This is a genomic window from Halobaculum sp. XH14, assembly GCF_032116555.1.
GTDB lineage: Archaea > Halobacteriota > Halobacteria > Halobacteriales > Haloferacaceae > Halorarum > Halorarum halobium.
Genome location: NZ_CP134950.1, coordinates 109,262 through 158,620, shown reverse-complemented (window position 1 = coordinate 158,620; position 49,359 = coordinate 109,262). Strand labels below are relative to the sequence as shown.

46 protein-coding genes (1 of these 46 running past the window's edge) are annotated in these 49,359 nt (G+C 54.3%); 26 read left to right on the top strand and 20 right to left on the bottom strand.

Annotation, left to right across the window (positions count from 1 at the left end; genetic code table 11):
* Nucleotides 1-189: 189 nt before the first annotated feature.
* Complete coding sequence (locus RJT50_RS17725) at nt 190-573, bottom strand: hypothetical protein (protein WP_310930782.1); 384 nt, start codon at nt 571-573, stop codon at nt 190-192.
* A gap of 601 nt (nt 574-1,174) precedes the next feature.
* On the opposite strand from RJT50_RS17725, the gene RJT50_RS17720 reads away from it, so the two are divergent.
* The 3 genes from RJT50_RS17720 (at nt 1,175) to RJT50_RS17710 (ending at nt 2,256) form a co-directional block, all read left to right on the top strand.
* Nucleotides 1,175-1,387, top strand: coding sequence for a KTSC domain-containing protein (locus RJT50_RS17720; RefSeq protein WP_310930783.1), 213 nt, complete (start codon nt 1,175-1,177; stop codon nt 1,385-1,387).
* Nucleotides 1,371-1,826: a hypothetical protein gene (locus tag RJT50_RS17715; RefSeq protein ID WP_310930784.1), complete on the top strand. Its 456-nt coding sequence runs from the start codon at nt 1,371-1,373 to the stop codon at nt 1,824-1,826. The genes RJT50_RS17720 and RJT50_RS17715 overlap by 17 nt, the downstream gene beginning before the upstream one ends.
* Before the next feature lie 154 nt (nt 1,827-1,980).
* Entirely contained in the window at nt 1,981-2,256 is a 276-nt protein-coding gene (locus RJT50_RS17710; RefSeq protein ID WP_310930785.1) for a PadR family transcriptional regulator, read from the top strand.
* A 147-nt stretch (nt 2,257-2,403) separates the two neighbouring features.
* Here the strand turns inward: RJT50_RS17710 and RJT50_RS18780 are convergent, their stop codons facing one another.
* Both RJT50_RS18780 and RJT50_RS17705 read right to left on the bottom strand, forming a co-directional pair.
* Nucleotides 2,404-2,541, bottom strand: a complete 138-nt coding sequence (locus tag RJT50_RS18780; RefSeq protein WP_458262304.1) for a DUF7837 family putative zinc-binding protein — start codon at nt 2,539-2,541, stop codon at nt 2,404-2,406.
* A 348-nt stretch (nt 2,542-2,889) separates the two neighbouring features.
* Nucleotides 2,890-4,614, bottom strand: coding sequence for an SIR2 family protein (locus tag RJT50_RS17705; RefSeq protein ID WP_310930786.1), 1,725 nt, complete (start codon nt 4,612-4,614; stop codon nt 2,890-2,892).
* A 206-nt stretch (nt 4,615-4,820) separates the two neighbouring features.
* Here RJT50_RS17705 and RJT50_RS17700 point away from each other — a divergent pair, with 206 nt between their 5' ends.
* Nucleotides 4,821-6,242, top strand: a complete 1,422-nt coding sequence (locus tag RJT50_RS17700) for a hypothetical protein (RefSeq protein ID WP_313696101.1) — start codon at nt 4,821-4,823, stop codon at nt 6,240-6,242.
* 276 nt (nt 6,243-6,518) lie between these two features.
* Here RJT50_RS17700 and RJT50_RS17695 read toward each other — a convergent pair whose 3' ends face one another.
* Nucleotides 6,519-7,253: a hypothetical protein gene (locus tag RJT50_RS17695; RefSeq protein ID WP_310930788.1), complete on the bottom strand. Its 735-nt coding sequence runs from the start codon at nt 7,251-7,253 to the stop codon at nt 6,519-6,521.
* A gap of 227 nt (nt 7,254-7,480) precedes the next feature.
* Here RJT50_RS17695 and RJT50_RS17690 point away from each other — a divergent pair, with 227 nt between their 5' ends.
* The 4 genes from RJT50_RS17690 to RJT50_RS17675 all read left to right on the top strand — a co-directional run bounded on the left by RJT50_RS17690 (nt 7,481) and on the right by RJT50_RS17675 (nt 9,637).
* Entirely contained in the window at nt 7,481-7,825 is a 345-nt protein-coding gene (locus RJT50_RS17690) for a hypothetical protein (RefSeq protein WP_313696100.1), read from the top strand.
* Nucleotides 7,818-7,958, top strand: a complete 141-nt coding sequence (locus RJT50_RS17685; RefSeq protein ID WP_313696099.1) for a hypothetical protein — start codon at nt 7,818-7,820, stop codon at nt 7,956-7,958. Before RJT50_RS17690 ends, RJT50_RS17685 begins: the two co-directional genes overlap by 8 nt.
* Nucleotides 7,959-8,270: 312 nt before the next feature.
* A complete protein-coding gene (locus tag RJT50_RS17680) occupies nt 8,271-8,945 on the top strand; it encodes a helix-turn-helix domain-containing protein (RefSeq protein ID WP_310930790.1) in 675 nt (224 codons plus the stop codon).
* The gene (locus RJT50_RS17675; protein ID WP_310930791.1) at nt 8,942-9,637 is read left to right on the top strand and encodes a nucleotidyltransferase domain-containing protein; all 696 of its coding nucleotides are present in this window, start codon (nt 8,942-8,944) and stop codon (nt 9,635-9,637) included. Before RJT50_RS17680 ends, RJT50_RS17675 begins: the two co-directional genes overlap by 4 nt.
* A gap of 85 nt (nt 9,638-9,722) precedes the next feature.
* Here the strand turns inward: RJT50_RS17675 and RJT50_RS17670 are convergent, their stop codons facing one another.
* The 3 genes from RJT50_RS17670 to RJT50_RS17660 all read right to left on the bottom strand — a co-directional run bounded on the left by RJT50_RS17670 (nt 9,723) and on the right by RJT50_RS17660 (nt 11,211).
* Nucleotides 9,723-9,995: a hypothetical protein gene (locus tag RJT50_RS17670; RefSeq protein ID WP_220581122.1), complete on the bottom strand. Its 273-nt coding sequence runs from the start codon at nt 9,993-9,995 to the stop codon at nt 9,723-9,725.
* A gap of 157 nt (nt 9,996-10,152) precedes the next feature.
* Nucleotides 10,153-10,587 carry a TRAM domain-containing protein gene (locus tag RJT50_RS17665; RefSeq protein ID WP_310930793.1) on the bottom strand — a complete coding sequence of 145 codons (435 nt, stop codon included), beginning with the start codon at nt 10,585-10,587 and terminating at the stop codon, nt 10,153-10,155.
* 57 nt (nt 10,588-10,644) lie between these two features.
* Complete coding sequence (locus RJT50_RS17660) at nt 10,645-11,211, bottom strand: hypothetical protein (protein WP_313696098.1); 567 nt, start codon at nt 11,209-11,211, stop codon at nt 10,645-10,647.
* Nucleotides 11,212-11,336: 125 nt separating this feature from the next.
* Here RJT50_RS17660 and RJT50_RS17655 point away from each other — a divergent pair, with 125 nt between their 5' ends.
* Nucleotides 11,337-12,014, top strand: a complete 678-nt coding sequence (locus RJT50_RS17655; RefSeq protein WP_313696097.1) for a tyrosine-type recombinase/integrase — start codon at nt 11,337-11,339, stop codon at nt 12,012-12,014.
* Nucleotides 12,015-12,062: 48 nt separating this feature from the next.
* Here the strand turns inward: RJT50_RS17655 and RJT50_RS17650 are convergent, their stop codons facing one another.
* On the bottom strand, nt 12,063-15,686 hold the full coding sequence (locus tag RJT50_RS17650; RefSeq protein WP_310930795.1) for an Eco57I restriction-modification methylase domain-containing protein: 3,624 nt from the start codon (nt 15,684-15,686) through the stop codon (nt 12,063-12,065).
* 162 nt (nt 15,687-15,848) lie between these two features.
* Here RJT50_RS17650 and RJT50_RS17645 point away from each other — a divergent pair, with 162 nt between their 5' ends.
* Together RJT50_RS17645 and RJT50_RS17640 are read left to right on the top strand one after the other, a co-directional pair.
* Complete coding sequence (locus RJT50_RS17645) at nt 15,849-16,313, top strand: Eco57I restriction-modification methylase domain-containing protein (protein ID WP_313696096.1); 465 nt, start codon at nt 15,849-15,851, stop codon at nt 16,311-16,313.
* A gap of 110 nt (nt 16,314-16,423) precedes the next feature.
* Nucleotides 16,424-18,154, top strand: coding sequence for a hypothetical protein (locus tag RJT50_RS17640; RefSeq protein WP_313696095.1), 1,731 nt, complete (start codon nt 16,424-16,426; stop codon nt 18,152-18,154).
* A gap of 8 nt (nt 18,155-18,162) precedes the next feature.
* On the opposite strand, the gene RJT50_RS17635 is transcribed toward RJT50_RS17640, so the two are convergent.
* The 4 genes from RJT50_RS17635 to RJT50_RS17620 form a co-directional block, all read right to left on the bottom strand.
* Nucleotides 18,163-21,969, bottom strand: a complete 3,807-nt coding sequence (locus RJT50_RS17635) for a helicase-related protein (protein ID WP_310931041.1) — start codon at nt 21,967-21,969, stop codon at nt 18,163-18,165.
* Nucleotides 21,970-22,048: 79 nt separating this feature from the next.
* Nucleotides 22,049-22,270, bottom strand: coding sequence for a DUF8139 family protein (locus RJT50_RS17630; RefSeq protein WP_234299888.1), 222 nt, complete (start codon nt 22,268-22,270; stop codon nt 22,049-22,051).
* A 7-nt stretch (nt 22,271-22,277) separates the two neighbouring features.
* Entirely contained in the window at nt 22,278-23,048 is a 771-nt protein-coding gene (locus RJT50_RS17625) for a RipA family octameric membrane protein (protein ID WP_310931040.1), read from the bottom strand.
* On the bottom strand, nt 23,041-23,982 hold the full coding sequence (locus RJT50_RS17620; RefSeq protein WP_310931039.1) for a TIR domain-containing protein: 942 nt from the start codon (nt 23,980-23,982) through the stop codon (nt 23,041-23,043). The genes RJT50_RS17625 and RJT50_RS17620 overlap by 8 nt, the downstream gene beginning before the upstream one ends.
* Nucleotides 23,983-24,109: 127 nt before the next feature.
* On the opposite strand from RJT50_RS17620, the gene RJT50_RS17615 reads away from it, so the two are divergent.
* A complete protein-coding gene (locus tag RJT50_RS17615; protein WP_099254180.1) occupies nt 24,110-24,547 on the top strand; it encodes a TIR domain-containing protein in 438 nt (145 codons plus the stop codon).
* Nucleotides 24,548-24,568: 21 nt separating this feature from the next.
* On the opposite strand, the gene RJT50_RS17610 is transcribed toward RJT50_RS17615, so the two are convergent.
* Nucleotides 24,569-25,624 carry a GNAT family N-acetyltransferase gene (locus RJT50_RS17610; protein ID WP_313696094.1) on the bottom strand — a complete coding sequence of 352 codons (1,056 nt, stop codon included), beginning with the start codon at nt 25,622-25,624 and terminating at the stop codon, nt 24,569-24,571.
* A gap of 90 nt (nt 25,625-25,714) precedes the next feature.
* Here RJT50_RS17610 and RJT50_RS17605 point away from each other — a divergent pair, with 90 nt between their 5' ends.
* Nucleotides 25,715-27,481: a DUF262 domain-containing protein gene (locus RJT50_RS17605; protein WP_235158002.1), complete on the top strand. Its 1,767-nt coding sequence runs from the start codon at nt 25,715-25,717 to the stop codon at nt 27,479-27,481.
* Nucleotides 27,482-27,487: 6 nt separating this feature from the next.
* Here the strand turns inward: RJT50_RS17605 and RJT50_RS17600 are convergent, their stop codons facing one another.
* Nucleotides 27,488-28,459, bottom strand: coding sequence for a competence protein CoiA family protein (locus RJT50_RS17600; protein WP_310931038.1), 972 nt, complete (start codon nt 28,457-28,459; stop codon nt 27,488-27,490).
* Between the two features lie 458 nt (nt 28,460-28,917).
* Here RJT50_RS17600 and RJT50_RS17595 point away from each other — a divergent pair, with 458 nt between their 5' ends.
* The 6 genes from RJT50_RS17595 to RJT50_RS17570 all read left to right on the top strand — a co-directional run bounded on the left by RJT50_RS17595 (nt 28,918) and on the right by RJT50_RS17570 (nt 36,383).
* Complete coding sequence (locus tag RJT50_RS17595; protein ID WP_310931037.1) at nt 28,918-29,946, top strand: Cdc6/Cdc18 family protein; 1,029 nt, start codon at nt 28,918-28,920, stop codon at nt 29,944-29,946.
* A 24-nt stretch (nt 29,947-29,970) separates the two neighbouring features.
* Nucleotides 29,971-31,095 (top strand): SMODS domain-containing nucleotidyltransferase, encoded by a 1,125-nt coding sequence (locus RJT50_RS17590; RefSeq protein WP_310931036.1) that lies wholly within the window; start codon nt 29,971-29,973, stop codon nt 31,093-31,095.
* Between the two features lie 8 nt (nt 31,096-31,103).
* Nucleotides 31,104-33,440 (top strand): ThiF family adenylyltransferase, encoded by a 2,337-nt coding sequence (locus RJT50_RS17585; RefSeq protein WP_313696093.1) that lies wholly within the window; start codon nt 31,104-31,106, stop codon nt 33,438-33,440.
* Nucleotides 33,437-34,684, top strand: coding sequence for an SAVED domain-containing protein (locus RJT50_RS17580; protein WP_310931034.1), 1,248 nt, complete (start codon nt 33,437-33,439; stop codon nt 34,682-34,684). Before RJT50_RS17585 ends, RJT50_RS17580 begins: the two co-directional genes overlap by 4 nt.
* 153 nt (nt 34,685-34,837) lie before the next feature.
* Nucleotides 34,838-34,960: a hypothetical protein gene (locus tag RJT50_RS17575; protein WP_008528531.1), complete on the top strand. Its 123-nt coding sequence runs from the start codon at nt 34,838-34,840 to the stop codon at nt 34,958-34,960.
* 22 nt (nt 34,961-34,982) lie between these two features.
* Entirely contained in the window at nt 34,983-36,383 is a 1,401-nt protein-coding gene (locus tag RJT50_RS17570; RefSeq protein ID WP_310931033.1) for a hypothetical protein, read from the top strand.
* 249 nt (nt 36,384-36,632) lie between these two features.
* Here RJT50_RS17570 and RJT50_RS17565 read toward each other — a convergent pair whose 3' ends face one another.
* Together RJT50_RS17565 and RJT50_RS17560 are read right to left on the bottom strand one after the other, a co-directional pair.
* A complete protein-coding gene (locus RJT50_RS17565) occupies nt 36,633-37,859 on the bottom strand; it encodes a hypothetical protein (RefSeq protein ID WP_144800141.1) in 1,227 nt (408 codons plus the stop codon).
* A gap of 69 nt (nt 37,860-37,928) precedes the next feature.
* The gene (locus tag RJT50_RS17560) at nt 37,929-38,477 is read right to left on the bottom strand and encodes a hypothetical protein (RefSeq protein ID WP_144800142.1); all 549 of its coding nucleotides are present in this window, start codon (nt 38,475-38,477) and stop codon (nt 37,929-37,931) included.
* 278 nt (nt 38,478-38,755) lie between these two features.
* On the opposite strand from RJT50_RS17560, the gene RJT50_RS17555 reads away from it, so the two are divergent.
* From RJT50_RS17555 to RJT50_RS17535, 5 genes are all read left to right on the top strand, one after another.
* A complete protein-coding gene (locus RJT50_RS17555; protein ID WP_313696092.1) occupies nt 38,756-39,700 on the top strand; it encodes a hypothetical protein in 945 nt (314 codons plus the stop codon).
* A gap of 2 nt (nt 39,701-39,702) precedes the next feature.
* A complete protein-coding gene (locus tag RJT50_RS17550; RefSeq protein WP_144800144.1) occupies nt 39,703-40,023 on the top strand; it encodes a DUF8156 family protein in 321 nt (106 codons plus the stop codon).
* Between the two features lie 32 nt (nt 40,024-40,055).
* Nucleotides 40,056-40,433 (top strand): hypothetical protein, encoded by a 378-nt coding sequence (locus RJT50_RS17545; RefSeq protein ID WP_310931032.1) that lies wholly within the window; start codon nt 40,056-40,058, stop codon nt 40,431-40,433.
* A 269-nt stretch (nt 40,434-40,702) separates the two neighbouring features.
* Complete coding sequence (locus tag RJT50_RS17540; RefSeq protein ID WP_310931031.1) at nt 40,703-42,868, top strand: type B DNA-directed DNA polymerase; 2,166 nt, start codon at nt 40,703-40,705, stop codon at nt 42,866-42,868.
* A gap of 327 nt (nt 42,869-43,195) precedes the next feature.
* Nucleotides 43,196-44,464 (top strand): orc1/cdc6 family replication initiation protein, encoded by a 1,269-nt coding sequence (locus tag RJT50_RS17535; protein WP_310931030.1) that lies wholly within the window; start codon nt 43,196-43,198, stop codon nt 44,462-44,464.
* 610 nt (nt 44,465-45,074) lie between these two features.
* Here RJT50_RS17535 and RJT50_RS17530 read toward each other — a convergent pair.
* Nucleotides 45,075-45,650 (bottom strand): DUF8170 family protein, encoded by a 576-nt coding sequence (locus tag RJT50_RS17530; protein ID WP_310931029.1) that lies wholly within the window; start codon nt 45,648-45,650, stop codon nt 45,075-45,077.
* Nucleotides 45,651-45,771: 121 nt separating this feature from the next.
* Here RJT50_RS17530 and RJT50_RS17525 point away from each other — a divergent pair, with 121 nt between their 5' ends.
* The gene (locus tag RJT50_RS17525; RefSeq protein WP_310931028.1) at nt 45,772-46,182 is read left to right on the top strand and encodes a helix-turn-helix domain-containing protein; all 411 of its coding nucleotides are present in this window, start codon (nt 45,772-45,774) and stop codon (nt 46,180-46,182) included.
* A gap of 243 nt (nt 46,183-46,425) precedes the next feature.
* Nucleotides 46,426-46,587 carry a DUF7563 family protein gene (locus tag RJT50_RS18735; RefSeq protein WP_425499669.1) on the top strand — a complete coding sequence of 54 codons (162 nt, stop codon included), beginning with the start codon at nt 46,426-46,428 and terminating at the stop codon, nt 46,585-46,587.
* A gap of 77 nt (nt 46,588-46,664) precedes the next feature.
* On the opposite strand, the gene RJT50_RS17520 is transcribed toward RJT50_RS18735, so the two are convergent.
* The 3 genes from RJT50_RS17520 to RJT50_RS17510 form a co-directional block, all read right to left on the bottom strand.
* Nucleotides 46,665-46,985 carry a DUF6788 family protein gene (locus RJT50_RS17520; RefSeq protein WP_310931027.1) on the bottom strand — a complete coding sequence of 107 codons (321 nt, stop codon included), beginning with the start codon at nt 46,983-46,985 and terminating at the stop codon, nt 46,665-46,667.
* A gap of 68 nt (nt 46,986-47,053) precedes the next feature.
* Nucleotides 47,054-48,457, bottom strand: a complete 1,404-nt coding sequence (locus RJT50_RS17515; RefSeq protein ID WP_313696091.1) for a hypothetical protein — start codon at nt 48,455-48,457, stop codon at nt 47,054-47,056.
* Nucleotides 48,458-48,651: 194 nt separating this feature from the next.
* Nucleotides 48,652-49,359 carry the 3' portion of a CBS domain-containing protein gene (locus RJT50_RS17510; protein WP_310931025.1) on the bottom strand. The gene runs 60 nt beyond the window's last position, so 708 of the gene's 768 nt are visible here — the last part of the coding sequence; its start codon lies off the right edge, out of view — the gene reads right to left on this strand; it ends in the stop codon at nt 48,652-48,654.

Below are 49,359 nucleotides of genomic sequence, written 5' to 3'. Positions count from 1 at the left end.
GTGCATAGATTAGGTATATGAATTGAACGGATGGATTTGATGCGTGGGTTAGAATAGCTCTCGCGAGCAACGAAGAGACAGGCGAGAAATAGCGCTTCCTCTACCCACTATGAGGAACAGATATCACACAATAGGAAATTGATCAGTAGATCCTCCGTCACCAGAAAGGCAGAAATACCAGAGACGGCTCTAATCAGCAGCCTCTGTCGGTTCTTCCCAAGGAATATCCTGCTTATGGACTACTGCAAGCTTTGAGCTGTCATCGTCTTCGATTACACTGAGTCCCCGCTGAACGAGGGTATGCACCTGCCCAGCAGACTCTGGGAACGAAAATTGGTCATCCTCCGCGTCTGCGCGAAGCTCCAGATAGTGAAGATACAACCTGAACCTGGTATCCGCCCCAATCGGCCACCACACTGTGCCAATTTGACCATCGATCTGATCGTCCCACTGCTCCACTAGTTCACGAAGATCGTCGACGAGCTCCTCACCCGAGGCACGGAGGCGAAGAGATGGTTCTCCCTCACGCTCTATATCATCAATGACCTTCCGAAGAAGTGGCTCTGACTCCACGGCAGTCGGGGAGGTTTGATCCGCTTCGAGAAGCTGTTCTAAGCGCCGAGTTCCTCCCGACGGGCAGCGACAGCATACGCCACGTTGTACTCATCGTCTGGAAAAATTTCGTGCTGCGCTGGCTGCTGCGGTTGATGCACGGAATCGGTGGTGGATGAACTAAACAAGGTCTCGAAGAGGCCCATATTGGGCGTCCGAAAGGCATCTATAAGTACTTCGTGCCAACGTTCCCAGACACCTCGACTCGAATAGTTAGGACGGTTCGTATGAACCCCATCCCGCTATATGTAGAGCGACACCCACCAGTCGAAATCCTGGTTTACGTAATGTGCATCTAGAAACTAGCCAAGTACTTGATGAGTGGCTAACCGACTAGAAGCCACTCCGACCGAATCGTACCCGCTATTGACGTCTCAACAGAGCTTCTTCACTAGGTTGTGTGGCTCTCAATAATGAGGTTCGTTGATATAAACAGCAACTCCCTCTCGCGGCCGTGAGATATCGGTTATCCGGCCGGCGAAAGCTTATGGTAGCTCTTTTCCTATCAATTGGTGAGAATCGAGTGTCAAATACACTGCTCACATAGAAAAACACCAAGAGCATGAATAGAACACCTGTCTCCTCCAGCAACCTTCGAAGTGTCGGCTACGACTCCGCAACAAATACCCTGGAAATCGAGTTCCACGGTGGCCGGGTGTACCAGTACTTCAACGTCCCGGAATCGGTCTACAACGGGTTGATGAACGCCGCATCACACGGCAAATACCATCACCGACGCATCAAGGACAAATTTCCATATGAGCGAATCCGATAACACCGACCCATTCGAATTTGAGCAGCCGGAATTTGATCCCTCAGAAACCTCATTACGGATCGAAAACGAGGAACTCGCTGATCTTTCAGACCAAGAGTTAGATCGACTTGAACGAGCAGCGAGTGCGCTAGCGGAATACGAACAGGCCGCCGCCGACCGAGAGCGGGCAATAACTGAACGGGCGAACGCTGTCGCAGCACAGGAGAATGCCCGGGCAAAACGAGTGTTCCTTGAACGGATCGGCGAAAAGTACCTCCCCTATGCAGGTTTCCTTGTATTTGGATTCATCCCACTGGTCGTCGGTATGACGCAGGTGCTCCAATTCACGGACATCCGGCTCTGGGTCGGAAGTGGCATTCTCGGATTGGGACTCATCATTGCCCTCGCCCTCCTAGCCCTCGCTGACTGGGATCGGATATCCTCACTGCTTAACCGATAAATCTAGTAGAGCAGGTACTCGCGGAGAGTACGATTCTAGGATGTAGGCCCGTATCCAACTACCAGAAAAGTAGTCGGACAGATCGTGTTCCTGTCGCTGACTATCCTGTAATCCTGTAGAATTATACCAAGAGCGGGTAAACCTGCGCGGAAGGATGTACGATCTCACTGGCTTCCAACGTGATCTGCTCACGGTCACTGCAGGTATCGAGGAACCTCACGGCCTCGCAATCAAAGACGAACTCGAAAAGTACTACGAATCAGAGATCCACCACGGACGTCTCTATCCCAACCTCGATACGCTGGTCGAAAAGGGGCTCGTCGAGAAAGGAGAGAAAGATCGCCGGACAAACGTCTATACAGTTACCAAACGCGGTCAGCGAGAACTCGAAGCTCGACGTGACTGGGAACGCCAGTACGTCGATCTATAACTCGTACCGAGCGATTTCACTACAGCCGCACTCGGGACAGGATTCCTGGCCTTCATCTAAACTGGTCCCGCAAGACCGACATTCGAACAGTTCCGTTGTATCAGTCGAGCTCGGTGACAGCCGCTTTAAGACGCGTAACATAGAGACTCACTGTGGGTCGACGACGTCCCGACACTCGGGACATTCGGCCCAGACACCGCCTGCATACTCTATCAGCGTATGATGAGACAGAATCTCACTACCGCAGTGCGGGCAGTCACCGAGGTGTGGGGCCTGAGTGCTCATATGAATGTGAAGCGTGTGACGGAGGGACGCACTGCCCTCTGCTTCTCTCTAAGGGTACGGGCCCACATATATCTCAGTGAACCAAAGTGAAAGTGGTAGCAGAGATGAGTCTCCTCGACGAGAAGGCCATCTCAGCGAAGGAGGAGTGAAAATCACCAATACGGCATTTGCCAAGATAGCCCTCACCAGATCGAGGACGACGTATCGTGGCGGCACCTCCTCGCCAAGTCCGACCTCATAGATTGCGTTTATAGATTGGAGCGCTGTCCGATTAAATTCGAGGAGGATGCCGATCTGCTGTAAGCTCAGTAGTCGATGAAGAGACACATTGGTGTTCCCCAAAGTGGCTTAGTATGGATCAAAGCGCGATTCAAGATTCGAGAGATAGGCGCTTACAGTATCAATATCAGCCGGCAGCAACCCGATCTGTATTGGCCCCCAATCTTCACCTTTCGCTTCGAGTTCCGCTTCCAAGGAATTCAGCGTTTCTTTGTAGTAGTTTTGCTCGAAGTGAGGAAGCCGTTGATCCTCGTCGACCTCCTTCGAGACGAGGAGAAGTAAGTCAAGCAGCGCCTCAAACTCCCGTGAACGCTCCTCAAAGCGCGTATCTGACGGGATATATTCGGAGAGAATCGGTCGGACAGCAGATTTCAGACGCGGTCGCAGATTCCGATTTCCCCAGCCTCCGTCGGGAAATTCGGTCCCAATTTCCCACGGATGAATCTGCCGAAGCGGGGCAACATCACCCCGCAAGTTCTCGAGTTCAGGTTCACGCAGAACTGCTCGCACGGCATCCCAATTAGCAACTTCCATACCTGTGATGCCCACCGCGTACGAAAGATAAGCAATCGGATATCGCTGTCTAAGCGCCATCCACGACCCCATACGGGTACGGCTTTCAGGACTTGGCGGTGAGCCTAAGCGCTCGATCATATTTTCTAATGCGAAGCGACCACCGTTCTCGCCTTTCGGCCCCCAGTAGGCACACGTGGCAGCTGCGGTCGCCAAGACACTCAGTTCCTGTTCATAGCTCTCAAACCGCTGGTATACAGCGTCGCGATCAACCTCGTGATCAAGTGAATATCGTTCCTCGGAGAAGATCCGTTGATACACCCGTTCTGTTTCCTCTCGGAAGAGATCGCCGAGAGCAATGTTCTTCTCTGATTGGCTCAGATACCGTTTGGTGCGTTCCCGGGCGATTTCGTTAGTTAATGGTCCCTCGCGTTCTGCGCCTTCGAGAGCGCGGACGTTCTCCGTGAGCGTTGTAAAAAAGGCGGCTGCGCCATCAATAGGGATCTGTATTGCATCCCGGTCATCGATGATCGCACGTGCTTCGTCTTCCAAGCCGCCATAGTTCGCCCAGTATGTAGGATAGCGGTCACACGCGTTGTCCGTTAGAAGCTCCTGCAGGGCAGTATCATAGCGTGCTGACCACCCACAGACGATGAGCCCGTATTCTGAGAAAACCTGACTGAGAAGGTTCGCAACACTATCCTCGTACTCGTCAAGCTCGTCAGAGACGTTCTTCAGATTGACATCCTTGTAGTCACCGTTGACTTTGAGGATGAGCGATTCTTGATGTTGCAGCGGTTCTGCCTCTCGGACGTCCCTGGCGGATGATGTGACCAGCGGAGTGAGCTCCCGATCAATGAAGGAGTGCTCGAGTAATCGGTCAAAGTTTGTCGTGATGATGATCCCGATATACCCTTCCTCAACTAACCAAGCAATATTCTTGTGAGCCTCGGTAGGGAGTTTTTCACCTTGTTCACGTTCGAGAGCAGTCGGCTCGAAGTATTTTTCCAGCAGCGATCGTCGCTCTTCCTTTGATTGAGCGACCTGCTCAATGACATTGTCGTATCTCGCTTCTTCGTCGAATGTATTCTCATACCACTCGGAGGGGGCCGATTCGATCTCTTCGTCGTACTGGTCAGCAATTTTTCGGATGAGGTCCTGGACAATATCCCATCCAGTAGGGATGCCAGCCTCTGTAGAAGCTCCTGAACCCAGTAATAAGGCGAAGACGCCAGGGTTGTTTTTTACTGAGAAGGAAAGCTTTGTTTCGTTGTTGACCATGTCAGAGCATCCCAGTGGGAGCCAATAGTTCCATTGTTCGCACTCACGTTGCGACGGGGGCTCTGAGCACCGGCATCAACCCGAGCCCTCTGTGATTGCACCACTGGTCGATCACAAGTGGGCTCGCAACCGATATTTAAAGAAGTAGCTGGCAGTACTTCCACAGGCCATTTTTATACGATTTCCTACCCGACATATTGGTACAGATGAGCGAAAACGAACCGCTAGCGGACACACATGGGAGCCCCGCATACGCACTAACCGGAGCTGAACGGAGGTATATCCGGTCGGGAGACCCAGGGGGCGAATCGAAAACGAATATGGAGGCCCGAATCGAGACGAAGATCAACCGCCTCGGATATCGGATCGACCACCTGTTAGCGGACATTTTCTTACTCCACGCGAACGACTATCTCACAGAGGGGTCGTGGAAGGACGGATGGGTTGGTCTACTCGGATTCGACGAGTACCCCGTCCAACCGTCAACCCGAAGGAAAAGAGCCCCAGAGCTTACCGATTTTGAAGAGCCCAGCAATGACTCGGAGATCGTAGAAGCGTGTCGGATGGCCTCTGACACTGAGACAGACATCGGCCGTCCGATGTCGAGTACGAAGGAATTCGGCAGGGATATCGGTGAGCTAGCCCGGAAACTCTCACTTGCTCCGGGTGAGATGGACGAAGACGAAGTGCTACAAGATATTGCCTACGGCTTTCTTGAAGGGCTCTATTTCGACCACAGACCAGCCGGACTCGGTGATCAATTAATGCAGCAACGGCAAAAGTACATGAACGAGATCATTTCAGCCCTTCAAAAACAGCTCGAGCATGAGCTGACATACGATCGTGAATGGGCTGAATGGGAGCGTGAGTGGCGAGTGCAAGGCGATCTGTGGGATGAACATCGAACGGCGATGATCTCCCGGCTTAGAGAGATCCTCAACGAAGCACCGGAACCGATTGCCCCTCGACGATCGATGTCAGAGTTCCGTTCTCGGGTGCTCGAAAAGCGAGGCGATACTGACTCGCAGGAAACAGGAGTGAACGAGAGGGGTATCGACTGTCGGGATCTTCTCTTCGTTTTGATCGACAACAGCATCGAGTCGGATTATCCAGTCGGATCATCTGGACACTGGGGTGGTTTTCAAGCCGAACACGGTCCAGCAGAGCAGTTTGAGCTAGAGGAGTTCATCCAATATGACCGTGTGGTAACCCTAGTCGAAGAGTGTAGAATTCTAGAACGGAATATTTTGTATCGCCATTGTCGGACAGATGCCGATCGAATCCAGGAGAAGAAAACTCGCGGACTAGATGCGCTTGACGTATTTTCGGCCATTCACAACAGTAAGGGCGCGATCAGTTCGAAACAGATAGCACGGGATATCGGTTCCGAAACATCATATCAAGGGCAAGTCACCCAGATCTGTACGGATCTTGCGGGCCGAAAGTGGGAGCAGCGGCCTGTACTAACCGGGAGTAAGGATGGGTGGGAGCTGACCGCGTATGGTAGGTTATTGGCCGAATGTATGTTTGATGAATCACAGTCTGTCCTCATGCGGACGTTCGGACCAGCGGTTAGTACTGACTTGATTATCCAAGCGGCGACCGAAATTGACGAGAACCTCAGCTAAGAGTACGGCTGTAGACCCGGTGGAAAGATATGCTCCCCAATCTCCAGATGGGAGGTAAAGTGACTCTGTTGAAATCCTCAGTCGTCGATAGATCGTTGAGGCCGCGTTGAATATAGAGCACGTGTCTCGTTCGTAAAAGCTGACAGTGCAACGAATACGAAATTATGGCTAGGACGGCAGTACGGCCTGGCTGCTAGGTCTTGTTTCTTATCGTGTCTGGAATTTAAATGGAAGTATCAAATGATGGGCAGAGTAGGGATCATACCCCCGACAGAATCACGCATCATCTCCCAATTCAATCCTCACAGCTGCGTTGTCTCGGATAGTGGGGTTCTTCGAGAGGACAGAGGCCACAGCCAGCAGATACTCAGCCTCAATGTCCTCAGACGTCCCGTACGCACAATATAGCGGATGTTCCGGAATCTGCTCATTCGTAGGGGTCGCAGTTCTGTCGGGGAGCCACTCTGCTTGGTCTAACGGAAGACGAGTACACTGGTCAAGTCGAATGTAGTCTCCACGGATCGCATAACAGGCGTCCACATCCTCCCGATTGTCGGTATTCAGTCCTACCTCTTCGAGGGAATCAAAGGAGTCAGTGACGCTATTGATGGCTTGTCGTGACTGAACACCAAGAAATGGCTCAGATTGGGGAACATAGAGATGGGTTGGATCGTAGACCTCTGACAGCGGCTTTACGAGATTATTATGCGTAATCTCCGGAATCGACACTGTCGGGACATTATCGGCCTCATAAAGCCGATCGATCAAGAACCAGCGTTCTGCCTGATGGAAGCCGGAAACCACGGATGGAAGATTAACTTTGGATATCTCGGGGAGATCATCTCCATTTACCCAATCATACGGAATAGGGATCCGATTTGCACGAATCTCGAATGAGTCCTGATGACGATTCTGAACTGTCTCACCCTGTATTTCGCGTCCTATCACCGCGTTTTCCTCGTATTCGCTGCGGAGTTCTCGAACGAGATCCAGAGCTAGTTCTTCGTCCATAGCGCCTACATTCGTCCTGTCTCACTTGAAGATACAAGACGCATATCGGACAAAACACAGAACGTTATCCACCGATCAATCTCTTAGCGAGAGATGCCTTCCAATGACCACTAATCTCGAAAATGAGTACACGGAGGGTGCCAATACATCCGGCAAGCTAACGCTGAGAACGGCGAAGCGTAAGTGTTGGAGAACTACTACGAGAAGCTCTATCCGCTGAGTTGGTGATGACGATGCCCGATAAGGACGAGCTGGCGCTCTACGATGCCGTCAGTAATCTGGAGCAGGCGGGCCTGACCAGCAAAGTCGGTGACGATGACGGGACCGCCGTGTACACCGTTGAAGAGTTCGAACTGGCTTTGACGGTCCGCGAGACGGAAGTCTCGATCACGCCCGAACTCATCGAGGGAATCGCCCAGAAGAACGAGTCCCCCGCGATCGAGCGGGTCCTCGCAGACTACGGCATCATCACGTTCGCATTCGCATACGATCTCGTGATGGCACACAGTAAGGGACGTCACGATCCGGCAGATCGCGAGCCTCACAGACCTGTCGCCTGGACCCGTGTATGATTTCGTCGAAGCGCTCTATTCGATTCTCGATCTCGGTGACGACGAGTTGGCCCCGATGACGTACACTCCGGATGATTTCGACGAGGACGAAGGCAATCAACTCGAAGAAACCGCCGACGAGCAAACCGAATGACGAGGTATTCTCCACCCCCGTAATAGCGATCAACGCGTTCGTCACTTCTTCCACGCCAGCGATGACGATCCTGAGACCTGTTCAACAACATCCGGAGAGGGATCAGGTACGCACGCCTGCTGTACGGCCCTCGCCGTCGCCGCTCTCGGCCAACAAGTCCCCACATTGGAACTGAATCACGATCCGCATTACTAGGACTGTGACGGCTTCAAGACACAGCGAGCTGACGCGTTTATCGAAGTCAGTCGGAGTCACTCTAACCGCACCTCTAGTAAGACTTTTAACTGTTACCGGATTATTGGTAACCACCAGATGTACGAGGTTCTCGACGACACGGCGGCGCAGATTATCCTCGCCATCGAGAGTGGTGACTCCATCCGTCGTGTCGCCCAACACCTCCACACGCCGTACGAGACGGTGCGACAGGCCGTCAATCGGCTCGAAGACGCAGGCTACGTTTCCTATGACGACGGGCTTGCTGTCGTCGACGAGCACATCCGTGACGCAGCCCGCGAACTCGTCGCTGCCAGCGCCGGCGTCAGTCCACCCTCCATCGAGGAAGCCTATGTTATCCCTCAGTTCGGCGACTGGCCGTCCGCGTTTACGCGGATCGACGCCGTCTACGTGTGGACCCAAGGCGGCTACCAAGTAGGGCGGAATCCGGATGACTATCCACTGTTCCTCGCTGTTCGTGAGCAGGACGTCGACGCCTGGGAGGCGTTTTTCGAGTCGTTCGACCTCCCCACTGCTTTCGAGCGACAGCCCGGAGACGAGTTGGACGGTCCGCTGCAGATCGTCCTCGAGCCACGCACGTCACTCGATATCGAGTACGTCGAAGGGTACCCGGTGATCCCGAGAGCAGAGACAATCGAGTATATGCGCGAGAACTACGCCCAGTTCCAGTCGGCGCTGGCGATGCTCGACCGGATGTACGAGGACCTCGACCTCGGCGTCACGTATCGAGAGACTGAACGGGCACAGCCATGAGCTTCAACAACCGAAGTGACGCACTCATCGAGCTGCTCGAGGAGCTCACCCAACAGGGTCACGAGTACGTTCTTGTTGGCGGCTACGCTGTCTCAGCGTTCAATGCTCGCTTCTCCACGGACCTCGATATCGTCGTCGCGCCGGACTTCAAGGCTGACTTCGTCGAGTTCCTCGAACAGCAGGGATTCGAGGAAACGGACAGTCACGCCAAGAAATGGTTCTACGACACCGAAGTAATCGAGTACGAAAAGCGGCTCACGCCGCAACAGCCGATCGGCTTCGATCTCCTGGTAAACGGACTCGGGTGTCGCCAGACGGAGGCACAGTGGTCGTTCGACTACCTGTACGACCACAGCCACCAACAGGAGGTGAGCGGGGGCACAGTGACGACGACGGCCAGAGTCATCGATGGGGCCGTCCTCGTGGCGGCAAAGCTCCACAGTGGCCGAGAAACGGACCTCCGAGACGTCCTGGCAGTGGCTGAAGAGATCGACCTCAACGCTGTCACGCCCCATCTGCGGCGAGGGGACGACAATGCCCTACGGGAGCAACTTGAGCGTGGACTGGATATCTTGGAGAGCGACGAACTCAAGCACGGATTTCGGAGTGACTTCGGGGCCTCAGCTGTCTCAGAAGAAACGGTCACCGGTCTCCAAGAGTATCTGTCTGCACAGATTGACCACCTGAGCTGAATCGGTCGGGACTCCCTTGACCAGAAGTGAAGATAAGGCCCTTCAGCGGTGCTTGCAGTCAGTCAAAAAATTGGAGGGGTGGTTGTCAGTCGACCGTCGCTAACACACGGACATCCGTAGCTGAGTGTCGTTCCCGTTCAGTACGAGCACCGTGCTCGCGGAGGAACTCATCAATGCGGTCGGCAAGAGCCTCCGCATCCTCCCTATCGACGTGGACGATTAGCGTCGGACGCTCCTCGTCGCTGTTCTCAATCACGAGCGAGACATCCTTGAATTCGTCCGGCTGTCTATACGCCTCGAACTCATCGGCGACCTGGTTGGCCAGGTCGTCGAGTACCTCAATCGGCTCCTTTGTCATAGATTGTATTTCGGCTTTGGAGGGTTGTGCCATCGCGAGCGCGTGAAGAGAACGTGACGTGACTTTCAGAACCACCTCCATCAGACAAACGCGAACGGAGCCTTCTCACACCGATGGTTTACCGAGAAGAAGACCGATCCACAGAAGGGACAACAGGTTAGAGTGCTCGCGGATCGCTATCGACAATGCTCGCAAACGCGACGTTCTCCTGAACTTGTTCGATTTCGACTGTTGGCTCGTCGCCGGGCTGAGCGCCGGGAACGATCACGACGTACCCCCGTTCGACTTTTGCGATACCATCGCCCTGATCACCGACGGTTTCGATTGTCACGTCGCGCACTTCTCCCTCATCAACAGGAGGACCAGATGAATCATGGCTCGTGCTCCCCTGAGAGGCGGGATGCCGTGGGCTCTGTGGAGATGTTGATTCAGCTTCGGAGGATGAATCAAGAAGAGCGATGCGGTACGTTTCATCAACAGTCAGCGCCCCATGCTTGATCTCACTCGGTGGAATCTCGATGACGAATGTGCCATCCTCCTTCTTAATTTTCGCAGTGAACAGCGAACACAGGGAGTCTGAGATTTCTACCATAGCTGGGTTTGATACTGGATACAATTAATCGGTCTCTTTGAGAAGGAGCGAACTGGATCAGCTGTCCTCAGCTGGTTCTTCCCAAGGAATGTCTCGCTTGTGGACTACAGCGAGTTTCGAGTCGTCATCATCTTCTATTGCACTAAGACCACGCTGGACGAGAGTGTGAACCTGTCCAGCAGACTCCGGGAACGAAAATTGGTCATCTTCCGCGTCAGCACGGAGTTCCAGATAATGGAGGTACAACCTAAAGGTCGTATCTGCTCCGATAGGCCACCAAATCGTCCCTATCTGCTCATCTACCTGATTGTCCCAATGCTCTATGAGTTCACGGATATCGTCGACGAGCTCCTCTCCAGAGGTGCGAAGGCGGAGGGAGTATTCCCGATCCCGTTCCATATCTTCGATTATATCCTGAAGAAAAGGCTCAGCCTCCAGGGCGGTCGGTGAGGTCTGATCCGCTTCTAGAAGATGTTCTAACGCCCGAATTTCTTCAGGCCGAGCGGCTACAGCGTATGCGACATTGTACTTGTCCTCGGGGAAGATTTCGTGCTGACTCGGTTGCTGTGCCTGAGGGACAGTATCCCCAGTGGATGAGCTAAATAAGGTCTCAAAGAGTCCCATACGCTTCGTCCGGAGGGCACCCATAAGTATTTCCTGTCATATCAGACGGCAATTCTGGCGGCAGTGAACCGATTCACCTTGCCACTCGAAGAAGAAGCGGATTATCTTTGTATCGACAGACAGCGATGGATATGGTAGCAACACGAGAGAGGGCCCTTAGCGAACGCGAGTTCGAACTACTGTTAGAAGGTGCTGGGCGTATAGATGATACACAACAGAGACTCGAAACACGAGCGGCCATTCTCCTTGGAGGCCGTCTTGGACTTAGACCAGGAGAAACAACGCACTTGTCGAAATCGTGGGTTGATCGAGAGCGGCAGATGATCCAGATTCCCACACAGCAAAACTGTACGAAGGGGAGAGATGGCGGTATCTGTGGATACTGTCGACAGGCGGTGAAACAACGGCTGGAACACAATCCCAATACAGATTTCCAGAGCTTTGCTGAGCGTTATTGGCTCCCGAAAACGGAAGCCGCTTCCCGAACTGTTCCGTACCACTTTTCGTATCGAGTCCGAGTCGCGGTTGAATTACTACTTGACGAACATGGCGGCTGGCCGTATTCGTTCTCGACCTTACAGCGGCGACTGGAAACTGCCTTGGAACGGTCCCCAGAATTGTCTAACGACGCAACCTCATTACATGGATTACGTGCAACAGCAGCGTCTTATCACGCCGGAAGAGGCTTAGATCTTCCCGCTCTCCGAGCAATGTTCGGGTGGGAGGACATCACCACGGCACGTCAATATCTGAATGTCGACGGAGCGATGACCCGACGAGCGCTGGACAGCATTCATCAGTAAGCCTGAATGGACTAACATTCATGAACCGGCGTAGTGCTAGCTAAGAAGTTACTCCATTGGCCCTACGTCTCCAAGATGAGTGTATTTCTCAGCGACCTTCTCGAAGTACGCTTCCGTCATAATTCGAGGATTCGACACCCGATGAAAGTCATCAAGAACGAACTGCATTTCCTCCCTATCGAGTCCGTAGGCGTGGAAAGAAGCTGCATCAACTTCGGCCTGAAGTCGCCGACGCTCTGATTCCTCTTTAGCGGGATCAATTCCGCCGAGCCGTTCCCGCATCTCCTCGAACTCCTTACCGTAGCAGTTGAGTCGGGCCGCCCGGTCAGAAATATAGTGGAACCAGTTGTCGCCCTCTGTGAGACGCGGGACCTGTGATTCTTCCAGTTTGAACCGGACAATGTGTGAATCGACCTTCGTCCGCATTAGGTAATCGAACGGAATGCTGTTCAGTAAACCGGTGATGACGAACAGTTCCTTGTCATCGTAGGCACGTTCATAGATTGAACGCAGGGGATACTCTGAGAGATCGTCCTGCTCCGGATTGACTTCATATGGCGAAAATGTCTGGAGTGTGTGAACACAAACGAGCCCTTTGGGTAACACAGTCGAAATCATTGTCCGTTCGTCGGTAGGTCGGGCGATATCTCGGTAGATAATCCGGTATTCCGTGAAGTCTGGAAGGAGGTCATCCATACAGAGGTCCTGTCCACGGTGTTCCTGAAGAAGATCGTTGACGAATCCCTTCTGTGATTTGCTGGTCTTCGGTCCACCAAACGCTTCGTATATGTCCTTTTTCGGCGTTCCACCGTTGTACGCCCGTTCCCGAACACGGTATTTAGCGCTCAGATCAGGCTGATCTTCATCGACACTCCATAGTGAAGGGGAATCAAGACTCGAATCGAACGTATTGTCGTGCTGGAACTGGTGAATGTTTGCTCCACCGTACACAGGGTAGTCACCTTCATTTTCCTCTTCGACGAAGCGGTCAGACGCCCGTGATCGATCCAGTTCACGGTGCGGAGTGACGTTCCATTTATTGTCGATTTTTTCTCCCAACGGAGGGTGTGAGACAATACTCTCCAAGATACCCACTTCCTCAGGATGGGTAATATTGGGGAATATCCGCGCTTTCAACGAATATTGGGTTAGTACTTCTCGTGGGATCTCAACCGCTTTTTCGTCGAAATGACGGAGGACAGAAACATCATGTTGATCGAATATTCCCTTGATTTGCTCCGACTCCCCCTGGTTCTTGAACGTGAGAACAGCGAACTGATACTGTCGATGAAGATCACCGAATATTCCATGATTCTCGAAGCCAACCAACGACTGTATTTCCGCATCATTCAAAAGTTTCATCCGGAGATCTTTCGAGAAAGAGCCACTGAAGATCACTCCGGGTAGAACTTGCGCTACATACCCCTCGTCGCTCACGAGTTCGAACAATCTCTCAAAGAAGAGTGCCGCAAGATTGTTTTCATTTGGATCCTTCCGTCCATCAATAACAGGTTTCTGGAGGATGTATTCAGAACCATCAGTGAAGTACCGCATTTGCTTCTCTATCTGCTCTTGATACTCCTCCCATCCCTCGGCAATCTCCTCGTCTTCCAGCAGCTGTTTCTGCATCTCGTCCTTATTCGAAGGCATCCGGGACCGGAACTGCTCATCAAACTTGACGAAGTAATCATCGCGACTCGCTCGAAGCTGGTCCCAAGGAGGATTCCCGATAATAAGATCAAAACCTCCCTGGTCGTAGACTAGCGCGAATTCGAGAATCCAATGAAAGGGGTGGAATTCTTGAACTTGATCCAGAGTGATTTCAGCGCCGGCATTATGGAACTCATCTAGCACCTTGTTGTCCAGATTCTGACTGTAGCTGGTGATGAGCGACTCTGCCTGACGACGGGCGTTGGTTGCTTCTTTTGAGGAATTTGCCCGTTTGTGTTTCCGCTGAGCGTGGATTACGTCCTCATAATACTCGCTAACCGGTGTTTCTTCACCGATTCCATAGTTTGTGAGTGAGGTATCACCCTGTTCATTGACGGTTTCGATGAGATCTGTAAATCCAATTAGACTGTTCCCCTGCCGTATGTTGAAATCAATATTCGGGAGCGGTTCGACCTCCCCTGGCTCGTCTTCGATATCCGCAACCATCGAGAGCCACAAACGGAGTTTACAGATCTCCACAGCGCCCTCGTCGATATCCACCCCGTAGAGATTATCCAGAATAATCGAGCGTTTGGCGTATAGCGACTCCCCACCATGCCCACCCTCGATACGTTCTAATTCCTCACGACTACGACTCTCCAGCTCCCAGCCTTGCCCTTCAGCTTCGAGCCGCTGGAAATACTCAATGCATTGCATGTATAGGTCCATCAGCACCTCCTGTGCGGCGAGCAGGAAGGCGCCACTTCCTACGGCGGGATCGAGAATGTGTGCTTCCTTCAGAATGTCGTGGTATAGAGTCTCCACATGGCTGGTCTGGACGTTTCCCGTTGGAACTTGCTGAGTTATAGTTCCACCATCGGCAACAGCTCCTGCGCTACTATCTGCCTCGGGCACGGGGAATCCGAACACATTGTCGATCTCGTCGTAGTCTGCGTCCACAGCCTCGTTGAGTTGATCGAGCAGATATGGATGGATCGTCCGTCGGGCCATGAACCCCGTGATTTCTTCCGGTGTGTAGTACGCCCCCATCTCCTTCTGATTGACCGTTTGCTCGAAGATGTGGCCCAATATCGCTGGGGAGAGGTTCTTGGGATCGACGATATCGAGTCGTTCGTCTACGTTCCAGTTCCAGTCGGAGAGGAAGTCGAGGATATCGTCGAAGAGCTCGTTCGTTTTCTCGGCAGGGCCACCTAACTTCGCGTCCTGGAACTCCTCTTCGACAGGATTCCTTGCGAACAAGCCACCGTTCAAGTACGGAAGACTACCGAAATCAGGGTTCTGCTTGTCTTCTGCGAGGTATTCGAAGAAGAGCGGTTCGTAGAACTCTTCGTAGTGGTCACCGCCCTCGTCAACGACTTCATTCGGCTGTTCGTGAAGGTAGTTCGGGTTCCGATCAAGGAGGCGCTTTTCTTGGATGAAGTATAGGAATATCATCCGGTCAAGAATGACCTGCACATATCGTTGCTTCGCGTCACCACGGTCGTCGGGAATGCCCGTGACCTCTTGAATGAGATCCGTCCGGAGTTCCTCGAACTGTTCATAAAACTCTTTGACGACCTGTTGCGTGTCGTAGAGCGTATCGTATATCGCAGCAGAGGAACCGTACTCGATCGAGTTCAGCTTCTGGAGAATAGTGTTCTTCTCTCCGCTGTCCCGCGTGAACTGCTCCTTCGAGAACGAAATCTTTTGATGCTTAATTCGACCGTGCTGCTGCCCCTCCCAGCTTCGGACTCGCGTAATGAAGGTGAAGGTCTCGAAATCGTTGGTGGCAACGAGGTTGGTATGCCGTGAGCGATTTTCCGGTTTGAAGTCCGTGGCAGTCTCACCGGGGCCAGCATTGACGATGACGATGAATTCGTCATCATCAAGCTGGACTACGAGTTCGTTATCGCCCCCAAGTTTCGGGCGTGGTTTGAGCCCGCGTTTTTCAAAGGAGTTCGCTATATCCTGTAAAGAGTCCCAGCCCGCGATATCGGATGCGGTGATCTGCTGGAGAGTCATACCACCTGAAAGTTGCTTTACTCATATGAAAATGATGGATACGAGGGTGACTTTCGACTGAACTGGTCAATCCTCCCGTTGCGTAGTATGCAAGAAGCAGCTCGCATTTCACGAGCATTCGTAAATCAAGTCGAAAACAGCCAATAGCGAGACGCTCAGTTGATGCAATGCATTGAGTATTTCCAGCGGCTCGAAGCTGAAGGGCAAGGCTGGGAGCTAGAATCCAGAACGCGAGAAGAGATTGAGGAAATCGAGTCTGGAAAAGGCTCCTCATCACTGTACGCAAAGCGAACGGCCATACTCAACAATTTGTACGGAGTCGATATCGACGAAGGTGCTGTTGAGATTTGCAAGCTCAGGCTCTGGTTGTCGATGGTCGCTGATATCGAGGATGAACCGAGCGAGGTGGAGCCGCTCCCCAACATCGATTTCAACGTACGACAGGGCAACAGCCTAATTGGTCAACTCGATACGGACATCGAAAGTAACGAAGACGGAGACAGCGATCTCGATTCTTGGGAAGTGAAAACTCGTTTTGAGGACGTGAAAGAGGCCATCAAGAAGCACAAGAAAGCGGAGACCAGTATTGAGCTCAAGAATGGCGGAAGGAGGCAGAAGACAGAATAGAGGAACACCGGGACAAATTTGATGAAATCCTTCAGCGAGAATTTCAAGACGCTGGCTTTGACGACATAACGATCGAGGAAATTCGGGAGTGGTCCCCCTTCCACTGGCCGTTGGAGTTCGCCGATGTCTTCGAGAGAGGTGGATTCGACGTGTTCATCGGGAACCCGCCGTGGGACATGCTCTACGCGAATCGCGACGACTTCTTCATCCGCTACGATGAGCAGTTCCGTACCTATCCGTCGGAGGAAAAAGATGGTGTGATGGAAGAACTCCTCTCAAGCCCTGAAGTTGCGTGGGAATGGGAGGACTACAAGGAATCGATGGAAACTCAGGCAGACTTCTTCACGCAGGGAGATGTCTATAAGCTCCAATCTCCGGTGGTGGGGGGTCGAACGATGCCGACAAAGAACGAACTTTCGGCTCTATTTCTTGAGCGGGTATTCAGACTCTCCAGAGACGGCGTGAAGGTGAGTCTGCTCCTCCCGGGGACTATCTTCGGGGGAGTGATGGGGAAAGACCTCCGAACGCATCTACTGGATCACACAGACATAGAGAACCTCATCGGATTCGAAAATAAGGGAATCTTTGAGCAGATACATCGGCAGTACCGATTTGCAATTCTGACATTTGAGTATGGTGGAAGGACCAGTCGACTCCGAGGTATTTTCAATCAACGGAGTATGGACGTGGTCTATAATATCGAGGACGTGGCCGCAGAAATCCCACGACAAGTGCTTCTCAATTATTCTCCCGAGGGTAGAATTTTCCCCTCGATCACATCACAAGTCGAAGCCGATGTCCTCAGCAAGGTAGTCACTCAACCACCTCTAGATGAGAATATCGGAGGTGCTTGGTCTGTGGATATGTTGACGAAAGAATTCGTCGAGTCCACCGATAAAGACCGATTGCAAGATTCCCCTGATAATGCTGATTATCCAGTATATGGGGGTGCGAACATCCACCAATTCGAACACGATAATACCCACACAGAGAGTTTGGACAACCCCCGGTATTGGAGTCGGGGGATGTACGATCCACCGAATAGTGCCCAGTACCGTGTTCGAGAGAAAAAATTCAACCGGGGGAACCTCAAACGAGCAATCTACGACGCCTTTGGAGGTTCAGAGACGAGCAAGTCTCAAGTTCAATACGTAGATGAACTACTCGAAGAACACCGTAGTCACGGACTTGAGGAAGAAGATGTCCTGCTCGATTGCACTGAATACCGAATCGGCATTCGAGACGTTTCTCGATCCCGGGACGAGCGGACGATAATTGCTACGGTACTTCCGAAGGACGTCATCTGTCTCCACACCATTAACACGTTCAAGCCGTTCGCTATTGAGCCTAAAGAGGAACACCTCACAGAGTCCCCACTTCGGTCACCCTACGTCCGGCGATTTACGGATCAAGAACTCTTCGTGGCAACGGGACTCCTGAACAGCATTGCGTTCGATTTCCTGATGCGAACTAAAGTCGAGACGCACATCGTCAAGCGCGAGCTATTGGAATCCCAGCTACCACGGCTCACCGACGGAGATGACTGGTTCCATTATATCGCTGAACGAGCTGCCCGATTGAACTGTTACGGGAAAGAATTCAAAGAAATGCGTAAGCGACTCGGCGGAATCGAGGCAGCGGTAGAAGATCAAGAACGCAGAGAATTACAGGCTGAAATCGATGCGGCCGCATTCCACGCGTATGGCCTGGAACGTCGTGACGTGAAGTTTGTCCTCGACGACTTCCATCGCGTTGAGAATCCGAAGCTGATGGACGAGATGTACTTCGATCTGGTCTTGGAGAAATATGATTTACTGGATCAGAAGGGGCCCCTACCGTAGCTCCCGAATCACTGTCCGACAACTCCCCAGCATACGAGCTTCGCTTGTACATCACTCTCTCCCATCAGTTTCGTCTGGTATTCAGTAGAGGCTTCGACGTTCTCTTCCAAGAACTCCTCAAGCTGACTGAGGAACTCCCCGGTCGGCCACTCTGGGAAGGAGTCGTACTGCTCATTCTCGCGAAAGATCTCCCGTAGAATTCGGTCTTCATCCGTGTTCGCGAGCTTTACCTCCTGCAGCCGCTCTTCGATGTCGGTAGCCCATTCTCCCATTGTTTCGAACTCTTCGACAGGAGCTGGCTCACCGCCGTGGTTCGGCTGAACGTAGTGACTGATGAAATCGAGGATCGTCTCCTGTTCCTTCGAGAAGGCCTCTCCCTGTTTGAAAGCACCCTCAACTTGGCCTTCTCGAATCACCTCCAGACGCTCGTCAAGTACTGCTTGAATCTCACCGCGATTCGATAATACCGTCTCTGGATTTCCGGTAATCGGTTCGCCGTCAACTGAAGGGTCAATGTTGAGCGTGCTCACGGGCCGCTCTTTGACCTCGTCGGCGAAGGGCTTGTAGTAGAAAGCACGACGGACGCGACCAAGCGGGGACTCGTGGTCATCATCGTCGAACCAGAGGTGGGCAAGGGCGAATACGCCCGGACGAGGACCTGCATCGTGGTCAGTTACATTCGTGTAGAGGAATTCCCGTTCTTCCGGCGGGTCACCGAAGAAGTCCTCAGCGTACTCGAAGTCTTCCGCAGTCAGGTCGTAATCCTCGTTCAGTTCTCGCTTCAGAAGGTACCGCTCGAACGCAGCGTGTTCATTACTCCCCGCATTGCGGAGGAGCGGATTCTTGCTCGTGTCGTCGAGTTCATTCACGTCGTCAATTTCACGAGACTTCTGGAGAGAGTCCTCGATCTCGTCCACCTGTAATTCCCCGATAGTCTTCTCCGTATCTACACCTGTCTTTTCAAGAACCTGATCTTCGTTCGGATCAAGGATGTTGTTCTCCTTTCCGACAATGAGCGCGATATCGTTGATCTTTGCCTGTAGGCGTTTCAGGAGCTTGATCGCCGCCTCGATGTCGCCGTCCGGGTAGAAGTTGTGGACGTGTTTCTCGGCGGTACTCCCGATCCGGTCGACTCGCCCGACACGCTGGACAATCCGCATCGGGTTCCACGGCAGGTCGTAATTGACCACCACATGAACGTCCTGAAGATTAACCCCTTCACTCAGCGTGTCAGTGGCCACTACGTACTGTAGCTCTGAGTCCCCCGACTCGGCGAGCGTTTGCTGGTAGCCTGACGCTTCGGGTGCAAAGCGTTGAATGATGTCCTGCTTATTCTCGTCACCGCCCTTGACGACGGCACTGTTCGCCTCTGTGAGTGGTGAATCCTCGTTGTCACAGAGGGTTCGATAGACATAGTCTGCAGTTGCCCGATACTGCGTGAAGATGAGCACCTTCTGATCGTGATTCGTGAGGACATCTGCAAGTCGGTCGATCTTCGGGTCGCGGAACTCGCGGAGTGAAAAGACGGCCTCGTAAAAGTCGCGTGTGGCAGGGTCGACTTCGCTCAAGTCACTATTCGGGTAGAGAATCGGATTCATCTCTTCTTCAGGAATATCTGGGAGGACACCAGCGTCGTGGTCAGCGAGCCATTGCCGCGTGGAAACCGCATAATCACTCACATCACCCGCATCCCGGGCGACATCACCGATGAACTGCGAGAGGAAATACGATAGAAGAGTGAGGTCCTCCCTAATGTACGTCTTCACCTCGCCGATGGTGGCGTCTGCCAGTTCATCTCCCTCGGTATCAGCTCCTTCTTCCGATTGAATAGCGGTGGTATCGAAACCAAATTCTTCGAGTGTTTGTTCGAGATCTTCAGCAGCGTCGGCTCCTTCGACAAAGTCACCGAGTTCAGAGTCATCTCCCTCCCGAACAGTTCGGAGCATATCGATATCTTCGTCCTCAGGGAGTTCACCAAGAAGGCCGAGAAGCTGGCGTTCGCTCTGATGCAGCGTCTCGATCGACTGGACGAACGCGTACGTTGAGGACTCGAGCCGTTTGAGGAGGTTCAGCTTGTAGAGGGCTTTCAGCGTGCTCCCTGCTTTCGGATTTTTGACTGTGATGTGGGGAAGGTGGAGGGCGTCCATCACGTCGGGAAGCATCCGATATATTGGCTGGTAGGCCGCCGGCAGGGAGTACTGTTGCTTGTTGAGTTTCGGCGGCTTGAAGCTCATCTCGAAGTCTTCGCTGTCCTGAATCTGATCTTTGACGTGCTTGCGCGTCCGGAGAACCATCACTTCGTTCAGGATATTCGAAATCTCAGAGGAGTGTCGCTGGAGCTGCTCGGTGATTTCTTGCTGTTCGTCGTCGCCGACCTCCTCTTTCCCGGATGCGATGCGTTTTCGCGTCTCCGAGAGTTCGATATATTCGTCGAACGCATCAAAGTCGAGTGACGCCTTGTTCCGAAGTTCCTCCGGGCTGGTGAACAAGCTGATGAGGTTCTTTAGGTCGGTAGCGCTGTTATTAATCGGGGTCGCGGTCAGCATAATCATCGTCTTTCCGCGGAGTTGCCTGAGATTCGCGTGTCGTCGCGTCCCCTTGTAGTCATCATCGTGGTCCGGATTCGGTCGCCATTTCCCGTAGTTCCGGAACCGGTGAGCCTCGTCGATAAGCAGGACGTCGAACTCGTCTTTGAGGTCCTGCACCTCGTCGTAGGAGAGATTCTGGAACTTGCTGATACTCATCACGTCAAGGTGCGTGCCGTCTACCTCTAACCCGAAGTACGGATTGCCGTCTTCGTCAGTGTCGTTCTGGAGTAGGTCTTCCCACTGATCAGTCAGGTTTGCCGGGACAATGAGGAGACAGTGGTCGCCACGTTGGCGGTAGTCGTGGAGGAGTTCACCGCCAATAAATGATTTCCCCAGGCCGACCGAGTCGGAGACGATGCACCCGTTGAACTGTGAAAGCTTTTCCTTTGCACTCTCGTACCCGAGCTTCTGGAAGTAGTACAGTGGGCTGTCACGGATGTTGACGTTCCCACTCAGTTCGTCGTAGGCGAGCAGCTTGTAGAGCTCGAACGGTTCGAGATACGTGCCCAGCTCCTCAGATGACGTCTCCTGGTCGGACTCGTCCTCCTGCTGTTCCTTCCAGTCCTGGTACTCCTCGCTGTTCTCGATGATTCGGATGATCTCTTCACTGAACTCCTCGGCGTTGGCCCACTGGTTGTCGTACCACTCCTCGAACGCTTCGGCCTTGTGTCGATCCTGACTCGTGAGGTTCAGCTCGATGTTGTTCTGGTGGCCGCTCTTGGTGAAGTTCGAGGAGCCGACAACTGTAGCGCATGGGCGGGTGTCTTCATCCTCGTCTTGTCCCCAATCTTCGTCATCTTCGAGTGGCGCTCGAAATGAGGCACCCTTTGCGTGGAAGTAACCGTTTTCAGGATTTCGCACACGGACGCTCACCTCGCCTTCGGCGATAAAGTCTCGTAGCCGGTCTAGTCGGCCAATTTGAGCGTTATTCAGCTCCGAGATGCTTTCTCTCACCTCTCTTTTGAGCTCCTCTTTGAGATTCTGTCCCTCACCGATTTCGTCAGCAGTTCCCCTATTCGTCTGACGGCCCATCAAAATCCGAAGCGGAGCGTGGCCGAGCTCATCGGGGTCAGCCAGGTTTTCAAGGTCTTCCCGGTAGAGGTCAAATCCTGAGAGATAAAAGTAGCCAGTTGCGATACGGCCTTCCTCGATCTGAGGAATAATCCGCTTGTAAGCGTCTTCTAGTGTTCTGTTAGCGTTATCGACAAGCGGAGGAAGTGAGAGCATCGTAATGCAGAGATGTATTCAGTACGCGAACTTAGTGTTTAGTGACCTCCCTACAGAAATAGCACCAGACAATAGCCAATCAAACTGGCCGAAGATCCCGCCAGCGGACGTCAACGGTGTCACCATTAGCGATTTTAACCCGAAAAAGATAGCCCTCTCGTTGATCATCAGTCACAGCCCCCGCATCGTCTGAGATGATCTCAACGACTGTTCCTCGACGTCCATGGAGGCGCTCGTGATCTGGATCTGTCTCGTCCGGGATATCGATTCGGACCGAATCACCGGTTTCGAAGCGTCTCATAGTATTCTCAGCGGGTTTGAATCCTAAAGAGGATAGCTAAGCCGAGCAAGAGGACGCCACCAACACCAAAACCAACCACCGATGGGTCCGGCAGTGATGGGATGAACCTCTTCACTTGGGGAGTAAAAATGAATCCTCCGGCATACCCTCCGACAGATATGTATCCAGCAGCCAATAGGCGGACGAACCACTGTTCCACAATCGTATGTGAGCGGTGGTCAGCATCTTCAGCTGGACGGGGATCAACGATTTCCGGGTCAGGCTTCTCTCGCTTCAAATATCGCCATTCATCGAGATACATACGAACAGGCAGGACCGACTCGATCTCATTCAGGATGGCGTATCGAGCTTTGTTCAGCCGGCGGTATGATTGAAGACTCTGATACCAGAAGTAGCAAATCAGACTGCCGAATCCTGATGCGAAGAGAACGATCGCAGCGTTAGTGGTTGTGAGATTGCCGCGGGCGAGAGCAAAGAGACCGGCCAGTATCGAGGTTAAAATCAGACCGAAAAAGCGGTTCATCTGGACTCGCTGATTGGCTGTCTCGATCGCAACCTCCCCGTAATGTATGTACTGCTCCATCAGTCGATTCTTCTCGTCCTCACTTAGATTAGCCAGCGGTCCAGTTGTAACATCTTCCTCCTCAGATGGCTCAGCAGGGTCCCCTCCAGTGACCTCTTCAGAGTGTTCAGGTTCTGTTTCGGGCGTGTCTCCATCGTCAGTATCGGCGCCATCCTCTGAGAGATCAACCGCCGCTTCGTCGGTTGAATCAGGCATATTCAGCGAGTGCGTCGACAAGCGAGGCCTTTCGCCATCCTACCTGAGTATCTGCGACTTCTTGGATTTTCTCGGGGACCTTCGATTGTCCCTCTGGAATGATTGCGATCACCGGCTTGTCCAGTTCATCGGCGAGTTCCAGCTCCTCCGGGATCCAAGTGCTGTGAGCACCGTACATTCCACTACTTACGACGACAACCGACGCCGTTTTCATCTGGTTCCGGAGTTCAGAACGAAGGGCAGACTCGGTATCCACGGGCAGGGGGTCAGTTGAAGGGACACTATGATTCTGCCACTTGAGCGACGGAACCTCATCAAGGAAATCAACGATACGCTCGTAGTGTTCGTCGTACTCCCACGAGTGGGAGACAAAAACGTTGTACTGCTTGTCCTCAAGTCGAGTTGCAGCGCGTGCTAAGCGAGGGAGTGATTGCCCAGTATTTCCGCCTGAGGAGGAAGAGGACTCTTGAGTCGACGAGCCTGCAGAGGCAAAGGCTTCCAGCCCTTTGTAGGCAGCATATAGGAGCAAAGCACCGCCAGCGATTTTTTGTCCAGACGAGAGACCCTGCTGGTTCTGAGTGTCGGTAGAACTGCGGCTCAGGGAATTGTCGGTCGGGACAAGGCCCGACTGTTGGTCATTCGGCTCGAAGAGCGATGGTTGAGAGGAACTGAGCTCAGGGAGACTGTTATCCCCAGATTGCGTTACTGTATAAACGGGGCCGAGTTCTCGAACGGTGAACTCCTTTCCGAGATCGTTCCCTTTGTAGGTCGGCAGTAGGCGGTCTCCATCATCGCGATAGAATCCGGTAGGTAGATCGTTAACAGCTGACTTCAGAACGAATCGAACAGCTGATTCGGGGTTTGGACTGCCACGAATATCATCAAACGCAGCCTCCCAGGTGGTTTTCAATGGGGAGGAGGTGTCTTGGCTCATAACCGTATGAACAATCCGTTTTTAAATAGTATAAGTTCTTCCCCCTGGAATATCGGCAGATTTGGATTCCGCATCAGAGAGGACCATAGTACTAAACGGGTAAGCCGTCAACAATTCGCATATAGTTATGAGCTTCAACAGCAGATCTTCAAGCAACCGTCGGAGCGAATACCGACTGTTCATCTCGCACTCTTGGGAGTACAGCGACGAGTACAATCGGATGGTAGAACTACTTCGCGACTACCCGAATTTCAGTTTCCGGAACTACTCAGTACCGAAGGTGGATGAGATCGATGCTGACACCGAAGAGGAGCTGGAACAGGCGCTCCGGGAAGACCAGATCAAGCCAGCTACGGTCGTAATAATACTCGGGGGAATGTACGTAGCACACAGCAAATGGATCAAGAAAGAAACTATTTTAGCTGAAATCGAGAGCAAGCCTATTCTGGGTGTTACACCGCGCGGAAACGAGCAGATGCCCAATTTCGTTGAAGACCACGCAGATCAGATCGTGGGTTGGCAAGGAAAGAGTGTGGTAGAGGGAATTCGAGACCTGGCTGATTGAGTTGATGAGAGCGTGGATGAACTATTGAGGGAGAGTCTGGCTACCGTCGAGACTATTTCCGACTCCGCGAATCGGGTATAGTTCGATCGCTTCGTACTCACCGTCACCGTCAATATGACCCAGTTTTGAAAACAGAGATCGGCTCTTGTCGTTCGGTTCGTCGATGTAGTAGACACCATCCTCGCAGTACTCCTGGCACCAAGTCTGAATCAATTCCTCAGCAATCCCCCGGCGCCGGTAATGATCCCGGACATACAGCTGTCGAAGAACCTGTATTCCATCCAGCTCTTCCCAAGTGACGTATCCAGCCGCGTCGTCATCTCGAATATAGAGCAATCCCTGGTGGTTCTCAGGGATATATCGGGCAAAAGAAGAACTCGTGTCACCACCATAGCTAGTCATCGCGCCGATGACTCGTTCTGTTTTGTCTATTGGTCGACCATCAGAATATACGAGAAATGAATCTTCGGCACCGATCTCCACGATGTCATCCGGAGTCGAATTCGTGAAGAGCCACTCAGCACTGAACACCTCATCAAGATCGATTCTACGACCCTGATACTCGATACCATATAAGCTCATACAGTTATGGCAGCGAAATTCTGCTGATTCCTCGATTTCGGACATTCCCGGAACACGCTCAATTGACGGGTCGTCAATCCCTGAGCAATTGCAGTCCTGTCTAAGTTCCTCAAATTTGTCCCCCTTCCCAGATTGACTATACGGAACAAATCCCATCTTCCAATGCTCCTCTAACTTCTCACCGAGTTCCTGAGCGAGTTTTTGAACAACTCTCGCGTCTGTTCCCACAAATGCAACGACAGCATCAAGGAGGTCGTCTACGTGAATAATCGGGTCCTCGGACAACTCATATTCTGTGAGCAATTGCCAGCCATTAGGTGCCCGGTAGATCATCCGAAGATCATCTTCACAGAGAAGGGAAACAGCGACGACCTCAATCCCGTCATCAGCTTCGATATAGAGAGGAATCGTTTGACCAATTTCTTCACGTTGAACAAGAGTTTCGAGCCAAGCATAGTCCCCGAGACCCGCAGGAAGTGGGATATTCAAGCTCATTTCCGTATCAGAAATTGCTCTGTTTCGTTATAAATGATAGGCGACCACCACTATGTAGATATATAAAACCAGCATACCACAAGACGGAATATGGAAACCAAGCGGATCGCTGAGGTCGTGGAAAACATAAATTATTCTTATCTCTTACCCGCGATTCAGCGGGAGTTCGTCTGGGAAACGAGTGACATCGTGGATCTGTTTGATTCCCTGTTACGGGACTATCCGATCGGTGCGCTCCTTCAGTGGAACCTCTCGGCTGAGGAAGCACAGGCTCAGCCCAAATATCGCTTCGTCACCCACTACGTCGACGAACCAAATTTTCCCCAGTCACTCACAACACCGACCCATCGAAACCCCCCGCACAATTCTGAAGACCCACTCCCGTCACCGGTGAAACTAGTCCTCGACGGCCAGCAGCGACTGACCGCGCTCAATATCGGTCTGACCGGATCATTCTACGAGCGGAAACACAACCACCCTCGGAACAAGGCCAGTTCGTGGGTTCAGAAGCGACTCTATCTCAACCTCCTCTCGGACCCGCAGACAGCGGACTCGGAACTCGGCAATAAATACGACTTCTCCTTCCGCTCTGAGCAGTCCGCAACCGCGAATGCATACTGGTATCCAGTCAACCGAATCATGTCCATCTCTGACAACGACGATTTCTATGCAGAACGCCAGGAAATTGAGGGAGAGATCCAGGAGCTGGTCGAGAACCACCCCGAGATAGAGAATTCAGATAGTCTGATTCTCAACGCTCAGCGTAATTTCGAGGACCTCTATCGAGCGGTCCACAAGGACGAGAAGCTCCACTTCTTTACCGAAGACGAGAACGACATCACCCGTGTTCGCGACGTCTTCGTACGGATCAATCAGGGAGGGGTGACACCGAATCGTGCCGAAATCCTCCTGTCGTTGATGACTAGTAGCTGGCAACAGGAGCCGCCGGAAATCAACGCACGGGACGAGGTGCACTCGATGGTCGACGAACTGAACGGGATCATCGACGGTGGGAACGCTCCTTTTGCTACGAAGCACGTCCAGAAGGTACTGCTCGCAATCAACGGCAACGAGATCCAGTATCGGTTCGACAACTACACACTCGACTTGCTGCGGAATCTGAAGGAGATCTGGCTCACCGATACGTTCTCGAACACGATGGAACAACTCGCTGAGCTTCTGAATAGTTACTATCCGACGGTGACCTACATCCTCAGTCCCGCCCTCTACACACCTATCGCCTACTACCTCTACCAGAACGAGAATCCCTCGCTCGATTCGACCTCAATCAAAGGTCGCGGGCGACGTCGTGACATTCTCTACTATATCTGTGCAGCCCGACTCAACGGATTCACCAGCCAATCATCGAACCAGATCGCAGAACTCGTCCGGGATGTTATCCGAGAGGAAGAGAGCTCGGAGTTCCCACTTGAGCGGATCAGTGATGAAGTGGCATCCAGTTACGGAACCTCCCTCCGTTTCACCGAAGAAAAGTTGACCACGCTTTTCGAGGAGCTCCAGTACGGGAAGCGCGACATCGAGTTCCTTCTGCAGCTATCACACTACCCCGATGAGCCGGCACGGGGCAAAGACTACGATATCGACCACATCATCCCAAAATCGGTTCTCCCCGAAGAAGCAGATGCTGACCGGGTGGGGAACCTCCAGTTACTGATTGACAAGACGAACAAGATGAAATCGGACGATGACTTCGAGGACTGGATGAACTCCAGAACGGACGACTACAAGCAGACTCATCATATCCCGGAGGGCGCAAAGGAGATGACGTTCGAAGAGTTCGTGGACGCCCGCGAACGGCTCATTATGGAGCACATCCTCGAACACCAGCCGTTCTAGTAGAAGTCAGGCCTCCAGTTCGAAGGACCTCTCAAGAAGTGTGGTTAGGTCGTCCAGAGCCTGAGTCGCAGTATCGTCGATCTGAACACTAACTCGGTCAGTCTCCTTGGGATGTTTCTTTCCTAACGAGAGGACCACGTCGTCATCGGGAGAGAGGGAAGCCGAAAGCCAAGAGGTAACACGAGGAGAGCCAGCGAACCAAGCAGTCGTCAAATCATGCCAAGGGCGTTCCCGATCTTCCTCACTCGGGCGATCTGGTCCAAACGCTAGCCGTTCCAAGTTATCAGTGAATGATCGGAGTTCCTGGGTATCCGAATCTTCAAGTTGAACGGTGACACGGTGGGTATCGCCATCCCAGCCCCAGTCCTTCTTTCCGAGCTGAAGAGTAAGCTGACCCGTTGGTGAGCGAGAAACAGTCGCCCAAGCGCGTCCCTTCCGGCGGAGATCTTGTTGAGCGACAGTCACCCATTCATCCGACTTATCGAACGAAGCCCAATACTCTCCTGGTATAGGGATTTCCAACGCAACAGTGGGCGATTTCTCTTGCCAGAGCCACCTGATGACTTCCGGGTACCCCTCCATATCAGACCGCGACGGAAGCGCATAGGGCCAGACGGACAGTATTCCGGAGAGATCAACATCGTACTCTGAGAAATCGCCCTCATCGAGCCACGCAACGCTATAGTCACGCTGTAGATAATGGTCAGTAACTGCCTCGATATCTTTGCCCTGATTCCGATACTGAGCCTCTATCGCGATACCCCTTCCATAGGGCTCTCGGGGAGTGTCGAATGTGAGCAGGACATCCGCAATTCGGCCGTCGATACCGGATTCAAGCTCAACTGTCGCATCAGGGAAATCGTGTTCCAATCGAGCATACGCAATCGACTTCATTTTCATATGTTCGTCCGATTCACCAGGGCACTCGCCGACATCTACAAGATCAGCAAAGGTTGCCTGACCTGTAGTTTGGCCCATCTCAGAACGACCCTCCTGTTCGTGGTGCCGAAAATGACGAGAAATGAAAGCAGAACCTCGTTCGTGAGACCGTACAACGGCCATCGGTTGGTCGCACGCAGGACAAGTAACAGTCGTGCCGTCGGCTACTTGTGGTGGGATTACCCGTGTTCCGTTTTGAACTCCAAGATATGGCATTGAAGTCGATGGCCGGATTAGATTTGCTTGTCACTCTATCATAAGGACCATTACTCCGGCATCCTGTCGTTGGAGGGCCAAAGAGAAATCACCCACTTAGTGCCAAATCAGTAGTGGGAGCTGAGTTTCCGGAAGTTTCCGGAAGGCTCGACTTTCCACGAACACAAATCGAGATACAGCGTAGGTTTTTGGGTGCTCAAGATGGTACTATCATGGGAGTTTCCGGAAGCAACCCGGTCAGGCTTTTGTAACCTGACCCGAAATCAGTCTGTCAGAGACAGATGATTCGCGATGCTCGCGTCCTCCGGGCCGGGTTCGTTCCTCGGGAAGTTGAGCATCGCGACGCCGAAGTCAACCATCTCTCCAGCGTCCTCGAGCCCATCACGAACGGAGAGCCCGCCGACACGGCCATCGTCACCGGACCCAGCGGCGCCGGCAAGACCTGCATCTCGAAGTTCGTTACCGAACGACTCCGGGAAGAGGTCCTCGACGTCGAGGCGACCTACGTCAACTGCTGGCGGAACTACACCCGATTCCGCACGCTCTATCAGATCCTCGACGACCTCGGCGCGACCATCGACATCCACCGTCAGTCGACGCCCCACGACGAACTCGTCGATCGCCTCCAGCAGCACGACGGCTCTCGAACCGTCATCATCCTCGACGAGGTCGACCAACTGGAGGATCCCAGCGTCATCTACGACCTCCACAGCCTCCCGCAGTTTGCGATCATCTGCATCGCGAACAAGGAAGAGGAGCTGTTCAGCCGCGTCGACGGCCGCCTCGTGAGCCGCCTGCGCTCCAGCGAACACGTCCGGATGGACAAGTACCACGACGAGCAGCTGTACGATATCCTGAGTGCGCGGGCGAAGTGGGGGCTCGACGAGGACGTCATCACCGACGACCAGCTATATCGAATCGCCGACGCGGCCACCGGCGACGCCCGCCTCGCAATCGGCATCCTCCGAACGGCCGCCGGCAAGGCTGATCGCGAGAACCACGAGCGCATCACCGACGATATTCTCCTGGACGCCGCCGAGGATGCTCGGGCCCAGATCAAGCAGAAGAGCCTCGACTCACTCACGCCGCACCAGCGCGTCGTCTACGACATCGTTCGTGAGCACGGCCCGCTCGGCCCGGGCGAGATTCACGAGCGCTATACGGACGAAGTCGACGACCCACGGACGAAACGGACCATCCGGTCCTATCTCTCGAAGATGGCTCAGTACAACCTCCTCGAGGCCGAGGGCACGAGCCGGGATCGAGAATACGCGATCATTGAGTCACCACCTGCTGCAACAACCACTTAAAACATTCCAGAACATCGATACACTATGACCACACTCCCCACACTGTTCGAGACCTTCTTGTCAGACATCCGCCCGCAGGACGAGCACAATGATGCCTACAAGGAGGGCCACGAAACCCTCCGCGATCACTTGCAGAGTGACGAGGACATCGACGAGTTCTACGTTGCAGACTTTCTACAGGGGAGCTACCGTCGGTGGACGGCACTCAGACCGCAGGAAGACGAGAAATCCGACGTTGACGTCGTCTTTGTCTCTGATCTCAGCAGTGATCTCGATACCGATGTTGCGCTAAGAAAATGCGAGCCGTTCCTGGATGAACACTATGTGGGGCAGTGGGAACCGAACGCGCACTCCTACAAGATCGAGGAAGAGAAGGTGGAGATCGATCTCGTCTTGACAGCGGCACCGAGCGAGGCAACACGTGAAGCCGTCAAATCACTGGGTTCACTAGACGTTGGCACAGCCCTGAGTCCAGACGACCTTTCGACCGTGGCGGAGGCCCTCAATATGTCGGCAGATGGCGACGACGAGTGGAAGGACCAACCGCTCAAGATCCCACATCGAGATGAGAACAAGTGGGAGAATACCCATCCCCTCGCGACTATCGCCTTCACCATTAATAAAAACGATATCACGGATGGCCACTACGTGAACGTCGTCAAAGCCATCAAATGGTGGCGGCGAACGAAGACACCCGACGTCGAAGGACCGACAAGCTATCCCCTCGAGCACATCGTTGGTCAGTGCTGTCCTCATGATATCGACAGCGTCGCTGAAGGCGTGACAAGGACGCTGGAAGAACTCACACGGCAGTTCAAGACCGAAGCAATGGCCGAGGAAACCCCCGTCTTGCCTGCTCACGGGCTCCCGGAAACCCCCGAGAATGACGTCCTCAAACAAATCGACGGGGACGATTTCGCGGCGTTCTACGATAAGGCCGAAGATGCCGCAGCGCTCGCGCGGACAGCACTGGATGAGGAGGACAAAGAAACATCGAGGGATTACTGGTACCAGCTCTTCGGTGAGAAATTCCCTCCCTTCGGAAGCGACGACGATTCCGACGATGGAGGGGAGAAAGCCATGTCAGTAGGGTCGTCCTCACAGGTAGAGGATCCATCTGACCACCAGTTCGCCGAGTCGGACAGCTGACGTAACAAATGCCTCCCCACGAAATTACAGAAGCCGTTGCAGCCATTGCCGAACGGGACGGAGTCACCGTCCTCAAAGAGCCATATCGACACGATAGCAACGGACGGTGGATCGTCAAGATCAGGCTTTCTCCAGACGACTTAGAACCCCATCCGGACGTGCCACGCGAGACGGACTGGTATCTCCATCTACGGGATACGTACCCCGCAGGTTCAATTGGGATCTACCCTGCAGATCAAGAAGAGAACACCATTTCCGCCACATTCCCCCACCAGAAGCTGAACGTGGCTGGGAGCAACGATACTCCATGGCGAAGAGGCGATATCTGTGTTGCTCGGTATGGGCACACCCTCAGTCAAACGGGAGCCACCGGCGAACCCAGCACAAGCCGTGATCGGCTCTGTTGGCATATGGACCGAGCACTGCGGTGGTTAAGTAATGCTGCGAAAGGGGAACTCCGGGAACCAGACGAACCGTTTGAAATCCCGGCCTTCGATACGAACTCGGCTTCGGCCACGACCATCGCATTCAATGAGACGCAGGAGTCGTTCTCAGAATGGAGGGAGACGTATGGACAGTGGGGGACGGTCAATCTCCGCTCGTTGCCAACTGCTGAAGAGACATACGCGACTGGTACGTTCAAAGATAGCGACGATGAAGTCGTCTATCAGCCACAATGGGGTGGATACATCGATGCGAATCCTGAGGACTCTGTTTCCGGAGCGTGGGCACTGTTAGAAGAGGTGCCGATTGAACCCCCGTGGGAGGCCCCGGGAACGTGGCAAGATTTGGAAGGGTTTTTCGATGGCACCGAGACCGACCCGTACGAACTACGGGCAAATATCAAGCCCGTTTTGGACGATGAACCGGTCAAGATTCTTCTAATCGGGTTCCCCATCCCAGCTACGGTCGACGGCGACCCCGAGATCATTTATTGGCAACCAATCGAGATCCAGGAGTTCAAGGACCCGAATGACCTTTCCGGCGGATTTCGAGATACTGGAAAGGGGCCAGAGATAGCCGAACGACGGGAAGCTGGAGAGGAACAGATTCGGTGGCTGGACTCGGACAACTGGTCGCATGAGCAGCTCACCAGACGCGGGCATATGACAGAGTGGTTTCTGGATCGCAACATCGTACTCATTGGAGCGGGAGCGCTCGGCAGTATGGTTGCCGAGAACCTCGTTCGAGCCGGCTGTCAGCAGCTTACCATCGTCGACAACGACACGTATGAGATCGGCAACGTGGCTCGCCACACACTAACAATCGATGAGGTAGGACGAAACAAGGCGACAGCAATCGCGGACCGGCTCGAATCCATTGCACCGTACGCCCAAGTCTTTGATGTGGATAGCGCCTTTCCACCGAGCGGTGAGTTGCCGGAGTCAATTAGAGAAGCGGAGGTAGTAATTGACTGTACCGCGTCACGGGGAGTTCGTCGCGCTCTGGATGCGATTAGATGGAATCACCCGGTCGTGTTTTGCTCCGCTGCGATGGGTCGGCGAGCGAGCCGGTTGTTCTGCTTCACAGCTTACTCACATACCTTTCCGTACAGCGATTACAACGAAGCGTTCGATCCATGGCGGTTGCAAGAACAGATCGAATGGGACGAAGACGAGGATGCCATCCCCGAGCGAGTCGGCTGCTGGCACCCAGCATCAGTTATCCGAACGGACCGGGTGATGACGTGGGCAGGGACAGTGACACGACTTCTCGATCAGGCGACGGCATTGAGCCTGCGCGAGAATCACTTCACCGTACTCGAGACCGGTAGTGGCGACGAGCTGCCGACCATTTCACAGGCCACACCTCCCTTCCAGGACGGAACTATATGGCGAGCACCGGAATCACCAATCACCGTACAGATTCCGGCCACGTGTCTTGAAGCGATGTATGAGCGCTGTCGGGAAGAACACCCCTGTGAAACGGGCGGTATTCTCGCTGGAACCGACCGTCTCGATGGGCCAGCACTGGTGGTGAATGCCCGCGACCCACCGCGGGACTCCATTCAAGAACCAACTCGATTCCTCCGCGGAACCGACAAAGTCGAGGAGTGGCTCAAAGACGCCAGGGAGAGCATTGGCATCGACTATCTCGGTGAATGGCACTACCATCCCGGCGCTTCACCCGATCTCAGTCGGGTCGATCGGACTGCGATGAATGACATCGCCAACGACGACGGCTACGACTGTCCGCATCCGCTCCTCTTCATCGTTGGACAGGACGAAGAAGGTCAATTCACGATCAACGCCTATCTATTCCATGATAGTAAGGAATACGAGCAGTTAGAACGGATTGACAACCCAGATGCAGCTACAACTCTCAACGTCGGTGACGATATATGACTGATCCAACTGGCCGTGTATTTCTCAGCTATAAGCACGAACAGACGGACATCGCCAACTTCCTGCAAACGGAACTCGAGCGACACGGGGTGCCGATTTGGCGGGATATCTTCGATTTGAAGCCAGAGCCACTCAGAGATGAGATTATCGACCAGTTGGAGAACCCGGAAACGGCCAGTGGTATTGCGCTCGTCAGTGAGGGCGTAGCCGACTCCGACATCATTCTCAACGACGAGTTGCCGGGATTCAACAAGCGCTGGGACGAGGATGACGAGTTTTTCGTGGTCGTTGTGCCATGTCCCGATATCAGCGTTGGAGAAGCCAAATCGATACTCAACGAGGCACCGATCCTCCACGACTTTTCCGCCTGGAAAATGCTCCCCCTAGAGGAGACCACGTCTGACAAAGCTACAGAGATCGTCCAGGCCGTCTTATCAGAGCGCATCGAGCGGATAGATGGGTATTTGCCGGACGGTGAGCCCCTCGAATGTTCACTTGATACCTACGAATCGCCCGCTCACGACAACGATCCAGCGATTGCTATTGACTGGTCGAGATCGTTCGAACATGGTCCACCATCCCAAGAAGTATGGAACCAGCGTCTACTCCCGGCGTTAACTACGGTAACGGACAGTCTCATTCAAAACGCATCGGGCCGCACCCTCCGATTCCGTGGCCGAACGCATCTTCCCGCTGCGTTCGCGGCCGGTTACTGTCTTCCAACCACACGTCGTATCCAAGCAACGTGGATGCAACCCACCGGTCCTGCCGGGATGACAGAATGGAGACTCGATATCGACGAAGAGGAAAGCGGGTTAGAAGGAGATCTCCAGCGACAACCGAATCACGGAGCGGAGCTGGCGGTGCTCGTCAACATCGCTGCCGATGTGCAACCGGAGATCGACCAAATGCATAACGACCTTCCGGATTTCAACGGTATTCTCAGATTGACACCGGAAGATGGGCCTGGTGTGGAATTGTCCCCGGCACAGGCAGCCCATGCTGCAGGTGTTTTCCGTACCAAGGTACGAGACGCAATCAAAGAACTATCAAAAACATCGACTATTCATCTCTTCATAGCTGGCCCGATGGGGCTCGCCTTTCTCTTCGGGCGAAACTCAAACACTCTTAGACCGATCCAGACCTACCTCTACAGCAAAGACGAGGGTCGGTACTATCCTGCTGGTCGATTACAGAATCAGTCACTTTCAGACGGCTCAGACACCGCCTCAGAAGAGCAATAGCAAATCAGTGCCCATTGCCAGAAGGGCATCGACTCGATCATTTCGCACCAGCGCGTCGTCTACGAGGTGATTAGAGAACTGGTAGGTCTCGTTTTGTTGACCGAGAGAATGCACCCCCGTGATTTATTACTGCAGGAGCGATTATGTCCTACTATGAGCGCAAAGGGCCAGCTCCGTCGGTTCGAGAACAGGGCGCAGTTGCTGCGCCATATCTCTGAGGAGACCGGCACGGACATCGACACGCTTTGGGACGAGTACGAAGCCCAAGTCGAATAGAGCCCTTTGCAGTTTTTGACGCGTGGGCGACGATACTAATCTCGATTTATCGTTCGAAATAGACGCAGAGACAGTCTCTCTGAGCCCTATCGGGGAATATCAGGTTCTCGATCTGGAAGGGCCGGTCGTCATCGTTGGAGATGCGTCGTACCGCGTTGTTCCGGTCGGTGAAGACTCAGAGGCGTCAGAAGATGTTCGGGAACTTAGTGTCGACGAGATACGTGCTGCACTCAGCGAGCTCGCTGACAACGACGACTTTCAGTCAATCGTAGACAATTGCCCGACGAATACGCCGCTCGTCTACGACGACATCGATTATTTGACTCGCCATCTCCCCACAAGTTCGCTCCAGAAGTGCCAGAAGCTGAGTGAGAGCACCCCTTTCGAGAAGGAATTACTCCTCCAAGTTGCCTACGTAGAACGCCAAAACTCTCTCGTCGGGCACGCAGACAACGTCCTCGAGTATTATCTCGAACAGCGTGCTGAAATCGCTGAAAAACTCCGGTCCACCGACGAGATCGACAGCGACGTTGAGCGGTCATTCTTTTCGTATCTCCTCCTCGCCTCGGCACTCATCGAAGAGCTGACGACAGAAACGGTCCTCAACGAACTCTTTCGCGAGGAAGCTCGTCTCGACAGCATCACCGAGCACGTTCGGAGTATGGGGCACGCGAAGCGATTAGAGAAACTCTGTGATATCCAAATACTGACCGGAGGTGACCACGGATCGCTTGTCGAGGTCAAAGAACGCAGAAACAACCTCGTCCACGACGCGCAGAAACGTGCAGGCCTTGACGAACTCGAATCGCGTCGTGAAGTCGCACAGATCCTCGAACAGACTGATCGATGTGCGTCCGTCCTACTGACGATCTCGGGAAAGAACATCGAGTCAGTCATCGCGAAGCGAGGGTGTGAGCCCTATATCGAACACGCTCAATCTGAAGCAGTAGCCGACACAATCACAACCTGGGAACAGGAGAATCCAGAGCGCCTATCGAGACTTCACGACTGTGAAAGAGCAACCCTCGAAGAAATTCGCTGGGATACCGAAGAGAGTGACCCTAGGAACAACATCACGGAGGGATTCACATTTGATGGATTTGATGACGAAGAGCGGTATGAGATACTGATGGAGTTCGTCGGTGATGCCTCAAAGGCGTTCCTCGACCGGATTGATGCTGATGCAAACGAGAGCAATCTCGATCGCTTCGATTTCGCGTTGATGGTGCTGCTCTGTGCTGGTCACAGGTACGAGGAGATTGCCCGGTGGCTGGATACCGACGAAAAGTACGTCCAGCGGAAGGAGAACGTGATAGCCTGGAGAGCTTCGCAGTTCGAGAAGGATTTGGTAGATGAGATCCCCCGCCCAGAGGGCCCAACATGGCCATCGGACACGGAATCAGATGAACAGGATGGGTGCTAGCCCGATAACAGACGGGTCATCCTCGCATAGTACGTATGCTCTCTCAGCGGAAGGCACACTCGGATAAGACCGAGCGTAAGCATCTCGAAGACCGCCTCACGGCAGAAGGTACCATCCGGGATCGAGAGTACTCGCTCGTCGATTCGGTAGCTACGTCGCCGATGCAGCGACCGTGACGCCGCCACCAATCAGGCACTGAACTCGCCGAGGCCCGATTGCTCGTGCTCCAGTGGCTCAGCCGTACTATGCCTATTCCCGGACATCGAATGCTTTCACCGCGACACGGACCGGATACCCACTCTCCGACTCCAGTCGATATACGCCGTGATCTGCAATCTCCGGCACCTCAGAAACGTACCGGTCGTGCGCCATCGTCGCCTCCCGTATCCGGTCTTCAACCGTCCCGAAGTCCTGGCGCCGTGAGAAGATCAAGAGTGCAGCGTGTGAATCCCGGACAGTCAGGTTGTTTAGGAGCTGGTCAACCGCGTCCGTATACACAGATGGTCCATCCCAGAATTTGCACTCCGCGATGAACAGGTTCTCGTTATCATACCGGAGCAGGATATCCGTCTTCCCACCGCGGTTGAACGTTTCTCCGGTCGCGAACCCGGAGTAATGCGAATTAATCCCCATCAGGAAAATATCCCGTAGCGACTCCTCATCCAGACCCCGGACCGGCGTGGCGGATCGTTCCAGATCACGTCCTAAGTCGTCAAGCAGATCCAAGACCTCGATAAAGGTCCGGTCCTGGAGCACCTCGTCATCACTGTCCGCAGCCGGTGACGGTAGCTCAATCTCTCGCTTTTTCTCCGGCACTACATATCCAGGTTCCGCGGTGTCACCGGTGTCGACACCCAGTTCGGCCATCACCGCATGGTTTGTATCAACGATCTCCCGCCGTTCCTCAATCGAGCGGCGGGCGGTTCGCCGCAGCTGCTCCTCCATCTCCGCGATATCATCCTCAAGCTGTTCCACGAACCACGCCACCTTATCCACCCATTCGTCAACCTCTGACTGAATTTCGGCTTGGACCTGTTCCGCATCCTTATTCCCGATTGTGTAGTCAACGTGGTAGACGACCTCGTTCCGGTTCAATTCATTGTAGCGCGGTTTGTTCAGCTTTGAGGAGCTAGGATTGATCTGCAGGAGGTCGCTGTCGCCGTCGAACGGCAGCTTCACACGGATCCGCTGGTACGTTTTAGTAGGCCGACCGCGCTGATTGAGGCCGGGCAGGCCTTGGCCACGCGGGACCTCTTTCTCGACCTCGCCGACCTGTTCCAAATCGTAGTCGTTGAGCTGGATCGGGGACGGTATGTATCTTGACGTGAATATCAGGGTCAGGAGGTCGGTGCTGTCCTGCAGCTCGTCGTTGGACAGTCCCTTGATTTCGTCCTTCAGCGCTGTCTCTTGCTCCCGCCTGTACTCGTGGATTGATTGGTCGGAGAAGAGATGGTCAACTGATTGTCGCCGTCTCATTACCACGTAGTTGGGCCGTGATCTGTCATAAAATACCGGATCAACTAGTAGACCGGTTGTATCACAGGATCACGAACTACGGGCTTCCCGTTCGACCTCGCGCTCTACCGCATCCGACTCCTCATACAAGAACCGTGATGGCCGCCCCTGCGTGAACCCGCAGCCGGGACACTTCCAGATCGGCTTGTCATCCCGGAATCGCCGCGATTTCGTGTCTGTCATCAGATCGGTACCGCACTCCGGACAGACCGGTGAGTCAGCATACGCGTAGGCGTCACCAAGACTGCGCTGGCGGCCGTGCAGCACTCGCCATTTCACGCCGAACTTATCGACCTCCCACTCGGAGACATCGCGCCGAGGCTTCCCTCGAGCCGTGGCGACGAATGCGGCGGACCGGCCACTACTACCACTGTTACCGAACGTGTTCCGGGCCCAGGACAGGAGCCACCAGAGCAGAGCGAACGCAATTATGGCGATCAGCACGACCCGGAGATACGGGTTGTTCAGGAAAGTGAGAGGGTCGATATCAGTAATGGTCTTTGGGAGAAGTGGCTGGAGTAGGGAGGCGATGAGGATTGCGGCCGCCGCGGTTACGATTTCGTCGACCGAAATTTCCATTTGATAACTGATTACATACCAGTATGGTTAGATGTGTCGAATTACCGGAACATGTTGATCTCATCCATCAATATTCGAGATGCGCGCTGTGTATTCAGTACAGCCAAAGGTCGATCACTACTTGAGGGTTGAAAGACCGTTCTGGAAACATTCCCAGAAACAGACGAAACATAGTAGAAATCCGGTGACGGAGCCGGTTCTAAATTTGTCCCAAACCTTCCCGGAAACGCGGAAGCGACACGCCGCAGCTTATCGGGAATATGGCCATCTAGTCGAGTATGCCCAAGCACTCTACATCGATATCAAACCAATTAGCGGTGGATCAACCGACCCGGGACGCTAACCGCAATCGAACCCTTGCCGATCAAGCCGACCCAACCACGGAGAAGATGCTGTTGCCGTCACTTGAGGACGGCATCACGCTGCTCGACGTCGAGGGAGGCCGCGGCGTCCCAATCTTGCAATCGCTCGTGCTCGACCATCTCCTTTTGCACGACGGGCCCGCCTTCTGGGTCGACGCGAACGGCCACGCGACGACGACCACGCTCGCCCAAATCGCCCCCAGCCAGCGGTTGCTCAACCGGATCCACGTCGCGCGCGGGTTCACCGCCTACCAGCACTACGGCACCGTCTGCGATCTCCCGACGGCGGTGAACCAATCTATCCGGAGATCTACCGCAGACACCGGGACGAGCAGTCGACAGTCGACGGCTCGCAACGAGGACGCGTCCTCGCACACCCCGTCGCTCATCGTCGCCCCGGCAGTCGATGCGCAGTACCGCACTGACGACACGCTCGGAGACGCCCACGCCGGGACACTCCAAGCGCGAACGCTCGCTCGACTGGCGACCTACGCGGATGGGTACGAGGTGCCGGTGCTCGTTACTCGCAGCAAAGCGGACGAGTTCGCGGCGCCGGTCGCGACAGCCGCTGATCGCCGTCTCGAGTGCGAGCAGACCCGGATGGGGCCACGGTTCACGGGTGAGGAGTTCGAGACGCTCGTCTATCCCGTCGACGATGGGGCATACTACCAGACGACGTTTACCTACTGGCGTCAGGTACTCGGCGCACGTGCCGAACAGGTCGGGCTGGAACCGGCCTCGCCCTCCACCCCGACCACGACCTCCGACGGCGTCGGAACGGGGATGACGGCCAACGGAACGACCGCATCACTCACTGCGAACCCACTACTCGATGCCTGGACGAGTGCTGGAGGGCGATAGTAATGGGGCGCACCAATCCGACGTATCGGGATGCGCTGCGAACTATCGAGGAGCGATGGACGGATTTCCGTCGGGCGCTCCGTCGTCGCGACCAACCGCGCTTCGACCAGCTGTTCGAGTACGCTCGCGAGCACGCCGACGCGAGTGGCCTGTTGAACCACCAAAACCCGCTGTTGCCGGCGCTGATCAGCATCGATCTCGAACAGGAAGCCCGACTCGATGAACACGAAGACCGCCTCGCTGAACTCGAAAACGCACTCAACGAGGCGGACGATCGGCAACAACACTCCGAGGCAGGTACAACGGAGGACGGATTGTACTGATGGTTTTTAGTACGGGGTACTAGACCGTTCGTATGGCAACGGATCGTTTTCAGAGAATCAACGACTTGGAATCAGGTGATCGAATTCGAATCCACCTTACCGGAGACGGTCCGGTTGAGGCTGGCGGTGTGACGTTTCAGAATCCGTGGGAGACCTCCGTCGGAAGCGTACACGAAGAGAGAAAGGACCCCCGGAAGGGAGATGAGGTCCGACATATCGAATTTCATCGGACAGTGCGTCTCGATGCACCTGACGAGATCGTGCCGCCTGATCGCATCGTGTTGAAAACTGCACATCGGATGGAGCAGGAGAACACACTTCGGCTGACATTCAAACAGCTGATCGAAGATAGTCCCGGTCACTATACTCTCCATGCCCTGGGACTCGAGGATCTCGAGGTTCTCGAATGAATTTGTATCGAATACAGCGCCTCAGTACCGTAATTAGTAGACTTAACCAACATCCCGTAGCAAGCGTGGGTTTTGTTGGTTAAGATGGACGGAGAAGGGGATCAGCGCCCCGGAAGTGTTTGTGGAAAATGGATGGAAAGCCCCAAATTCGCGTTCCACGCCCTTCGCAGCCGTGTCACACAGATTCCCTGAACTCCGGAAGCAACACACTGCCGATTATCGGGTGAGCGTACGTTGGCGTGCCTATGCTGGAGGACGATAGATAGAAAATGCCATTCACATTCGATTTCCTTGATGATGGCCGTGTCCTCGAATGGGAGACGACGGCTGACGGCGCCGTCGCGACCGAACGCGAAGACTACTCGCCGCGCTTCTACGTCGCATCCCGCGCACCAGATGACGAGATCGACCTCACGAGACTCCGCAGCGTGTACGAACGGCACCCGGACGTCGTCGCGACCGATATCGTCGCCCGGCGGCCAGGCTTCCGTCGCGACGACGAGGACGTCCTCGCCGTCGACGTTGTCCACATCGATCGGATCACCTCGCTGGCTCGACAGGCACGCCAGCTGTCCGAGTACCCTGTGGGGGATCTCGCCTGCTTCAATGTCGATCTCTCGCGGGAGTTTCGGTACTGTCTCGAGAACGATGTAGATCCGACGCCAACGAGCGATCTCTCGACGCTGCGACTCGACGTCCCACTCACAGAGACAACAGGCGATGCGTATACCGAACTTGCCGTCGGCGGCGAGACGGTCACGGGCCCGCCAGCAGATATCCTGACGACAGTCCAAGCTGCGCTTGACGACCACGATCCGGACGTCCTCGTCTGCTCGACGAGCGAGATCGTCCCGACCCTGTACGAGATGGCTGCCAGCAATGGCGCCGACAATTTCTCGTTGAGCCGGACCCCAGAGGGCGATTTCCAGCAGCTCGCGAGCCGCTCGACCTACGCGAGCTACGGCCGCGTCGGGCACTCGCCGGCGCGCTACAACGTGCCCGGAAGAGCAATCATCGACCGATCGAACACGTTCTTCTTTGGCGAGACCAACATCGACGGCGTCCTCGACCTGGTCTCGCGGTCGCGCAAGCCGATACAGGAGGCAGCCTGGGCGTCGATCGGCAACATCCTCACAGCCATCCAGATCTGTGAAGCCCACGAACGCGGCGTCCTCGTCCCGTGGCACTCCTGGCGCCACGAGAAATTCAAATCAACAGGGGTGCTCCACGATGCCGATCGTGGTGGGTTCATCTTCGCACCTGAGGTCGGACTCCACGAGGATGTCCACGAACTCGATTTCTCCTCGTTGTATCCGAACATCATCTGCACGCACAACGTCTCGCCGGACGTGATTCGCTGCGAGTGCCATCGCGACCGCGAGGACGTCCCCGGACTCGGGTACTCGATCTGTGACGACCGGGGCTACCTCGTCGACGTCCTCCAGCCGATCATCGATGCGCGCGACGAGATCAAAGCCGCCATCCGTCGCGAACAAGAGCGTGACGAGCCTGATGAGGAGCGCCTCGACGAACTCGAAGGGCGGTCGGGGGCGCTGAAGTGGATCCTCGTCGCCTGCTTTGGGTACCAAGGCTTTAACAACGCCAAATACGGGCGCATCGAGTGCCACGAGGCAATCAATGCGTTCGCGCGCGAGATTTTGTTGACGGCGAAGCAACGCCTCGAAGCCGGCGGCTGGCGTGTCGTCCACGGCATCGTCGACTCCATCTGGGTGACCCCAAACCCCGACGTCGACGACGAGGACCGCGAGTCCCTCGAGGCCCTCGCGACCGAGATCACCGAAGCAGTCGACATCCGCCTCGAGTATGAATCGCACTATGACTGGGTGGCGTTCGTCCCACAACGCGAGAGCGACGCCGGCGCACTAACGAAGTATTTCGGAAAGGTCGTCGATGAGGACGAGTTCAAGATCAGAGGCATCGAAGCCCGCCAGCGGTCGACGCCACCATTTATTGAGGACGTCCAGCGAGAATGCCTCGATCGCCTCGATACGACGCAGTCACCAGAGGCAGTCCTCAGCTGTCTCGACCGTGCAGTCTCGAAACTCCATGCCGGTGAGGTAGCGGTGGAGCGACTCGTCGAACGGAATCGTGTCTCCAAACCACTCGACGGCTATACCCAGAACACACAGAACGTCGCAGCGCTGAAACGGGCTCGCGACCAGGACCTCGCTGTCCATCCCGGGCAAGATATTGAGTACGTCGTGGTTGATGACGAGAAATCCTCACGGGAACGCGTCGTACTCGCCCACGAAGAGGTCGAAACATACGATCCATCGTATTACGAGACACAACTCGTCCGCGCTGTCGAAAGCGTCCTCTCGCCCTTGGGTTGGGATCAGACGGATATTCGACGGAGTCTCGCCGAGACACGAGAGGTAGAGTTGACCGATTTTACAATGACCTGGAATGGATGACCTTGTTCTGAGATGCCGATAGCGGCTCTTTACCACCATATTTCGGTTTTATCGATAGATGGACCCATGAGATACATGGGTCAATGGACGGAGATCGTCTTCGGTGAGAAAAAACCACAAGTGGGCGACAACGTCGACACCCCCCGGAGTGTGAATGGTGGAGTGATATGTATTCATATTGTGAATCTCTTTCTCTAAGCCGAATCCATTCACACTGAGGGGGGAGTACCCTGGATCAGTTACACCCCCCTCAGTGTGAATGGGATTTGAAATCAATCACACCGTGGGTGGACAACCTATATGTGAATGGGATGAATTGGTCCGGCTATGCCAAACAACGAATCCACGCAAACGACCGTCGACGAGATCTTGAATGTCGACGAGGACAACGAAGAAGACGAATCGAATATTTTTGAAAAACCGTGGCTGCTCGAAATCGATAACGTACCAGACGCCAACCGGATCGTCGGCCGTGACGACCACATCACGTTCTTGGCGAAGAATCTCCGGAAAATGCGGACGAACAGCGTTCCGGACAACGTTCTAGAGTGGGGTGAAACCGGGACAGGGAAGACACTAGTTGCAAGGCACGTCTGTGAGCGCCTCGAAGCAGCAACGGACGGGACGGATTCGCCCATCGTTACAGCCTACATTAACCCGGACCCGATTTCTACGTATACCTCCACCTTCCGAAAGATTGCAGAACAGGTGAACGCCAAAGCGGAAAACCCGCTTGAAGTTCCCTATCAGGGCCTTTCAGCAGAACACTACCGGGATCAGAAGTTGTGGCCCGTCGTTCAGCGGGAATTCTCGGGTGGGCTCGTCGTCATTATCGACGAAATCGACAAGCACGGCGAGGTCAACGAAGTACTCTACACGCTTTCACGGACACAATCGAAAGACGACGTGGATTTCCCAGTCCTCACGATCGGGATTTCAAACGACATCGAATTCAAAGGCGAAATCGAGTCCCGGGTGCAATCCACACTCCAACCGGAACACCGAACGTTCACGCCGTACGAAGAAGATCAGCTTATCGCGATCCTCGAGAATCGCCGCGACGCGTTTTACGACGGAGTCCTCGATGACGAAGTGATACCAACAACAGCCGAACTCGCAGCTGAAGAACACGGAGACGCTCGACGCGCAGTTCGATTGTTCCGCAATGCGGGTGAAATTGCCGACGAGGAAGGAGACGACATCGTGACCGCTGAGCACGTCCACGAGGCCGACGAACTCGTCGAGGTCGAACTCTTTATGGAAATGGTGAAAGGGACGCCGTTGTCCGGGAAGTTACTCCTCTTTGCACTCACACGACTTGATCGGAACAACCCGGAGAAGGAGTGGTTCCGTACGTCCGAGATCCACGAGGTGTACCAAACAGTCGCAAGAGATGTTGAAGTGGAGCCGAAGGGGTACAATCGCGCACTTGAACTCCTGAACAAACACGTGACGACTGGCGTTCTCGAATCCAAGAAGAAGGAAGGCGGCGATCAAGGAAAGTTCAGATCGTACTCACTCCAGGGTGACGTCGAGAGCACTCGAACTGGGCTGATCAATTCGACACCGGAGCTCCAGACGTTGATGGGATGGTGACACCCCCACCCCTCGGTGTGAATGGTATGGCATAGGGGATGGCAGCTGTTTAGATGACGCTGGTGTCGTTGGAGAGCCGTTAGCAGTCTCGTGAGGTTGAAACAACCCGTAGAGCGGGTAATACGGTAAAATTGGCTGTTTGCAGTGGTTGGCTAGTGTGTCGCACCGCAGTAATAGATAATTTTAATACACACGAGTCTAAACAGTCCTCCGAGTAGTATCCTGTTTAAAGGCAAGGCACTTGTGCCGAAGCCGACGCGCCAGCGCGGAGGCGGAGGGGCGTCCGCGCTGGTCGGGTTCCGCTATTAGGAGCAGCTTAATCGTGGTGCCCCACGTGGTGGGACCATTCACACTGAGGGGTGTGGGGGTGGGATATCCGCCAAACCGTTTCGCTGGCACCGCTTTGCCTCGTCTTCCAATGACGAAATGGAACGCCGTGTTGAGGAGGGTGGCTGCCCATTCACACCGAGGGGTGTCGGACTGACGGGTCCCATTCACACTCCGGGGGGACCCCTTTCGTCCACGACATTCTGCAGCCATCGCCAATCGGGTACTGGGCTATCGAATACCAGCCGACTTCGCCAGCGAACGTCAGGTCACAGGTGTCCGCTCAGAGGGTGGCAACACACTCGACGAGCTCGTCTTCAGTAGTCCACCGGCATAACCGACCGCCATCGTCCAACATCTCAAAAATCGCCGTCTGCATACCACTATACGGATTCTCACTCGTCACTCCGGTCTCAACGTCCTCCAGGTCGAGTGGTTCGTATTCGCGCTTGAATACGTGCGTTTTCGCGAAATATTCCTCCAGGGCCGTGAAATACCCCTGTTCGACCAGAAATCCTCCCTGGGCGTGTTCGGCGACACCGACGATCGTATCCGTATAATCAGCGAGCAGACGGAACTTGAGATAGGTATTCGTCCACTCACTTCTGATGTCGACCATCAAAAATGCATACGCGCCGGCCCGCCGATTGAGGCGATCTTTCACGAGTTGGAGACGGCGAATCTCGGGTTGACCATAGCTGCCGAGGACAAAGTACGAATGCTCAGCCGAGAAGATCGGCGTGAGCTCCGCAACACTCTGTTTCAGCGCTTCGTACTCCGCCGGCGTGAGTGAGGTCTCGTGAAGATACTCCTCGGCCTTCGCAGCGAGTTCATCAACAGTGACTGGATCCTCACTCATCTACCCGTGCATACTCGGATAGCGTGCTTTAATGTGGCGACCTCATCATAGACCGATTCGCTCCTACCCGATTCGTATTAGGGCGAAACGCTTTTGCACGCACCACCCGAACAACGAAGTAATGAGTACCTCCGATCAGCCGCCAAGCGATCTCGATTCCGTACGGGAGCGACTCAACGTCGTCACCCAGGAGACGCGGTTCGCGCTCCTCCAGGACATCCTCGGGCATCCGTCGGAACTACCGACGCTGAAGGAACTCGACTACGTCAACCCGAGCAAGAGCCAGACGACGATTCGCCAGCACCTCCAGCAGCTCGTCGACGCCGGCGTCGTCGAGGAGGTGCTCTTGCCCGAGGACCGCCGGCAGAACGACCTCCCGTACAAGTTCTACGGGATCAGTGAGAGCGGCCGGCAGTTCCTCGAGGACCACAAGCTCCTCCGCGCACAAGACACGCTTCGAGAAATCTACGACCGGGTCGAGAAGACCGACGACATCAAACGGTACGAGACTGCCCCGCGACCCGAGCGCTGACACTCCTTCTTCACTTCGTCCCGTCGCCACGGCTGTGGTCTGTCCCGCTACTGCGAACGGAGTCGATCGCCGCCTTCTGAGGCTCATGGATACAGACGGAAGTCTCTCATTCCGTCATTTCGGACGCAGTCGGGTATTGTGCAGCAGGGCATCACTGGTGCTGTCCTAGTTCACGAGTGCTTCGTTGCTCAGACGGCCCGTTCGGTCAGAAAGCCTATATCAGTATAGTATAGCGTCCGTAGTATGCCCGAATGCCAGAACTGCGGGTCCTTCGTTACTGCACAGTATGCTCGTGTGTTTACCCCGGATAATGTCGATACGCCACGGGTGTGTCCGTACTGTCCGGACAAACTCCGCGACGGTGCCGACGTCCGCTCTGCGCGGTCAAACCGGCGCTCTGCGTAACGTAGGGTGTGATTCCCTGATTTGATTTCGTCTTAGTGAGCGAACACATTGCTATCGGGCGGGTGGCCCCGATCGGTTCAGTCGCCCGGCTTGACTGGACCTTTGTATTTGGAGGTTACCGTTTCGCCCTCTCGCCACTGCCAGTAGTAGTAGCGGTTATCGTTGATTTCCTTGATCGTGATCGTTGCCTTGGTAAGGACGTCGTCCGGGAGATCGGGTGGGCGCTCTTCGTCCTCGTCGTCGTTGTCCGACTCGAGACGGTCCGTTCGCTCTTTGTACTCGGCCAACGCTTCCGCATAGCGTGATACGTGGCGGAGTTGGTCTGAGGAGTATTCGTTGAGGGTGTCGACGATGTCCGCCGGAAGGTCTGCCGGCGGCGTCGGTGGCTCGTAGGACATTGGGACCCTTCGTATTAACCAACACAACTCGCCAGAGCCATAGATTGTTGGTTAATCACCGGCCTCCCTCAATTCCGATGGTACGTTGTGAGATACTGTTCGATGAGGGTAGAAACCGCGTGGCTGAATCGATCAATCTCGTGAGCGAGAATCTTGAACTCGAGGATGGAAGAGTGAGGGTGGATCTGCCACGAAGACGGATATGAGTGAATGAAAAAGCTGTACTCGCCGTAGAAGTCATCGAGGCGGGAGGGAAGCTCGTGGTGCCAGAGCGAATCCAAGTAACCGATGACGTGATTGTTGGATGGGAACGGCGGTACGAGGTAGTTGGCTTTGATGTCAAGTAGTTCGTCGGTGAGAGTATCGATGAACTCCTCGTCAAGCTGGCCAAGCCGTCGCCCCTCTTTCAGTGATCGGACGACATTCTGTATCGTGCGGCGAACGCCAGGCTTGAGATGGGCAGGGTTGACAGGAGTCACGAACGATTCGACCGACTCGGTGGTCTCTACTTCGAGTCCTGCCAGCGCGATGTAGAGCGGGTAGGAGAGGTTCGTCTTGAGCACTTCGGTGATGGTACCCTTGGTGATGCCGTACTTGTCGTCGTAGCTGAGTCGTGACCGGGTACTGTGGTCGTAGAGACGGTCCCGGAGCTGACTGCGCTGTGTCTCAAAACTCGGAGTCTGTCGACCTCTAACCCAGTCATACCATTGCTGATTAGCGGACAAGAATGGACGTGGCGGGGTATGCGCCGGTACTGAGGAGTCATCGTAGATGGTAGCGTACTCTGCGTTGATGAACAGGAGATCGTCGAACACCGACCAGCTCAAATTCTCCAAGAGCTTCCGTAGTTCTCGGTAGCACGGCGGGATCGAACCGCGGTCTGCAAGCACATCGATATTGGTGATGATGCTTTCCATCTCCAGCAGGTAGAGATGCACTGCGGGGAAGGTATTGAACCGTTGCCACGTCGTCCGCCGCCAGTACGTTTGGAGTTCGTCACGCCATTCGTCGATCTTGGAGAGCAACGTCTCCGTCGTCTTTGTGATCGAGTCCTTCTCCGATTCAACTCGCGCTTTGACAGCCTCCTGCACCTGCTTTCTCGACGCAATTGAATCCGATTGCGATTTGCTGGCCACTTCCGAGACCGGGTATTTTGAGCCGTGGAGATAGTGGTATTTCTCCTCTAGCGTCGCTTCGTCTGTCTCTGCGAACGAGTCGAGAAAGGCATCGAACTTGGAGCTATCCAGTCCATGGATTTGGAGCCCATAGTACGGCTGGGGGCGTGATGAGGACCGGTCAACAATTCGGAGCTGGAGGAAGTCCAGCCCCATCTCATCAAGTGCCTCATTATATCGCTCTGTGACTTCGAGCGCCGTCTTGTACTGGTTCTCGGGATCATTCGGATAGGCTTCGGGCACTTCGTGCAGTACCTTCGAGAAGAACGCGTCGACGAGATGGTTCGGGAAGTCCACATAGTGGTTCCGGACGTTGCCCTCGATCGTGAAATACTGGTTTTCGCTCGCATCGGGCGAAGGTCCGGACGTCTGCGTTAAATACGGCCAATCCATAACGAGAGCTACCTCTACAATTGCCCATTGTAGACTCGATATTTAATCTCTGTCAGTGATTGAGAGTACCGGTGAAGTTCGGTGGACTTGGTGGTGCCCTACACGGTACTTGCAATGCCAGTGAAGTACCCATGGGCCATATCTAGCTGGTCCCGATCAACCTCATCGGCTTCGGCCCGGAAATGGAGAAGCGCGTTCCGCGTCTCGCGAATATCTTCAAGCAGGCTTTCGACCATATCGCGTTCCTGTGAGAGGCGTGGTGGCAGGTGATCGAGGTTTCGCATTATGAACATCCGATAGTCATCGAACGAGAAGTCTTCGGGGCAATCAGGCGTCTCATAGCTCTCGTCATGCTCAGCGCGATCGGCGAACGTCTCGTCGATAGCCTGGTCTAGGTCATCAAAGGATGCACGGAACAGGTGGCGGAGACTTTCCTCGATCTCGCCAATCTGGAGGAACGGTTCGACCTGATGTTCGAGGAAATAGAGGATATCGTAGCGGGTCAGGATCCCGTCCAGGCCATCTTGGTCGCCAATCAGGACATAGTCATCCTCGGCAAGCGTATCGAACAACTCGAAAATATCGTGGTCTCGGTCCACGAACTCGGGATTCGTATTCAGGGCGATTTTGACGGAGGTCTCCTCGACCCGCGGATCGTCCATTGACTTCACGTATTTTGCGACCGATTTGTACGTGACTGTACCCTCAACACCATCATCGCTCACCACTGGGAGCTGGTCAAAATCGTGTTCCAGCATGAGCGTCAAGGCATTCTGAATCGAGTCATCCAGATCGACAGTTACGGG

Bases quoted from the DNA above. Each gene is read 5' to 3' on its own strand.
- RJT50_RS17655 (WP_313696097.1), top strand. From the start codon at position 11,337: ATGGATATGGTAGCAACACGAGAGAGGGCCCTTAGCGAACGCGAGTTC.
- RJT50_RS17560 (WP_144800142.1), bottom strand. From the start codon at position 38,477: ATGGAAATTTCGGTCGACGAAATCGTAACCGCGGCGGCCGCAATCCTC.
- RJT50_RS17645 (WP_313696096.1), top strand. From the start codon at position 15,849: ATGCAATGCATTGAGTATTTCCAGCGGCTCGAAGCTGAAGGGCAAGGC.
- RJT50_RS17665 (WP_310930793.1), bottom strand. From the start codon at position 10,587: ATGGTAGAAATCTCAGACTCCCTGTGTTCGCTGTTCACTGCGAAAATT.
- RJT50_RS18735 (WP_425499669.1), top strand. From the start codon at position 46,426: ATGCCCGAATGCCAGAACTGCGGGTCCTTCGTTACTGCACAGTATGCT.
- RJT50_RS17620 (WP_310931039.1), bottom strand. From the start codon at position 23,982: ATGAGCCAAGACACCTCCTCCCCATTGAAAACCACCTGGGAGGCTGCG.
- RJT50_RS17650 (WP_310930795.1), bottom strand. From the start codon at position 15,686: ATGACTCTCCAGCAGATCACCGCATCCGATATCGCGGGCTGGGACTCT.
- RJT50_RS17520 (WP_310931027.1), bottom strand. From the start codon at position 46,985: ATGTCCTACGAGCCACCGACGCCGCCGGCAGACCTTCCGGCGGACATC.
- RJT50_RS17610 (WP_313696094.1), bottom strand. From the start codon at position 25,624: ATGAGCTTGAATATCCCACTTCCTGCGGGTCTCGGGGACTATGCTTGG.
- RJT50_RS17605 (WP_235158002.1), top strand. From the start codon at position 25,715: ATGGAAACCAAGCGGATCGCTGAGGTCGTGGAAAACATAAATTATTCT.
- RJT50_RS17690 (WP_313696100.1), top strand. From the start codon at position 7,481: ATGACGATGCCCGATAAGGACGAGCTGGCGCTCTACGATGCCGTCAGT.
- RJT50_RS17635 (WP_310931041.1), bottom strand. From the start codon at position 21,969: ATGCTCTCACTTCCTCCGCTTGTCGATAACGCTAACAGAACACTAGAA.
- RJT50_RS17525 (WP_310931028.1), top strand. From the start codon at position 45,772: ATGAGTACCTCCGATCAGCCGCCAAGCGATCTCGATTCCGTACGGGAG.
- RJT50_RS17535 (WP_310931030.1), top strand. From the start codon at position 43,196: ATGCCAAACAACGAATCCACGCAAACGACCGTCGACGAGATCTTGAAT.
- RJT50_RS17705 (WP_310930786.1), bottom strand. From the start codon at position 4,614: ATGGTCAACAACGAAACAAAGCTTTCCTTCTCAGTAAAAAACAACCCT.
- RJT50_RS17700 (WP_313696101.1), top strand. From the start codon at position 4,821: ATGAGCGAAAACGAACCGCTAGCGGACACACATGGGAGCCCCGCATAC.
- RJT50_RS17670 (WP_220581122.1), bottom strand. From the start codon at position 9,995: ATGACAAAGGAGCCGATTGAGGTACTCGACGACCTGGCCAACCAGGTC.
- RJT50_RS17580 (WP_310931034.1), top strand. From the start codon at position 33,437: ATGACTGATCCAACTGGCCGTGTATTTCTCAGCTATAAGCACGAACAG.
- RJT50_RS17555 (WP_313696092.1), top strand. From the start codon at position 38,756: ATGCCCAAGCACTCTACATCGATATCAAACCAATTAGCGGTGGATCAA.
- RJT50_RS17680 (WP_310930790.1), top strand. From the start codon at position 8,271: ATGTACGAGGTTCTCGACGACACGGCGGCGCAGATTATCCTCGCCATC.
- RJT50_RS17545 (WP_310931032.1), top strand. From the start codon at position 40,056: ATGGCAACGGATCGTTTTCAGAGAATCAACGACTTGGAATCAGGTGAT.
- RJT50_RS17625 (WP_310931040.1), bottom strand. From the start codon at position 23,048: ATGCCTGATTCAACCGACGAAGCGGCGGTTGATCTCTCAGAGGATGGC.
- RJT50_RS17565 (WP_144800141.1), bottom strand. From the start codon at position 37,859: ATGAGACGGCGACAATCAGTTGACCATCTCTTCTCCGACCAATCAATC.
- RJT50_RS17710 (WP_310930785.1), top strand. From the start codon at position 1,981: ATGTACGATCTCACTGGCTTCCAACGTGATCTGCTCACGGTCACTGCA.
- RJT50_RS17615 (WP_099254180.1), top strand. From the start codon at position 24,110: ATGAGCTTCAACAGCAGATCTTCAAGCAACCGTCGGAGCGAATACCGA.
- RJT50_RS17720 (WP_310930783.1), top strand. From the start codon at position 1,175: ATGAATAGAACACCTGTCTCCTCCAGCAACCTTCGAAGTGTCGGCTAC.
- RJT50_RS17695 (WP_310930788.1), bottom strand. From the start codon at position 7,253: ATGGACGAAGAACTAGCTCTGGATCTCGTTCGAGAACTCCGCAGCGAA.
- RJT50_RS17595 (WP_310931037.1), top strand. From the start codon at position 28,918: ATGATTCGCGATGCTCGCGTCCTCCGGGCCGGGTTCGTTCCTCGGGAA.
- RJT50_RS17715 (WP_310930784.1), top strand. From the start codon at position 1,371: ATGAGCGAATCCGATAACACCGACCCATTCGAATTTGAGCAGCCGGAA.
- RJT50_RS18780 (WP_458262304.1), bottom strand. From the start codon at position 2,541: ATGAGCACTCAGGCCCCACACCTCGGTGACTGCCCGCACTGCGGTAGT.
- RJT50_RS17575 (WP_008528531.1), top strand. From the start codon at position 34,838: ATGAGCGCAAAGGGCCAGCTCCGTCGGTTCGAGAACAGGGCGCAGTTG.
- RJT50_RS17540 (WP_310931031.1), top strand. From the start codon at position 40,703: ATGCCATTCACATTCGATTTCCTTGATGATGGCCGTGTCCTCGAATGG.
- RJT50_RS17590 (WP_310931036.1), top strand. From the start codon at position 29,971: ATGACCACACTCCCCACACTGTTCGAGACCTTCTTGTCAGACATCCGC.
- RJT50_RS17630 (WP_234299888.1), bottom strand. From the start codon at position 22,270: ATGAGACGCTTCGAAACCGGTGATTCGGTCCGAATCGATATCCCGGAC.
- RJT50_RS17530 (WP_310931029.1), bottom strand. From the start codon at position 45,650: ATGAGTGAGGATCCAGTCACTGTTGATGAACTCGCTGCGAAGGCCGAG.
- RJT50_RS17585 (WP_313696093.1), top strand. From the start codon at position 31,104: ATGCCTCCCCACGAAATTACAGAAGCCGTTGCAGCCATTGCCGAACGG.
- RJT50_RS17660 (WP_313696098.1), bottom strand. From the start codon at position 11,211: ATGGGACTCTTTGAGACCTTATTTAGCTCATCCACTGGGGATACTGTC.
- RJT50_RS17550 (WP_144800144.1), top strand. From the start codon at position 39,703: ATGGGGCGCACCAATCCGACGTATCGGGATGCGCTGCGAACTATCGAG.
- RJT50_RS17600 (WP_310931038.1), bottom strand. From the start codon at position 28,459: ATGGGCCAAACTACAGGTCAGGCAACCTTTGCTGATCTTGTAGATGTC.
- RJT50_RS17675 (WP_310930791.1), top strand. From the start codon at position 8,942: ATGAGCTTCAACAACCGAAGTGACGCACTCATCGAGCTGCTCGAGGAG.